This is a genomic window from Paraburkholderia strydomiana (genome assembly GCF_046030495.1).
In the GTDB taxonomy this organism is placed as follows: Bacteria; Pseudomonadota; Gammaproteobacteria; order Burkholderiales; family Burkholderiaceae; genus Paraburkholderia; species Paraburkholderia strydomiana_A.
Window position 1 is genome coordinate 56,753 of sequence record NZ_JAQQCJ010000025.1, and the last position, 56,762, is coordinate 113,514.

Consider the following 56,762-nt stretch of genomic DNA (forward strand, 5'->3'; position numbering starts at 1 on the left):
GCTCGGCGTCACCGACGAGAACGGCGTGTCGCCGTTCTGGGAAGCGGTGGGGCGCAAGTTCTTCGGCCGCGATTTCGCCGACATCGAAATTGAATCGGGTGGCCGCAGCCGCACTTTTATCGCCGAAGTGATGCCGACTTATCCCGTGTACGTGCCCCTGCTGCCGGCAGCGGCGCAGCGCGTGCTCGGCGAGCCGGATTCGAAGGCCTTGCTCGCGTATGAGATTCACCAGGAAGAGGGCTTCGAGACGGACCGCTTCATCGACATTTTCGACGCGGGGCCGGTGTTGACCGCGCAGGTGGATCGCAGCGTCAGCGTGACGCGCAATGAGACGCGGGTGGTCCACGAGTCGGCTGCCGCCGCGCCGAACGCTGCGACGTATTTGATCGCGCATAACGGCGCCGACGGCGAATTCCGCTGCGTGCTCGGCGAACTGGCCGCGGGCAAGGACGCGGGTGCGCCGTTGTCGCATGCGGCGCGCGCGGCGCTCGGCGTGCAGGAGGGCGATGCGGTGCGTTGCGTGCCACTGCATGCGCCGCATCAGGATGAACATTCGGGAGAGGCGCAATGATCGTCGTTCGCGTTGTGCAACGAGGCGATGTGGACGCGCTGATGCGGCTCGCGCAGGAAACCGGCCCCGGCCTCACCACGTTCAAGCCCGACCGCGATGCGCTGGCGGCGCGTGTCGAACGTGCGCGCCGCACGATGGAAGACAAGGCCGAGCCGCACGAGGCCGGCTACTTCTTCGTGATGGAAGATACGGACACCGGCGACGTGGCGGGTGTCTGCGGTATCGAAACGGCGGTCGGCCTGCAGCAGCCGTTCTACAACTATCGCGTGAGCACGGTGGTGCACGCGAGCCAGGACCTCGGCATCTGGACGCGCATGAGCGCGCTGAACATCTCGCACGACCTGACCGGTTATGCGGAAGTGTGTTCGCTGTTCCTGAGTCCGCGCTATCGCACGAGCGGGGTGGGCGGCCTGCTGTCGCGCTCGCGCTTCATGTTTCTCGCGCAGTTTCGCGAGCGTTTTCCGCAGCGTCTGTGCGCGGAACTGCGCGGCCACTTCGACGCGGAAGGCACCTCGCCGTTCTGGCGCGCGGTCGGCTCGCATTTCTATCAGATCGATTTCAACGCGGCGGATTATCTGAGCTCGCATGGCCGCAAGGCGTTTCTCGCCGAGCTGATGCCGCGCTATCCGGTGTATGTCGAACTGTTGCCGCAGGAGGCGCAGCAATGCGTCGGCCTCACGCATAGCGACACGATTCCCGCGCGACGCATGCTCGAAGCGGAAGGCCTGCGTTACGAGAATCACGTCGATATCTTCGACGCGGGTCCGGTGCTCGAATGCCACATCGCCGACTTGCGCACGGTGCGCGAGAGCGTGCTGGTGCCGGCCGAGATCGCCGATGCGCCCGCGCACGCGCCGCAGGATGGGCCGAAATCGATGGTGTCGAATACCTCGCTGGGCGATTTTCGTGTCGGCGTGGTGGCGGGCGTGCCGCAGGACGGCGTGTTCCGACTGAGCGCGACAGAGGCCGCCGCGCTCGACGTCAAGGCCGGCGACCTGGTGAGGGTGCTGCCGCAGAAACACAAACAAGGATGATCATGAGCGAGCTTTTCATCGACGGCGAATGGGCCGCCGGCACTGGACCCGCATTCGCGTCGCGCAACCCGGGTACGGGCGCGACGGTGTGGGAAGGCAACAGCGCATCGGCGGACGACGTCGATCGGGCCGTGCGCAGCGCGCGCCGCGGCTTCGCGGCGTGGTCGGCGTTGAGCCTCGACGAACGTTGCGGTGTGGTGCGCCGCTTCGCCGCGCTCGTGACCGAACGCAAGGAAGCGCTTGCCGAAGCGATCGGCCGCGAAACCGGCAAGCCGCTGTGGGAAGCGCGCACCGAAGCGGCGTCGATGGCCGCGAAGGTCGAGATCTCGATTCAGTCGTACAGCGAGCGTACCGGCGAGAAGCGCTCGGCGATGGCCGACGGCGCGGCCGTGTTGCGGCATCGCCCGCATGGCGTGGTGGCCGTGTTCGGGCCGTATAACTTTCCGGGCCACTTGCCGAACGGGCATATCGTGCCGGCGCTGATCGCGGGCAACGCGGTCGTGTTCAAGCCGTCCGAACTCGCGCCCGGCGTGGCCGCGCTCACCGTGCAGACCTGGCGCGACGCGGGCTTGCCCGCCGGCGTGCTGAATCTCGTGCAGGGCGAGAAGGACACCGGCATTGCGCTCGCGAATCACCGGCAGATCGACGGGCTCTTCTTCACCGGTAGTTCGGATACCGGAACATTGCTGCACAAACAGTTCGGCGGCCGGCCGGAGATCGTGCTGGCGCTGGAGATGGGCGGCAACAATCCGCTCGTGATCGGCCCGGTGGCCGATCTCGACGCCGCCGTGCATCACACGATTCAATCGGCGTTTCTGTCGGCGGGGCAGCGCTGCACGTGCGCGCGCCGTATCTTCGTGCCGGACGACGCGTTCGGCGAGCGCTTCGTCGAACGCCTCGTGGATGTCACCTCGCGCATCAGCGTCGGTGAATATAACGCCGATCCGCAGCCGTTCATGGGCGCGGTGATCTCGGCGCGCGCGGCGTCGCGGCTCGTGGCGGCGCAGGAGCGACTGCTCGCCGATGGCGCTCAAGCGCTGCTGAAAATGGCGCAGCGCGATCCGCAACTCGGCTTCGTCACGCCGGCGATTCTCGACGTGACGAACGTGAAGGATCTGCCCGACGAGGAGCACTTCGGCCCGCTCGCGCAGATCGTCCGCTACAGCGGTTTCGACGAAGCGCTGGACAAAGCCAACGACACCGAGTTCGGCCTCTCCGCGGGCCTGCTCGCCGACGACGAAGCGCTGTGGACGCATTTCCAGCGCACCATCCGCGCGGGCATCGTCAACTGGAACCGGCCGACCAATGGCGCGTCGTCGGGTGCACCGTTCGGCGGCCCGGGCCGCTCGGGCAATCACCGGCCGAGTGCGTTCTATGCCGCCGACTACTGCGCGTACCCGATGGCGTCCGTCGAAAGCGCGCAACTGCAAATGCCCGCGAGCGTCTCGCCGGGCCTTCAATTCTAAGGATCGACGATGCAAGCCACTGAAGCCAATTTCGACGGCCTGGTCGGCCCGACCCACAACTACGCGGGGCTCTCGTTCGGCAACGTCGCGTCGCAGAACAACGAGAAGTCGATCGCGAATCCGAAGGCGGCCGCGCGCCAGGGTCTGCGCAAGATGAAGCAGCTGGCCGACCTCGGCTTTCACCAGGGCGTGCTGCCGCCGCAGGAACGTCCGTCGATGCGCCTGTTGCGCGAACTCGGCTTCTCCGGCGACGAAGCGACGGTGATCGCGCGCGTCGCGAAAGACGCGCCAGAGTTGCTCGCCGCCGCGAGTTCGGCCTCGGCGATGTGGACGGCCAACGCGGCCACCGTGAGCCCGTCCGCCGACACCCACGACGGCCGCGTGCATTTCACGCCGGCCAATCTGTGCAGCAAACTGCATCGCGCGATCGAGCATGCCTCGACGCGCCGCACCTTGAGCGCGATATTCGCCGATAACGATCGCTTCGTGGTGCACGAGGCGCTGCCCGGCACGCCCGCGCTCGGCGACGAAGGCGCGGCGAATCACACGCGTTTTTGCGCGGACTATGCGGCACGCGGCGTCGAGTTCTTCGTGTATGGCCGCAGCGAATATCGTCGCGGGCCGGAGCCGAAACGCTTTCCCGCGCGTCAGACCTTCGAGGCGAGCCGCGCGGTCGCGCATCGTCATGGGCTGGCGGATGCGGCCACGGTGTTCGCGCAGCAGAACCCCGACGTGATCGACGCGGGCGTGTTCCACAACGACGTGATCGCAGTCGGCAATCGCAACACGCTGTTCTGCCATCAACTCGCGTTCGTCGAACAGAACGCCGTGTACGACGAACTGCGCACCAAACTCGCGGGGATGAACGCGGGCTTTGACGTGATCGAAGTGCCGGATGCGCAGGTGAGCGTGGCCGACGCCGTCACGTCGTATCTGTTCAACAGCCAGTTGCTGACGCGCCCGGACGGCAGGCAGGTGCTGGTGGTGCCGCAGGAATGCCGCGAAAATCCGCGCGTCGCGGCCTACCTCGACGAACTGGGTTCGCATGCGGGTCCGATCGACGACGTGCTGGTGTTCGATCTGCGCGAGAGCATGAAGAACGGCGGCGGCCCCGCGTGTCTGCGTCTGCGCGTGGTGCTCGACGACGCCGAACGCGCCGCGGTCGCGCCGGGCGTGTGGATCGACGACAAGCTGTTCGGCCGTCTGGATACGTGGATCGAAAAGCATTATCGCGACCGTCTCGCACCGGCCGATCTGAGCGATCCGCAACTGCTGCGCGAGTCGCGCACCGCGCTCGACGAACTGACGCAGATTCTCGGCCTCGGTTCGCTGTATGACTTCCAGCGCTGAGCACGCCATGCCGGGTCCGTTGATGCTCGACGATTTCCTCGCCTATACGCTGGCGGGCGCGCGTCCTGCCGCAAACGAAACGCAGGGCGTGTGCGCAAACGGCGTGCGCTGGTCGTGGCTCGACGACGGCGTGCTCGTGCTGGAGCCCGCCGCGCTTCGGCCCGGCATGCGCAGCGTGCTGGTCTCGGCCGGCGTACACGGCGACGAAACCGCGCCGATCGAATTGCTGGCGTTTCTCGTGCGCGATATCGCGCACGGCAGCGCCGCGCTGACGTGCCGCCTGATGGTGATTCTCGGCAACGTCGACGCGATGCGCGACGCCGTTCGCTATCGCGACGACGATCTGAACCGCCTCTTCAGCGGCCGTCATCTGCAGGTGCCGGAAAGCCACGAAGCGCCGCGCGCCGCGGCGCTGGAACAGGCGGCGGTGCAGTTCTTCGCGGCGGCGCCGGATGCGCCCGGCGCACGCTGGCATATCGACATGCACACGGCGATCCGCGCGTCCGCGTTCGAACAGTTCGCGCTGTTGCCGCATACCGGCAAGCCGTTTTCGCGCGCGATGTTCGAGTGGCTCGGGCAGGCGCGCATCAGCGCGGTGCTGTTGCACACGACCAGGGGCACCACGTATTCGCACTTCACGGCGCACGCTTGCGCCGCCGATGCCTGCACGCTGGAACTGGGCAAGGTGCGCCCGTTCGGCGAGAACGATCTGACGCGCTTCGCGGGCGCCGATCTCGCGTTGCGTCGTCTGCTGGCCGGCACGCAGGGCGAGGGCGAGGGCGGGGCCGACGCCGCGCTGCCGCGCGTGTTCACCGTAATCGATCAGCTCACCAAGCAAAGCGAAGCGTTCGAATTGCTGTTCGCGGCGGACGTCGCGAATTTCACGCCGTTCGCGAAAGACACCTTGCTCGCGCGCGACGGCGACTATCGCTATACCGTGCGCCACGACGAAGAGCGCATCGTGTTTCCGAACGCGACGGTCAAGCCCGGCTTGCGCGCGGGTCTGCTCGTGGTCGAGACCACGGAGCAGACGCTGGCGCAACTTGTCTAGACAGGCGGGGTAGGTCGTCCCGGAACCCTGTACAATCCCGGCGTCGCGGCTGGTGCACTGCACCACGCCGGCCGCACGAGTCTGGATCGCATTCCGGCGCAGCAAGCCTCGCCGCCCTGATCTGGCTCCGTTTTATTCAATACCGTAGAGGAACACCCCGTAATGAAGATGAATTGGCGAAACATGGCTGCGCTCGCGCTGTTCGCGACGGCGACGGTAACGGCAGGCGCCGCCTCGGCCGCGGAGATCAAGGAAGTGCGTTTCGGCGTCGAGGCGTCGTATGCGCCGTTCGAATCGAAGTCGCCGTCGGGCGAGTTGCAAGGGTTCGACATCGACGTCGGCAATGCCGTGTGCGCGAAGCTGAAAGCTAAATGCGTGTGGGTCGAGAATTCGTTCGACGGCCTGATCCCGGCCCTGCAGGCGCGCAAGTTCAACGCGATCAACTCGGACATGACGATCACCGAGCAGCGCCGTCAGGCGGTCGAGTTCACCGACCCGATCTACACGATCCCGAACCAGATGATCGCGAAGAAGGGCAGCGGCCTGCTGCCGACGCCGGCATCGCTGAAGGGCAAGCACGTCGGCGTGCTGCAGGGCACGATCCAGGAAACCTACGCGAAGGCACGCTGGGCGCCGGCGGGCGTCGACGTCGTACCGTATCAGACGCAGGACCAGATCTACGCCGACCTCGCATCGGGCCGTCTCGATGCGTCGTTCCAGGACGCGGAAGCGGCCTCGAAGGGCTTTCTGAAGAAGCCGCAAGGCGCGGGCTTCGAATTCGCGGGTCCAGCCGTCACCGACGAGAAGCTGCTCGGCGCGGGTGTGGGCTACGGCATCCGCAAGGGTGACACCGCGCTCAAGGATGCACTGAACCAGGCGCTGAAGGACCTGAAAGCGGACGGTACGATCGACCGCCTCGCCGCGAAGTACTTCGACGTCAAGGTTGTGCTGCGGTAACACGCGGCGAGTGATGCGTCGCGCCTCGTGCCTCGCACCTGGCGCCTGGCGCGACGAAACCGTCGATGCAAACGGCCGCTATCGCGGCCGTCTGCATTTGGCCTGCGGCAAACGAAGGCACCCGTATCAGCCCATGCTTGCCGCCACCGCCGCTCAGCGCACGTTTGCCTCAGGCTGATCGAGATAGTCGAACACCACTTCGCCGAGCCCGAGCGTCAGATCGGCGACCAGATGGCGCGCCTCGACGATTTCGAGCACCGGCAACTCGGCGACCGGCGCGAGCGCATGCGGCGCCAGTTCGAGCGCGGCCGGCCCGGTCCAGGCGCCTTTCAGATCGATATCCTGCAGGTAGTAGCGCACCAGCTCGCAGATGCGCGGCGTGCCGTCCACGTGCGGAATCACCTTGAGCAGGAAGTTCGGCGCTTCGAGGCGTTTCTTCTGCTGCGCGAGATCGAGCTGCCGGTGCTTGTAGCCCATCGTGCCGGTGGCGATGCGCACCGGACCGTAATCGAGCGCTCCGACCAGGGTGTCGGTGTGGACCGCCAGCACCGGGTTCGCGAGCTTCTTCGGAAAGCCCCACAATTCGCGGCCGCCGGCGATGGGCGGGTGATCGTCCAGATACATCGCCAGCGTGTAGCCGCCCGCGACGCCGTTGAGCGACACCGGAATCACCTGGCCGCTTTCCGTGTAATCGCCGAAACCGGTCGAGTCCGGCATGCGGATGAACTCGTAATGCACCAGCGGTTCGCCGATCTCGAGCGGCTCCGGCACCACGGCGCGCAGTTTGTCGGGGTCGGTGCGGTAAGTGATGATAAGGAATTCGCGGTCGATGAACCGGTACGGACCCATCGGGAATGCCGGGCTCGTAATCGGCATCGCGAAGGCATTTGACAGCACGCTTTTGACGTCCATGTTTTTCCTTGCTGGTTAAAGGCGGTTGGAACGCTTTTGCACTGCACCAGAGTATCGTCGATTCCTTGACCGGCATCCCCGCCGACCGTTCGTCAATTATTTCGAGATATTGCGTCGTTGACATGTCGGGGGCTGACGGCCTGCGCTAAAATCGGCCGGACATCGTCGGCGCCACGGCTTTCGAGCGGCTCGACGAACACGCGCTACGGCGCGGCTAAAACCAAAATACAACGGGAAGCGCCGAAGGCGCTGTGCGGGGACCGCCATGACCACCATCGCCATCGAGACTCTGAGCCAGACCGGCGCGACCGACGAAGCGCCTCTGCTTGCCAGCTTCGCCCGCCAGCCGATTCTCACGCGGGACGGCATGCTGTGCGGCTACGAGATCAAGGTGCGGGCGCCGACGTTGCCGGTGGACGAAGCGCCTGAGGCGCAAGCCAGCCACGAAGCCAACCCCGATGCGTTGCCGGGCCGCCCGCCGACGACGGCGCAACGCGTGGCGCGCGCCGTCGTCCACGGTCTGCTGCAGAGCGACGTGCGCGGTGCGCTCACTGGACATCCGGCCTATGTCGACGTCAGCCGCGAGATGCTGCTCGACGATTCCATTCTGCGGCTGCCCGCCGAGCGCTTCATGCTCGAACTGTCGCCCGCGCTCGCGGTGGACGACGCGCTGATCGCAAGGCTCGTGCAATTGCATACGCGGCGCTATCGCTTCGTGCTCGACGAGGTGACGCAGCCCAACGAGACCTTCGCCAAACTGCTGCCTTACGTCGACGTGGTCAAGATCGACGTCGCGCGCGCGCCGCGTGCGCTGCTGCCCAAGCTCGCGAGCGTGCTGAAGTCGGCGGGCAAGCTGCTGCTCGCTTGCGGGATCGACGCCCAGGCCGACTTCGAAGCGATGCATGGGCTTGGCTTCGACCGCTTTCAGGGCTATTTCTTCGCACGTGGGCAAAGCTCGGCGACGCGGCGCGTCAGTGCGCCGCGCCATGCGCTGCTGAATCTGCTGCAATTGCTGGCGGGCGACCCGACCGTCGCGCAACTCGAAGCCGAACTGAAGCTCAATCCTGTGCTGGTGATGCACCTGATGAAGCTGGCGAATTCGAGCGGGCTCGCCGTCGGTCACAAGGTGACGACGCTGCGCGATGCGATCAACGCGACCGGCACCGACCGCATCGCTCGATGGACGCAGTTGCTGCTCTATGCCGACGGCCGCAAGGTCGCGCTCGAGGACGATCCGCTGCTGCAACTCGCGGCGACCCGCGCGCGCTTCATGGAACTGGCGATCGAGCGCCTGCCCGAAGCCGGGCGCGACGAAGCCGACGCGGCGTTTCTGACCGGCGTGTTCTCATTCGTCGACGCGGTATTCGGCGGCTCGCTCGAAAGCACGTTGAACGTGCTGACGCTGTCGCGTCCGATCCAGGCGGCGATACTGCGTCGCGAGGGCGTGCTGGGTGGCTTGCTAAGCACCGTCGAGGCGCTGGAGCGCGGCGAGTGGGAGCGGGCGGCCGCGCTGTGCGAACACTTGCCGCCGCTGACGGTGGAGGAGGCCGCGCAGATGGGACTCGCGGCCGGCGCGTGGGCCGGCGTCGCGGATCGCAGCGCGCAAGGGTTGGAAAGGATCGAGGATTGAGGGCGAAGCCGGTGCAGCGGTAAGCCTCGGGTCGAGACCAGGATCGAAGCCGCCGGTGCAGTGCACGTTACGCGTAACTGGCGCCCGCGCAGGCCTTGGCAAGCCGCGAATCGGTTTCGCACGAACAACGTTGAAGCAGGGCAAATACAGAACCGTCGAGAGTGAAACGCCGCGATCAACGATCGCGCCACGTCTTCACATCATCTCCATTTCCCGCATCTGCCCCAGGCCGAAAAAACGGCCTAACTCCTTCGCCAGCTCGTTCAACACGCTCATCTCCTTCTGCGAGATGCGGCGCGGCTCCTGCGTATGCGACCAGTCGCCGTATAACAGCGCCACCGTCTGATCGCTTTCGTCGACGACCGGCAGCAGCACGAAGGCGCGGGTGTCGTCGAACGATCGGCGGAACCATTCCGGTAATCGCGCGACCATTTTCGGATCGCGCGCATTCTCGATGAAGATACCGACCGAGTTCGCAATCGCGAGATGAAACACGTCGGGCTCGAACGCGGTGTTGAAGGTCAGCTTCGGCAGCGCCGCGTCGATCTTCGGACCGAGGCCGAGGCGCGCCTTGAAGGTGCCGTTGCTGTGCTTGACGAACACCACCGTGCGCGCGAAACCGAGGCCGGCCAGCACGGTTTCCGACGCCATCGCGAGGGCCGGCCCGAGCGGGCTGCCGGCGGGCAGCTCGCGCAGATCCTTGACGCCCACCGCGATGCGCGCCTCGGGGCTGAGCGCCTCGCGCGCGATCGCATCCGCGTTGGCGCGTAGCTCGACGATCTCGGCCATCACGCCGTCGCCGCCTTCTTCGCGGGCGAGCGCGACGCTCATCTGGAGCAGCACGTCGGGGTCCGTATTCAGCGCGCCGCTATATTCCTGCGCCAGTTCGGCGATGCGCGCCTCGCGCTCCCAGTCCGGCATGTTCTGCTGGGTGAGCACGTCGGCGACCGCGGTCGAATAGTTGGTGATGGCGCGCAGCCACTGCACCTGGCGCGGCTGCTCGACGTCCTGCGGATCGAACTCGCCCATGCCCGAGCGGATCATGTCGGGCAGACGCCAGCGCACCGCGGCTTCCGCGCCGATCTCGTCGAAGGTCACGCCGAGCACCAGCACGCACGCATCGGCTTCGAGCGTGCCGTCGTCGATATGACGGCGAATCTGATCCCACTCGGCGTCCAGATAGAACACCACCAGCAGCTTGCCGATTTGCCGCATCAGCGTGCAGACCACGGCTTCCTCGCCGGCGCGCAGGTCGCCGCGCTCGGTCAGCTTGCGCGCGACGCAGCCCGACAGCAGCGTGCGGTTCAATTCGAGCTTCGCGTCGATGCGGCGCGGCGCGCTGTGATGAAAGTGATCGACGATCTTCAAGCCCACGACGAGATGGCCGACCGCGTCCATGCCGAGCACCATCAGCGCGCGCGACACGGTCGTGATGTTGCCGCCGAACGCCATGTACATCGCCGAGTTGGCCAGGCGCAGCACCTTTTGCGTCAACGCAAAATCCGACAGCACCACCTGCACGAGACCCGTGAAATCGAGGTCGTCGTTGTTCATTGCCGCCATGGTGGTACGCAGCGACTGCGACAGCATGGGGAAATCGCCGCGCTCGCTCATTCGCGTCCAGAGCCGGTCGAGCACCGTCGCCTTTACCATGTGAGTCCCGCAAAAACCATACATGTTCCAATGAGTGCCACGCCGGCCTCGGGCCGGCTTGTTCCACCGCGTATGCGCCGCGCCTGCATGGCTAGGCGGTGTGCAGGTGAAGCGTGCGCATTTCGAAACGCTGCGCGAGTTCGTCGGAGGGCAACGCCTTGCAGACGAGCCAGCCCTGAATGTGATCGCAGCCCATCTCCGTGAGCAGCGTGCGTTGCGCTTCCGTTTCGACGCCTTCGGCAACCAGTTCGAGATCGAGCGTCTGGGCCAGCCCGACGACCGCGCTAACGATTGCCTGATCGTTTCGCGAGGTTAGCAGATTCTCGACAAAACTCCGGTCGATCTTGAGTTTGGCGAGCGGAAACCGTTGCAGATACGCGAGACTCGAATAGCCGGTGCCGAAATCGTCGACGGCGAAGCGGATGCCCATCGCCGTCAGTTCTTCGAGCAGACCCGTCGCGTGGGCCGGGTCGTGCATCAGCAGGCTCTCGGTAATCTCGAACACGACGCGGCGCGGATCGATGCCGGTCAGCTCGATCGCCTCGCGCACGGAATCCTTGAAGCGCGGGTCGCGGAACTGCGTCGGCGACACGTTCACGGCCACGTATTGCAGCGAGATGCCTTGGGCGTCCCACTGGATCAGCTGCATGCACGCGACCTTCAGCACCCAGTTGCCGAGGAAGTTGATGAGCCCGATCGACTCCGCGAGCGGAATGAACATCGACGGCGGCACGAGGCCATGCACCGGATGCGACCAGCGGATCAGCGCCTCGACGCCGACCACACCGTGCGTGCGGCTGCTCGTGATCGGCTGGAAGTGCAGCGAGAACTCGCCGTTGCGCACGCCGTCGTAGAGATCGGCTTCGAGCTTCAGGCGTTCGGCGTCGGCGGGGTTGTCGTCGGGCACGTAGAACGCGAGCGTGTTGCCGCCGGCCGCCTTGGCTTGCAGCAGCGCGTGGTCGGCCCAGCGCAGCAGGTGGGTGTCGTGGGCGGCGGTGTCGTTGGCGTGGCGCACGTCGGGATAGAGTGCAATGCCGATGCTCGCCGACAGATGCACCTGCTGGCCCTTGAACACATAGGGCTGCTGGATCGCGGTCAACAGGCGCCGCGCCAGCGCCTCGGCGGCGGCGGCCGCGTCGGTGCGGCTGGCGGCGGGCTTCACGAGAATCGCGAACTCGTCGCTCGCGACGCGCGCCACGGTCTCGCTCGGGCTCGTCATGTTCATGAGACGCCGCGACGTGTCGCGCAGCATCTCGTCGCCGGCGTCGTAGCCGAGCGCGCGGTTCACGCGCTGATAGTCGTCGATGTCGAGCAGCAGCAGCGCGACCGGCGTGCCGTGCGCGTCGGCCTCATGTTGCGCGTCGAGCAGCGCGGGCAGCAGCGCCGACTGGTTGGCCAGATTGGTCAGGCGGTCCAGATGCAGCGCCTGGGTCAGACGTTCCTCGGTGGCGCGCCAGGCCGACACGTCGAAGCCGGCGATTGCGTAGCCGTCGATGCCGTCGTGGCTGCTGCGCACCACGCGCAGTTCGACGGTGATCGGATAGGTCAGCGATTTGATCAGGCTCAGGGTCGCTTTCTCGACGTTGCCGGAGGTCGCGGCGCGCGTCAGCAGCGCGTCGAGGCGCGGCACGTCCGCCGGTGCGACGAGTTCGTGCAGCGTGATGGTTTCCAGATATTCGCGGTGATAGCCGATGAAGCGCAGGCTGGCGTCGGATACGTAGAGGAAGCGCTGCGCATCGTCGACGTGCGCGAGCAGATCGACGGCGCCGACCACCTGTTCCAGTTGCGCGGCGCGGCTCGCGCCGCGCTTCGGCGCGCCGTCCGCGCGGCGGCCGAACGCGCGAAGCCGGTCGATGACCGTGCGCAAGGAGCCCCGGCGGGGCGCGATGATCCTGTTCGCTTCCATGTTTGTCGCTGGCAACCTGTGTTCGTCTGGCAGGCGGGGCGGCGCGTTGTTCCGCGGTTTCGGGCGGTCGAGAGGTATCAGGCCGCCCCATCAGAACGAGATAACGACCCGCTCCGGAGAATCTTTAGCGGCTGACGCAAAAAACATCTGGTAAGAGTGCGCGCGGACGCACTGGCGACGGTCTTGCCCCGATTCGGTTAAAGTGGCGCCGCTTGCCGTCCGTTAACAGAACAAACCCCCGTTGTGCAGTGCCGGCCGTGACGTCGCTGCTGCCTAGCCTTTCCGAATACTTGCACCGATGATCCATGTCCGAACGTCATACTGCTGCGACGCCTGTCCGGCGCATCGAGGTGCGTGACGCATTCGCCGACGCGACGCAGCCAGGCCGCGCCGCGCAGTTTGTCTACCTGGGCCGCCAGCCGATCCTCGATCGCGCCGGTGCGCTCAACGCGTACGAGCTGCTGTTTCGCAGCGGCGCACACAACTACGCCGAAGTCGGCGACGACGCGCAGGCCACCGCCCAGGTGGTCGCGCACACGCTCGGCGGGATCGGCGTGCCGGCGGTGCTCGGGCCGCACCGCGGCTTCGTCAACATCGACCGTACGCTGCTGTTCAACGACATCGTCCATCTGATGCCGCCCGAGCGCTTCGTGCTCGAGATCCTCGAAACCGTCACGTTCGACGCGCCGCTGACGCGCCGGCTCAGCGAGTTGCGCCGCGCCGGCTTTCAGGTGGCGCTCGACGACGTCAGCGAGCTGTCGGACGAGCTGATCGGCGTGTTGCCGTACACCGACATCGTCAAGATCGACTTTCTCGAGACCCGGCGCGCCGTGCTCCCCGAGCTGGCCGCCGCCGTGCGCGGCCACGGCAAGACGCTGCTCGCGGAGAAGGTCGAGACGCGCGAGGACTTCGCGCTTGCGCGCGAGCTCGGCTTCGATCTGTTCCAGGGCTACTTCTTCGCGCGGCCGCAGGTGCTGGCCGCGCCGCGCAGCCGCTCGCTGCGCCCCGGCCTGTTGCGGCTGCTCGCGCTGCTCTCGTGCGATGCCGGCATCTTCGAACTCGAGGCCGAACTCAAGCTGAATCCGAGCGTGGTGATGCAACTGCTGCGGCTCGTCAATTCGAGCGCGTTCGGGCTGGGGCGCAACATTGCGTCGCTGCGCGAGGCGATCATCGCCACCGGTACGCGGCAGATTGCGCGCTGGGCCCAACTGCTGCTGTACGCGGACAGCGGCGATCTGTCCTGGCGCGCCGATCCGCTGGTGCAACTGGCCGGTACCCGCTCGCGTTTCATGGAGCTGGCCGCGAACTGGCTGCGTCCATCCGACGACGATTTTGCCGATGCCGCGTTCATGACCGGTATTTTTTCTCTGGTCCACGTGGTGGTCGGCAGCTCGCCGCGCACGGTGCTGGAGAAACTCGGTCTCGCGCCGCAAATTCGCGAAGCGATCGTGTCGGGCGCCGGCGAGCTCGGCGTGTTGCTGCGGATCGCCGAAGTGGCGGGCGAGGGCGGCGATGCCGCGTCGATTGCGGCCGCGCCCGATGCGCCGGCCGGTTTCGCGACGCTGACGCCCGACGTGCTGTCGGAGTTGAATCTGTCGGCGGCGGCGTGGTTCGGCGCGCACGTCGCGGAAGGGTCCACCTGAGACGGCCGGGCGCGGTGCGCCGCGCGTGTGTCTGTCGCGCGGCATGACGGACTCCATGCGTACGTGTTCCAATGGAGTGCGAAGGGGGTGGGGTTGCGTCGAAAACGCGGCCCCGGCTCATCAGACTCATTTCGACTCATTGAACGACGCGTGCAGTCACGCCTGGAGGAGCAGATGAAGAGGACATTCGTATCGATGGCGCTGGCCGCCGTCATGTCGGCCGGGTTCGCCATGTATTCGTTGAGCGCCTCGGCGACGCTCAAGCCTGGCGACACGGCGCCGCCGTTCACCACGGAGGCGTCGCTGGGCGGCAAGACCTACACTTATTCGCTTGCCGACGAGTTGAAGAAAGGGCCGGTGGTGCTGTACTTCTACCCGGCTGCCTTTACCAAGGGCTGCACCATCGAGGCGCACGAGTTCGCCGACGCCGTCGACGAGTACAAGAAATACGGCGCGACGGTGATCGGCGTGTCGCACGACAACATCGACACGTTGACGAAGTTTTCGGTGAGCGAATGCCGCAGCAAATTCCCGGTTGCGGCGGACGCCGATTCGAAAGTGATCGGCGCCTATGACGCCGGCATGCCGATGCATAGCTCGATGGCCAATCGCGTGTCGTATGTGATCGCGCCCGACGGCAAGATCATCTATGAGTACACGAGCCTGTCGCCGGAGAAGCACGTCGAGAATACGCTGAAGGCGGTGAAGGACTGGGCGCAGGCGCATAAGCAATAAGGGGCGATCGGCGCCAGTCGGTGGGCAATCCGGCAGTCGATCCGCCAGCCGGTCAGCCGCCCTCTGCGCCGGTTTGCTCGCGGGAGGCGCGTTATTCGCAACGGTGCTTTGCGCTGAGAAACCCGCATCGCTTGTGCTAGGCTGGATTTTTTTGCCGGGTGAGTTTGCGATGCCGATTGTGGTTGCGTTGATAGCGCTGATCGCGCTGGTGTACGGGGCAGTGCGGGCGTTTTATGCGTTGCAGGCGGCCTTCGGGCTCGCCGTGGCGGTCGGTGTGGCCGTGCTGGTCGCGCTGCTGCTGATTGCCGCCGCCGTGTATTGGTGGCGCCGCCGCCAGGAAGTCGCTGCGAATGTTCGCGATGGCGACTGGACGCACGAGCTCAGAGGAAGCTGGGGTTCGGTGCGGCTTGCTGCGGCCAAGCGGTTCTGCGAGATTCAGGTCGGCGACGAGCGGGGGGCGTACATCTTCGCCGATCTGCTGGGAGCCGAAGTGCGGGGCCGCGAAGGGCAAGCGCAGGTGGCTGTGAAGGTCAAGGACCCGAAGCGCGGCGAATGGCTCGTGCCGATGTCGGGTGAGAAGCAGGCAAGGCAATGGCAGCGGATTTTTTCGCTGGCAGTGGAGCAGAAGCTCTGAGTTTTATCGTGCAGCCCACCGTGGGTCGTGCGCATGAAGGCACGACCCACGGCGCAGCAGCTCAATTCAATTATGACGACGACGGCGCCACGCCCGTTCTGCGCGCCTTTCTCGCTTCCCACCGCACGCGCAACCGGTCCATATACAGATACACGACCGGCGTGGTGTAGAGCGTGAGCATCTGACTGACAATCAGGCCGCCGACGATCGCGATCCCCAGCGGCGCACGCAGCTCGGCCCCTTCGCCATGGCCGAACGCGAGCGGCAACGCGCCGAGCAGCGCCGCGAAGGTGGTCATCATGATCGGCCGGAAGCGCAGGAGACACGCCTGGAAAATCGCGTCGCGCGACGACATGCCTTGCCGCGACGCTTCGATCGCGAAGTCCACCATCATGATCGCGTTCTTCTTCACGATGCCGATCAGCAGAATCACGCCGATCAGCGCGATGATGCTGAACTCCGTACCGAACAGCAGCAACGCGAGCAATGCGCCGACGCCTGCGGACGGCAGCGTCGATAGAATCGTCAGCGGGTGGATGTAGCTCTCGTACAGCATCCCGAGCACGATATACACCGCCGCGAGCGCGGCCAGAATCAGGATCGGCTGGTCGGACATCGACTGCTGGAACGCCTGTGCGGTGCCCTGGAAGCTGCCGTGGATCGTCGCCGGCATGCCGATCTCCGCCATCGTGTCGTAGATCACCTGAGTCGCCGTCGAGAGCGACACGCCCGGCGGCAGATTGAACGAAATCGTCGAAGCCACGAACTGGCTCTGGTGATTCACCGACAGCGGCGTGGTGCCCGGCCCGAAGCTCGCGATCGCTGACAACGGCACCATGGTTTCCTTCGACGTCGACACCGCCGCGCCCGACGACGCGCTCGACTTGCCGCTTGCCGCGATCGAGTTGATCGCCTGATTGCGTGCCGAGTCGGCGGCGATGCTCGCGGTGCTCGATGCGGTCGTGCCCGCCGTGCCGCCGGTCGTCGCGCTGGTGGTCGTGCTCGTGGCCGCGGCCGCCGCCGCCGCCGAGGTGACCGTGCCCGCCGGCGCATTGGTGGTCTGCGCACCGCTCGCACTGCCGCCCGACGTGCTGATGTAGATCTGCTTGAGCATCTCCGGGCTCTGCCAGTACCTCGGCGCGACTTCCATCACGACGTGATACTGGTTCAGCGGGTTGTAGATGGTCGACACCTGGCGCTGGCCGAACGCGTCATACAAGGTGTTGTCGATCTGCGCCGGCTTGATGCCGACACGCGCCGCCGTCGCGCGGTCGATCGTCACCATCGCTTCGAGGCCACCCTGCTGCTGATCGGAGTTCACGTCGGCGAGTTCCTTGCGCGCCTGCAATGCCTCGGTGAGCTTCGGCCCCCACAGGTACAGGTCCGGCGTGGAGTCCGCCAGCAGCGTGAACTGGTACTGCGCGTTCGACTGCCGCCCGCCGACGCGAATGTCCTGCACCGGCTGCAGGAAGGTGCGTGCGCCGGCCACGTCGCCGAGCGGGCCGCGCAGTTGCTGGATCACCTGATCGGCGGACAGGCTGCGTTCGCTTTTCGATTTCAGCGAGACGAACATGAAGCCCGCGTTGGTTTGCCGGCCGCCGGTGAAACCGACCACGCTTTCCACCGCCGGGTTCTTGCTGACGATGTCCATCATCTGCGAGAACTTGCCTTTCATCGCCTGGAACGACGTGCTCTGATCGGCCTGGATGCCGCCGATCATGCGCCCGGTGTCCTGTTGCGGGAAGAAACCCTTCGGCACGATGATGTAGAGCCAGATGTTCAGGCCGATGGTCAGCAGCAGGATCGTCACGATCAGGCGCGGATGCAGCAGCGCCCAGCCGAGCGTGCGCTCGTAGCCGCGCTGCATCGACGTGAAGCCGCGTTCGAGCCAGCGCCCGACGCGTCCTTCTTCCTTCTGCTCGTGCTTCTCGCGCAGCAGGCGCGAGCACATCATCGGCGTGAGCGTGAGCGAGACGATTAGCGACATCGCAATCGCGAGCGACAACGTCAACGCGAATTCGCGGAACAGCCGGCCGACGATGCCGCCCATCAGCAGGATCGGCAGAAACACGGCGACCAGCGAGATGCTGATCGACAGCACCGTGAAGCCGACCTCGCGCGCACCGAGAAACGCGGCCTTCATGCGCGGCACGCCGTTCTCGATATGCCGTGAGATGTTCTCCAGCACCACGATCGCGTCGTCGACCACGAAGCCGGTCGCGATCGTCAACGCCATCAGCGACAGGTTGTCGATCGAAAAGCCCAGCAGGTACATCGCGCCGAACGTGCCGATGATCGAGATCGGCACGGCCACGCTCGGAATCAGCGTGGCGCGCCAGTTGCGCAGGAACAGGAACACCACCATCACCACCAGCGCGACCGCGATCACCAGCGTGCGCTCGGTGTCGCGCAGCGACGCGCGGATCGTGGGAGAGCGGTCGGCGGTGGGCGAGATGTCGACGTCGGCGGGCAGCGACGCGTGCAGTTGCGGCAGCATCGCCTTCACGCGGTCGATGGTCTCGATGATGTTCGCGCCCGGCTGACGGTACAGGATCACCAGCACCGCGCGCTTGCCGTTGAAGAGTCCGAGATTGCGCAGGTCTTCGACCGAGTCGACCACCTCGCCCATGTCCGAGAGTTTCACCGCCGCGCCGTTGCGATAAGCGATGACGAGGTCCTTGTATTGCGCCGCCTTGGTGGCCTGGTCGTTGGTGTAGATCTGCACGCGGTTCTGGCCGAACTCGATCGAGCCTTTCGGGCTGTTCGCGTTGGCCGCGGCGAGCGCCGCGCGCACGTCTTCGAGGCCGATGCCGTAATGTGCGAGCGCGTGCGGCTCCAGTTCGACCCGCACCGCCGGATTGGCCGAGCCGCTCACGTCCACTTCGCCGATGCCTTCCACCTGCGACAGCGACTGTTGCAGCACGGTGGCCGCCGAGTCGTACAACTGGCCGGCGGTCAGCGTATTCGAGGTGAGCGCCAGAATCAGGATCGGCGCGTCGGCGGGGTTGACCTTGTGATACGTCGGATTGCTGCGCAGGCTGGTCGGCAGATCGGCGCGCGCGGCGTTGATGGCGGCCTGCACGTCGCGCGCGGCGCCGTCGATGTCGCGGTTCAGGCCGAACTGCATCGTGATGCGCGTCGAGCCCACCGAGCTCATCGAGGTCATTTCGGTGACGTCGGCGATCGAGCCGAGATGCCGTTCGAGCGGACTCGCGACGCTGGTGGCCACGGTCTCCGGGCTCGCGCCTGGCAACGACGCCTGAATCGAAATGGTCGGGAAATCGACCTGCGGCAGGGGCGCGACCGGCAGCTTCGTGAACGCGAACACACCGGCCAGCGCGATGCCGATCGCCAGCAGCGTGGTGGCGACCGGGCGGGAGATAAACGGACGCGACAGATTCATCGCTCAGTTCCCTGCATCGGTGGCGGGCGGCGTCGTGCCGCTGGACGGCCCACCGCGATTGAAGCGCTCACGCGCGCGGCGGGCGAGCGAATCGAACGCGAGGTAGATCACCGGCGTGGTGAACAGCGTCAGCAACTGACTCACGATCAACCCGCCCGCAATCGCGATACCGAGCGGGCGGCGCAGCTCCGAACCGGCGCCGGTGCCGAGCATCAGCGGCAGCGCGCCGAGCAGCGCGGCGAGCGTGGTCATCAGGATCGGCCGGAAGCGCAGCAGACACGCCTGGTAGATCGCTTCGCGCGGCGGCTTGCCTTCCTCGCGCTCCGCATACAGCGCGAAGTCGATCATCATGATCGCGTTCTTCTTCACGATACCGATCAGCAGCACGATGCCGATGATGCCGATGATGTCCAGATCGTGCCCGGTGATCAGCAGCGCGAGCAGCGCGCCGACCCCGGCCGAGGGCAGCGTGGAGAGAATCGTGATCGGATGGATGAAGCTCTCGTACAGCACGCCGAGCACGATGTACATCGTGACGATGGCCGCGAGAATCAGGAACAGCTCGTTCGTGAGCGACGCCTGGAATGCGAGCGCCGCGCCCTGATAGCGCGTCTGGAACGATGCCGGCAGGCCGACGTCCTGCTCGGCCTGGGTGATCGCCTTCACCGCCGCGCCGAGCGACGAGCCCGGCGCGAGGTTGAACGACACCGTGGTGGCCGGGAACTGGCTCAGATGCGTGACCAGCAGCGGCGCGGGCTTCTCGATGAACTTCGCGATGGAGGAGAGCGGCACCTGGCCGCCCGAGGAAGTGGAGGAGGGCAGGTAGATCGAGTTCAGGGACTCGACGTAGTGCTGCATCTCCGGCTGCGCTTCGAGAATCACGCGGTACTGATTCGACTGCGTGAAGATGGTGGAAATGATGCGCTGGCCGAACGCGTCGTACAGCGCGCTGTCGATCGTGGCGGGCGTGATGCCGAAACGCGACGCGGTGGCGCGGTCGATTTCGATGAACACCGAGCGGCCGTTGTCCTGCAGATCGGTCGCCACGTCCGCGAGTTCGGGCGCCTGCTTCAGGCGGTCGACGAGCTTCGGCACCCAGGTCGTGAATTCGCTGATGTTCGGATCGGTCAGCATGAACTGGTACTGCGTCGGGCTCACGGTCGAGTCGATCGTCAGGTCTTGCACCGGCTGCATGAACAGCGTCGCGCCGGCGATATGCGCGACGTCCTTCTGCAACTGGCGGATCACTTCGCTCGCGGTGTGGCTGCGGTCGTCGCGCGGTTTCAGGTTGATCAGCATGCGGCCGCTGTTCAGCGTGATGTTGCTGCCGTCCACGCCGATGAACGACGTGAGGCTGTCCACGTCTGGATTCTTCAGGATCTGCGCGGCGAGCTCCTGCTGACGCTCGGCCATCGACGCAAACGAGACCGACTGCGGCGCCTGCGTGATCGCCTGGATCACGCCGGTGTCCTGCACCGGGAAGAAGCCCTTCGGAATGTACACGTACAGCAGGGCGGTCAGCACCAGCGTGAGCACCGCGACGACCAGCGTGGAGCGCTGGCGGTTCAACACCCACGTGAGCGCGACCGCGTAGCGGGCGATCACCCAGTCGATGAAACGGTGCGCCTTCGCCTCGAAGCGGTGGCTCTCATGCGGCGGCGTGTGGCGCAGCAGCTTCGCGCACATCATCGGCACCAGCGTGAGCGATACGATGGCCGAGATCACGATGGTCACGGCGAGCGTGATCGCGAATTCGTGGAACAGCCGGCCCACCACGTCGCCCATGAAGAGCAGCGGGATCAGCACGGCGATCAGCGACACCGTCAGCGAAATGATCGTGAAGCCGATCTGTTTGGAGCCCTTCAGCGCGGCTTCGAGCGGCGCTTCGCCGTCCTCGACGTAGCGCGCGATGTTCTCGATCATCACGATCGCGTCGTCGACCACGAAACCGGTCGCGATGGTCAGCGCCATCAGCGAGAGGTTATCGAGTGAAAAACCGCACAGGTACATCACCGCGAGCGTGCCGATCAGCGACAGCGGCACCGACAGACTCGGGATGATGGTCGCGTAGACGTTGGCGAGGAACAGGTACATCACCAGCACGACCAGCACGACCGACATCGCCAGTTCGAACTGCACGTCGCGCACCGAGGCGCGGATCGTGGTGGTACGGTCGGTGACGATCTGCACGTCGAGCGCGGCGGGCAGCGACTGCTGCAATTGCGGCAGCAGCTTCTTGATGCTGTCCACCACCTGAATCACGTTCGCGCCCGGCTGGCGCTGCACGTTCAGAATGATCGCGGGCGTGTTGTCCACCCACGCGCCGAGCTTGGTATTCTCCGCGCCCTGCACGATGTTCGCGACGTCGGTCAGCATCACCGGGCGGCCGTCCTTGTACGCGATCACGGCGCTCTTGTACTGCTCAGCGTCGGTCAGCTGGTCGTTCGAGTTGATCGTGTAGTTGCGCGTCGGACCGTCGAAGTTGCCCTTCGGCGTGTTGACGTTCAGGTTCGAGATGGTGGTGCGCAGGTCGTCGAGATTCAGACCGTACGCGGCGAGCGCGCGCGGGTTCGCCTGAATCCGCACGGCTGGGCGCTGGCCGCCCGACAGGCTCACGAGACCCACGCCCGCGACCTGCGAAATTTTCTGCGCGAGACGCGTGTCGGCCATGTCCTGCACCTGGGTCATCGGCAGCGTCTTCGACGTGATTGCGAGCGTGAGGATCGGCGCGTCGGCCGGGTTGACCTTCGCGTAGATCGGCGGCGCGGGCAGGTCCGACGGCAGCAGGTTGCCCGCCGCGTTGATGGCGGCCTGGACTTCCTGCTCGGCGATGTCGAGCGGCAGATCGAGGCTGAATTGCAGCGTGATGATCGACGAGCCGGCCGAGCTTTGCGACGACATCTGGTTCAACGACGGCATCTGCCCGAACTGCCGCTCAAGCGGCGCGGTCACCGACGACGTCATCACCTCCGGGCTCGCGCCCGGATAGAAAGTCTGCACCTGGATCGTCGGATAGTCGACCTCGGGCAGCGCGGACAGCGGCAAAAAGCGCAGCGCGACGAGGCCGACCAGCATGATCGCCGCCATCAGCAGCGCGGTGCCGACGGGACGCAGAATAAAAGCGCGGGATGGATTCATGCGGTAAGTGCCGTGCCTTTATGACGAAGCTTGCGATGCGTGTCGGCCGTGACGCGCGTGAGCGCCCGATGCGCCCGATGCCGCAGCCGCGCCGCTCGCACCATGCGCGCCGGAGGCGGCGCGCGGCCGCTCCGCCGGAATCGTGATCTTCGAGCCTTCGCGCAGCCGGTCCGAACCGTCGATCACGACGCGCTCGCCGACCTGCAGGCCGGATTTGATGCTGGTGCGTTCGCCGTCGACGGGGCCGATCTTGACTGGGCGCACCGTCACCGTGTTGTCCGCCTTCACGACATACACGAACTGGCCCATCGAGCCGTTGAGCACGGCGGTGGTCGGCACGATCACCGCGTCCTTGATCGTATCGACGAGAAGGCGCGTGTTGACGAACTGATTCGGGAACAGGCGCGTGTTCTCGTTCTGGAAGATCGCACGCAGCCGGACCGTGCCGGTGGTCGTGTCGATCTGGTTGTCCATGGTTTTCAGCGAGCCGGTTTCGAGCGGCACGGTGTTGCTGCGGTCATATGCGGTGGCCGACAGTTGCTCGCCGTTGAGCGTGTGCTGGATGACCTGCTGGAGATTGTCTTCGGAGGTGGTGAAGATCACGCTGATTGGCTGCAATTGCGTAATCACGACGATGCCCGTGGAGAGACTCGACGTCACGTAATTGCCCGGATCGACCTGGCGCAAGCCGACGCGCCCCGACACCGGCGCGGTGATGCGCGTATAGATGAGGTCGAGCTTGAAGCTGTCGATGTTCGCCTTGTCGGATTTCACCGTGCCTTCGTATTGCCGCACGAGCGACGCCTGCGTGTCGACCTGCTGGCTTGCGATCGAGTCCTGCGCGAGCAGCGTCTGATAGCGTTTCAGGTCGAGGCGGGCGGTTTGCAGCAGCGCCTCGTCGCGCACCAGGACGCCTTGCGCGTTTTCCAGCGAGATCTGATAGGGGCGCGGGTCGATCTGGGCGAGCAGGTCACCCTTCTTGACCATCTGGCCTTCCTTGAAATACACGTCCTGCAGCACGCCGCTCAACTGCGGCAGCACGGTGACGGTGGCGAGCGGCGTGACCGTGCCGAGCGCGGTCAGCACCACCGGCATCTCGCCCTGGCTCGCGGCCGCCACGTGGACCGGCTGCGGCATGTTGGCCACCGCGCCGCGCCCGCCCCGGCCACCCGGCGCGCGGGCGCCCGACGCGCCGCTGGCTGCGCCGGCGCCGCTCGCGCCACCAGGCCCGCCCCACGGATGCCAGCGCCACAGCACGACGCCGAGAATGACCAGCGCCGCAACGGTCAGTGCGATGTTGCGGCCGCGATGACGTTTCACCACGCCGGGCGCGTCAGTCGGGGCGCCGCCGGACGACGGTTGGGAAGCCGGAGCGGCAGGGCGTTGGGATTCCGGATGCTTTTGTTGTTCGTCCATCGGTTCGGTCAGGTGGCTGGCTTTGATGTGAGCCGTTCGCGCGCTTGCGCCGCTACGGGAGTTCGGCGAATTGGCACGCGGGGCGGCATGACAGGCAGTTTCGACAGCGGGTGCGCGGCGCTGGTTCTGCGCGATGCTACCCGAGGCGCGGGACAGAGATGTTAACGCAATGCGGCATCATCACAGGTTTGCCGAGCCGTTCTCGATGCCGGGAAGGGCTCGCCGGGCGAGCGCCCCGCGACAGGAATGCATGATCCTACGTTGCGCGGTCTGTAACAGTCCACCCGACTATTTTTCTTTTGATTACGAAGGTTACAGGAGGACGGGCGGCCGCCGCGAGCGCGAGCCGGCGAATCCTCGCGTTCCGGCTCAGGTGTCGAGCCGACGCCCCGGCGTGCCGCCGATCTCGAGCACGATCTTGCCGATGCATTCGAGCAGCGCCGGCGCGGCGCGCGAGATCAGCCAATCGCGCGGACACTGGTCCGCCGAGCCGCCGCAATTGACCGCATAGCGCTCGCCCGATGGTCCGACGAAACCGAGCGCGATCGCGTTCAGGCCGTTGTACCACTCGCCGGTGGCGATCGCGAAGCCACGCTCGACGGTGTCTTGCAATGCGCTTTCGAGCCGGCTGCCGATGTAGCCCCAGTCATCGCCCTCGGCCACCTGCAGGCCGGCGAGCAGCGTGTCGCGCTCCGGCTGGGCGAGCGCCGCGAGGTAGGCGCGGCCCACCGCGGTGCGGCTCAGATTCATCCGCGAGCCGATCTCGAGACGCGACACCAGCACCGCCGAGCGCGGCCGGATCGCGTCGATCACCACCATCTCGAGCCGGTCGCGCACGGCCAGATGCACGGACAGCGCGGTGCGTTCGGCAAGTTCGATCAGGAACGGCCGCGCGCGCGCCCGGATGTCGAAGTTGCGCAGAAAGCCGTTGCTCAGTTCCAGCACCGACGAGGTCAGCACGAAGCGCTCGCTGTCGGGCAGCCGGAACAGGAAGCCGGTGCCGACCAGCGTGGCGGTGATGCGTGAGACGGTCGGCTTGGGAATGCCGGTCAGCTCGGTGAGTTCGCGATTGCTGAGCGGCGCGTCGGCGGCGGCGATCGAGCGCAGCACGGTCAGGCCGCGTGCGAGCGCGGTGACCTCATCGCCCGGACCGTCTTTGTCTTTGACCGGGTCGGCTGTCGCACTGGAGGACGTGGGTCGGGTCATGTAAATTTTTGGAACTAAATTTCAATTTCTGCGTTGGCAGCTTGCTAGCGACCGTGCCGCACTGAACCTTGGGAAGCCCCGAAATAGGGCATTCAATGGATCTTTAATTAGAAGATTCATTGTATCGGAATATTTTTCCGATGCGAACGAAGCCTCTTTAGATTTTGCTTGACTTAGTCAGCATAACCATAAAAAATGGAACCTCATTTCGAAAGACGATTTCAGACTCTGTATTCCCACATTCTGAATTCACCCAGGTTCGCGCAGTAGCTGTCGACACCTTAGCGGTCGATTCTCGCAGTCCATGGTCATCAGTCCGCTTTGGGTTTCGCAGCAGCGCCTCATCTTTCGAATACCGTCTCTCAGGTTCTAGCACGGCCCTCGGAATGGCTAGAACTTTTTAAGGCGTCACGGTAACGTGACGCCTTTTTTTTCGTCTATCGGCATACAACAAAGTCTGCGGCATTTGATAACTTTATTGCACGGTGCAGCAATTTTAGTAGCCATGCATCAACGGCAGGGTCGACCAGGCATGGCAACAGCCCTCGTGCCAGCAGTCCTCGGAGAACCTTTCCCGGCCGACGACGCGTCCACATCAAAAACGCAGCGACGCGTACGTCCAAGTCTTTCACGGTGTTAAGACTCCGGAATACGATCTCGCGCTTTATGCAGAAAATCGAGAGGCCATGTTATCGGCATTATCGGATATCGCTCTGCGGATTGCTCAAGCATTCCGCAAATAAGTTGCTGCCGAGCCAGATAACACTAAGAGTGCGAAGATTTTATTTGCGGCATGTTCGAACGCGGCCAAAGCAACATCCAGAAGCGCGTTTCAGTCAGCCGCTGGCCTTAAGGATCGCGAGTGGTGAGCCATTCAAAGTGCCGGGCTACATTCTCGGGGCAGTCGGACACGCTTGCGGTAAGGGTGCCGAGCGATGGTAGTTCTTTCAAATGAACAGAACCAGATCGTCGGCGCTCCGCTGAAACCGCTTGCGTGATCGTATGTGCCGGCAGTGGAAAGGCAGAGACCGCAATTCGCCCCGTGCCATGCGAGCTTGCCTTGGCTCTGCGCGGGGAAGGGGCGTGCTTCTGGCGCAGCATTCGAGTGCGGATTCGCCTGCGTTTCGTGGTGCTACCGGGGAGTGTTTCCCCGGTTTGCCGGGCAGGCTTCGGCGGGCTGAACCCGCTCAATTCGCATGCGCTCTGTCGGCTCCACACGCGTTCCCAAAACGTACACGTAGCTCGATACATTCCAGTTTTCACGCTTCACAGCCAGAACACTCTTCCCGAGGGGTTGAAGTGATCTCCTTGAACGATTGATCTTTCTTTTTATTCTTATCTGTTTGCCAAGCATGACTAACGTCATGCATGGCGAAAGGCTGTCGGAAAAGCAACTTGTTCGACGCGATGACGCATGACCCATAGCCAATATGGCGCAAGACACTCGGATTCGCACAATCAGACGAGTTCGATTTCACTGAAGCGTAGCGAATCGCGTCGAATCTAACAGTTGTTGACCAACGCCTTGTCGCGAGTGAGTTAATTTTCTCCGCGACCAAATAAGCTGCGCATTCAGGAAAGCTGTGCGTTCAAGAAATGAACAGGAATATTTTCAGGCTGGTGCTCAGCCGAATTCGGGGCATGCTCATAGCTGTTGCAGAAACAGCGAACGGAACGGGCGAAGCAGATTCTGATAAGACCAGCGGTCGCCGCTCAGCGGGACGCATTTCATTGTTCCCGATGCTGTACACCGCTCGACACGCTCACCAAAGGAATGCAATAGATGATCCTGAGCCGCGGCTATATCACCACCCGAGTACTGCTGCCCGAACAGGATCCCTCAACCGGGACGCTGAAATTCGCACTGGTGCCGGGCGTCATCGGCAAGGTTCGCTTTACCGATCCTGCAACGCGCGGCACATGGAAGTCCGCATTCCCGACCCGCGACGGCAACGTGCTGAATCTACGCGACCTCGAACAGGGACTTGAACAGATGAAGCGCGTCAGCAGTCAGGACGTGTCCATGCGGATCGTGCCGACCGACATCCCCGGCGAAAGCGACGTAGTACTCGATGTGAAGCGTACCAAGCCGTGGACCGTGGTCGCGTCGGTGGACAATTCGGGCCAGCGCGCAACGGGAAGGCTGCAAGGCAACCTGAGTCTCGGCATCGACAACCCGCTCGGCCTGAACGACATCTTCAACGTGGGCGTAAGCCAGGACCTCGAATTCGGCGACAAAGGCCTTGGCTCACACGGATGGAACGGTTCCTATTCGACTCCGTGGGGCTACTGGACCGGTACGCTGTCGGCCTATACGAACTCGTACTATCAGCAGATCGCGGGCGCCAACGCGACGTTCGTGTCGAGCGGCAACTCGCGGACGGTGGACTTCAAACTCCAGCGCGTTCTCATGCGCAGCCAGAACAACGTACTTGGCGCGCAGTTCCGGCTGACGAAGCGTTTTGGCGAGAGTTTCATCGAAGATACCGATATCCGGCAGCAGCACCGCAACAACACTTTCATCGAAGCCGGTCTGACGAACCGTCATTACTTCGGCGCGTCGCAATTCGACGGCAGTCTCGCATACCGTCAGGGTGTGGGTGCACTCGGCGCAACCCCGGACTACTACGTGAATGGCCCCACGTACCGCTTCCACATGGCCGTACTCGACGCGAACCTGTCCGTGCCGTTCCCGATCGCAACGCAGCCACTTCGCTACGTGACAAGCGTTCGCGGCCAGTTCACCAACAACACGCTGAACTACATCGACGACCTGACGATCGGCAGCCGCTACACGGTGCGCGGCTTCGACGGCGAAACGATGCTCGCGGCCGAGCGCGGTTTTTTCTGGCGCAACGAATTGCAGTTGCCGATCGGCTCGACAGGGCAGTCACTCTATGCAGGCATTGACTACGGTCATGTATTCGGTCCGAGTGCCGTCTACCTCGTCGGTACGCAACTGGCGGGCGCCGTGGTCGGTATCAGGGGCAGCGCATCGGCGAAGGCCGGTGCGCTCGCCTATGACCTGTTTGCCGGCACCCCTCTCTACAAGCCCTCGGGTTTTCCGACGGCAAGGGTAGCGCTCGGCTTTCAGGTAACGGCGCAATTCTGACGATCGCGTTGATCATCAAGTTTTTATCAAAAGGAGAAGGATGAATATGTCAAAGATCTATGGAGTTTCAGTGCTCGCCGCCGCCCTTACGTTGGGCGGATGTGCAACGGAGTCCTCACATTCGCTCCCGGTCCAGCCCGTGAGCGTTTCCCAGACTCCGTACGCAGGCGAGCGCGTCGAGATGGCCGTCGGCAAGTTCGACAACCGGTCCAGCTATATGCGAGGAATTTTCTCCGACGGAGCCGATCGCCTTGGCGGGCAGGCCAAGACCATTCTGATCACCGCGCTGCAGCAGAGCGGGCGCTTTAATGTGCTGGATCGGGACAACCTCGACGAAATCCGTCAGGAAGCTGGCTTCATGAAGAAGGGGCAGGCGATCAAGGGCGCTAACTTTGTCATCACTGGCGACGTCACCGAGTTTGGCCGCAAGGAAGTGGGTGATCGCCAGCTCTTTGGCATTCTCGGCAGCGGCAAGAACCAGGTGGCTTATGCAAAGGTAAGTCTGAACGTGGTGAATACCACGACCTCGGAAGTGGTGGCGTCGAGTCAGGGGGCGGGGGAATACAGCCTCTCGAATCGCGAAATCATCGGCTTTGGGGGCACCGCCAGCTACGACTCGACCCTGAATGGCAAGGTGCTTGACCTCGCGATCCAGGAAGCCGTCAACCATCTGGCTGCGCAGGTCGATGAGGGCGTGCTCAAGCTATCACGATAGGCGCACGACCCAGCGACGTCGCACAGCTTTTCGTGCGACACACCATCACCTGACGGAATTCAAGATGAAACATACGGGCACGATATAGGGAATGAGGCTGCCGGCAATGACAGTTGCGGCGCTCCTCACGGGATGTGCGGCAAACAGCCCGCCGCCGCTTTACCAGTGGAGCGGCTATCAGCCAGCGGTCTATGACTACCTCAAGAGGGACAAGGACCCGCAGCAGCAGATCGACGCACTTGAAAAAGCGCTGCAGGAAATCCGCGCGAAGGGCGCCACGCCCCCGCCGGGTTTTCATGCGCAACTCGGGATGCTGTACGCGAGCGTTGGCAAGGACGGGCCGGCCATGGAACAGTTCGGGGTCGAGAAAGACCTGTTTCCGGAATCCTCGACCTACATGGATTTCCTGATGAAACATAAATCGAAACAGCCCTAAGCGAGCCGTCATGCGCAGATTCCTTTCTTTCAGACTTTGGTTTGCCCTCTCGACGTTCACGTTGCTGGCTGCGTGCGCGCAGCCCGTCAAGCATGCCGACTACACCGCTTTCAGGAACAGCCGGCCGCATTCAATTCTCGTTTTGCCGCCCGAAAACGAGACGACCGATGTGCAGGCGACGAACAGCATGCTTTCGCAGATGACGATGCCACTCGCCGAATCGGGTTATTACGTTGTGCCAGTGGCGGTGATGGATGAAACCTTTCGCCAGAACGGCCTGACCGTCCCGGCCGATATTCAGGCAACGTCCCCCGCGAAGCTTCGCGAGATTTTTGGTGCGGACGCGGCGCTGTATTCGAAGATCACCCAATACGGCACCGTGTACCACATCGTCGATAGCGCGACTGTCGTCACCACGTCGGCAAAGCTGGTGGACCTGAAGACCGGTGATGTGCTTTGGCAGGGAAGCGCAAGTGCCAACAGCAACGAGGGGAGCAACTACGGCGGAGGCGGCCTGATCGGCATGCTCGTGACGGCGGCGGTCAAACAGATCGCAAATTCGCTGACGGACAAAGGTCACGATATTGCTGGTGTGACGAGTCACCGGCTGCTGCACGCGGGCCCACCGAATGGGCTGCTGTACGGTCCGAGATCGCCGAAATCCGGCACGGACTGATCTCGCCGGTTGCCATCGCGCCCCTCGCTGGACGAGGCACGCGTGCTTTCGACGGTGAGGCGATGCTTGCCGCCGAAATGGGTTTCTTCTGGTGCGACGGGCTTCAGTGGCCAACGGGCTCGACGGGGTCAGTTGGCCCATGCGGGCGGGGACTACGGTCTGGATATCACCGCAACGCCGACTCCGACTCTCTCGACTGTAACCAGTTGGTGGACGCGGTGGTCGGCATCATGGTCCGCGCATCGGCGAGCTTCGCAACGACGCTGTGCGGAGCGACGAGCCCGATCGCACCGTCGACTTCCTGCTCCAGACGCGCACCCAGCGCGGCAAACGCATCGCGCCGCTGGCGATCCATACGGCCGCATTTCCTCGCCTTGTTATTCATTCATGTTTTTGAAAAACAACAGACGGCGCATTGGCGATTCCCGAAAACCGGCAAGCGCTGCATTTTCAGCGCGATAACAGCGAAACGGTTGCAATACCGAGGACGGTCATTGCCAGCGACGCGCTCACGTGAATGACGATCTCGCCCGCGGCCCAGCCGAGCCGACCGTCCTGCAAACGTTGCACGACTTCCGCGGAGAACGTCGAGAAGGTGGAAAGGCCGCCCATCAGGCCGGTAATGACGAAGAGCCGCCATTCGGGCGCGATCTGCGGCACCCGCGCAAATCCCGCGACCGCGACGCCGATGATGTAGCCCGCAATCACGTTGGCGGCGAACGTGCCAAGCGGCATGCCGCTAAAAATACCGTTCAGGCGGATGCCGAGAAACCAGCGAAACAGCGAGCCGAGCGCGCCGCCAATGGCGACAGCGAGAAAGGACCAATACATGGAGGAAGACCTGACCAGACCGAAATGTCGACAAACCGGGCTGAGCGTGGGCGAGGCGATGCCGCGTCCGCAGTCATCCGGGCGAAGCAGGCATCATCAGCCACGAGGGCGGTTAATGGAGAATGCCATCTCCAGGGCCGAAGTCTAACATCGGCGGGGCATGTGGGGACAGGTCCAGGCCACGTCGAGAGTGTGGCGCGCCGGTTTTCCGTCCGCGCCGGCGCTCGGATCGTCGCCTCGCGGCGCAGCGGTGCGAGGTGAGCGCCGGGGCCCCCCGGCGTAGCCCGTGCGCTCGCAGGGGGAGCGCGTCAACGCCGCGCTCGCGCGCGCAAAGCGCCGCCCGCTGCGCCCGCACGGACCAGGCCTTACCTTGTCCCTGTTACTCCGGCGTCGCCGAAATCTTGTGAATCGACAGATCCGCACCGTTGTATTCGTCTTCCTGGTCGAGCCGCAGACCCACCGTCAAACGGATCGCGCCGTACACGAGCGAGCCGCCGAGCGACGCCACCGCGATTCCGCCCAGCGTGCCGATCAGCTGCGAGCCGAATGACACCCCGCCCATGCCGCCGAGCGCGTGCAGACCGAAAATCCCCGCCGCGATGCCGCCCCACGCGCCGCACAGCCCGTGCAATGGCCACACGCCGAGAACGTCGTCGATGCGCCAGCGGTTCTGCACGCAGGTGAACATGTAGACGAACAGCGCGCCCGCGATGCCGCCCGTCACGAGCGCGCCGAGCGGATGCATCACGTCGGAGCCCGCGCAGACCGCCACCAGACCTGCGAGCGGACCGTTGTAGGTGAAGCCCGGATCGTTGCGGCCGGCGAACCACGCGCTCAGCGTGCCGCCGACCATCGCCATCAGCGAATTGACGGCGACGAGGCCGCTGATCTTGTCGACTGTCTGTGCGCTCATCACGTTGAAGCCGAACCAGCCGACCGTCAGCACCCATGCGCCGAGAGCAAGAAACGGAATGTTCGACGGCGGATGCGCGGCGATGCCGCCGTCCCGATGGTAGCGCCCGTGCCGCGCGCCCAGCAGCAGCACCGCCGGCAGCGCGACCCAACCTCCGAACGCGTGCACCACCACCGAGCCGGCGAAATCGTGAAACGGCGCGCCGAACACATGGGCGAGCCAGTCCTGGATGCCAAGGCGGCCGTTCCATGCGATTCCCTCGAAGAACGGATAGACGAAGCCCACCAGCACGAAGGTCGCGAACAGTTGCGGATTGAATTTCGAGCGCTCCGCGATGCCGCCCGACACGATCGCCGGAATGGCGGCGGCGAAGGTCAGCAGGAAGAAGAAGCGCACCAGCGCATAGCCGTTGTGCGCGGCCAGCGACTCCGCGCTGCCGAAAAACTGCACACCGTAGGCGATCGTGTAGCCGATGAAGAAATACGCAATCGTCGAGACGGAGAAGTCCACGAGAATCTTGACCAGCGCATTGACCTGATTCTTTTTTCGGACCGTGCCGAGTTCGAGAAACGCAAATCCCGCATGCATGGCCAGCACCATCGCCGCGCCGAGCAGAAGAAACAGGGTGTCGGTGCCGGTTTTCAAACTTTCCATCGATGTGTCCCGCGTATGCCAAAAAAGCGGGCAATGAATGCAAGAAGTGGGCCAAACTTGTGCCGGGAAGCGTCGATGCGGTGCAATTCAGCACCGGCATGGGATTGGTCACATGCATGACGCCCTCGAGGCGTTCCTCTAACTGCACCGGGAAAGACATCAAAGGCACAAAGTTAGTGCATTAAAATTCGCGTACACCCGGAATGATCCAGATGAGGGAGAAATATTCGATTTTAATTACATTGCATTCAAGATCCTGACGCGTTGGCGTCCCTTTGCGAGATGTTCGGGCGGCCCGGCGAAACGCGCGGTCCACGGTGACCGACCGTCTTTGTCTTCCTGGGCAAACGTCGACATAATGTGCCGACCCCCTCAATGATCTACGGCCAACGACCTTCAATGCGCACGCATGAGACTGACGACTAAAGGCCTGTTGCTGATCGCCATTCCGGCTGTCTTCGAACTGGCGCTGCTGTCCGGACTGGTCAAAGCCCAGTCCGACGCGGCGCTGGCGGAGCGTTGGGCCATTCATAGTGAAGACGTGCTGCGTCAGAGCGCCGCGATTCTCGATCCGGTGCTGGGCGAATCCGTGGCGCTGCGCGGCGCGGTGCTTGCCAACGACACGCACTTCGCCACGCCGGTCGCGGTATGGGTGGATGTCGACCGCCGCATCGACCAACTGGCTGAACTGGTCGCCGACAACCCGGCTCAGGTCGAGCGTGTGGTGCAGGTGCGGCAGGCCGTGCAGGCGTATCGCCAATGGTCGGACCGGATTCAGGATCTGCTGCGCTCAGGGTTGCGGCATGACGTTCTCGAACGCTTGCGCGATCCGGCGAAAAGCGATGCGCTCGATCGCTTGCGCCAGCAGATGGTCGCGTTCCAGGCGGAGGAGCGGCGCATCGACGCGCTGCGCTCGAGCGCAGCCGGCGTCGCGCGCGAACAGCAGCAGACTTTGCTCGCCACGGCGGCGTTCGGCTCGCTGCTGTTCGTGGCGCTGGCGATCTGGTGGTTCACGCGCGGTGTGCGCGGGCGGCTCGCTCTCCTGTCCGACAACGCCGGGCGCCTCGCGGGCAACGAGCCGCTGGCGCCGCTCGACACCGGTCGCGATGAAATCGCCCGCCTCGATCTAACCTTGCATGAGACGAGCCGGCGTCTGCTCGAAGCCGAGCGCATCCAGGCGCGCTTCCAGGCGGACCTCACGCGCCGCACCGGCGAACTGGCGCAGATCAACGAAACATTGCGGCAGCAGACCCAGGAAAACGAGATGTTCATCTACGGCGTGTCGCACGACCTGCGTGCGCCGCTGGTGAATCTGCAGGGCTTCTCGAAAGAACTGATCCGCGCCTGTGACGAGCTGCGTGCGACGGTGCGCGAGTCGTCGCTCGCCGAGCAGTCGCGGCAGCGGATCGAGCGGGTAGTCGACGAGGATATCGGCGAAGCGCTGCACTATTTGCAGACGGCCGTGTTGCGCGCGTCGCACATCATCGACGCGCTATTGCGGTTGTCACGGGTCGGTCGCGTCGAGTATCGCCGGCAGAAGGTGGACGTGCAGGACATCGTGCAGCGCGTGATCGATGCGATGCAGGGCTCGATCCGGACGCGGCGCGCTCGCGTGAGCGTCGGCGAGTTGCCTGCGGTGTGGGGCGATCCAACCGCGCTCGAGCAGGTGTTCGCGAACCTGGTCGGCAATGCGGTGAATTACCTGGACCCGGCGCGCGAGGGCAAGATCGAAATCGGAACGACGCCGGCGCCGCTGGGCGTGCATTCGTTACGCATTTTCTATGTGCGCGACAACGGCCAGGGGATGCCGGCGGTCGCTTTGCCGCGGCTTTTCAACGCGTTTCAGCGACTCCACGGCAATGCGACCGCCGGCGAGGGCATCGGCCTCGCGCTCGTGCGCCGAATGGTGGAGCGGCACGGCGGACGCGTGTGGGCGGAATCGCAGGAGGGGCAGGGCACGACGTTTTATCTGTCGCTGCCCGAAGCCGGGATGCGTTCCGAGGAAGCGGCTGCCGAGGCGGCCGGTTTTCCGCAGAAACGGGATGGGCGCGGTTGGCGCGCGGACCTCGAAGGTCGTGAAGGCGCGAGAGCAGGTGACAACCGGACTGTGCATTCCGTCGACACCGCGCCCGGTATCGGCACGCGCTGATCGGCGCGGGCTGATGAGCATGCCGGCTGTGCGGTTCAGTGCGCGGCGAAAATGCGCCGTGGTTTGAGCAGCTTGCTGCCGCGAATCGACCAGTAAAAGCCGCAAGCGAGCAGAACGGCGACGCCTGTCAATGCCTCGACCGGTGCGGGACGCAGACCGGGCAGGCCGCCGATCGTGAAGAGGCCGCGCGCGACGATCAGCAGTGCCGCCCAGATCGAACACGCGGCTTGTGCCAGCATGCGCGTACCGGTTACGCGCCGCGCGCGGTTGTCGCGCGACCAGTTGGCCGGTGTGCGCGCGCAGAAGAAAGCAATGGCCATCAACGTGATGGCGAGGATGACGATCCAGTCGACAAGTTCCATCGAAAAAACACTCCCAAGTCAGCCCTAGACTTTAGAAAGGTTTTGCGGTGCGAACTATCGGACGAATCTCAAATGCAAAATGGTGTGCCGTATTCCGGCGAACGCCTGGTGCCGCGCGGGCAGGGCGCTCGCCGTCGAATTTCGCGCCAGCTTAGAGTTCGATGCGCGTGCCGAGCAGCACGAGGAACTGGCGCAGCCATTCGGGATGCGCGGGCCATGCGGGCGCGGTGACGAAGTTGGCGTCGGTGATCGCGGCGTCGACCGGAATGTCGGCGTATTCGCCGCCCGCGAGTTTCACTTCGGGCGCGCAGGCCGGGTATGCGGAAATGCGCTTGCCGCGAATCACGTCGGCGGCAGCCAGCAGTTGCGCGCCGTGACAGACGGCGGCGATCGGCTTGCCCGCTTCGGCGAATTGCCGCACTACCTCGATCACTTTGGGATTGAGCCGCAGATATTCCGGCGCGCGGCCGCCGGCGATCGCCAACGCGTCGTACTGGCGCGGATCGGCGTCGTCGAACGACGCGTTGAGCGTGAACTGATGCCCGGGCTTTTCGGTGTAGGTCTGGTCGCCTTCGAAATCGTGGATCGCGGTCTTGATGCGCTCGCCCGCTTTCTTGTTCGGACAGACCGCGTCGACGATATGGCCGACCGCTTGCAGCGCCTGAAACGGCACCATTGTTTCGTAATCCTCGGCGAAGTCGCCGGTCAGAAACAGAATCTTCTTTGCCGCCATCGTATGCCTCCAGTTGATCAATGAAAACAGCGAAACCATTTCGACATTCATCGATGCTCACGCAGTCTACTCCATCGCGTTTGACAGAACCGCGACGGATTGCGTGAGTGAGCGTCCTCGCACGGCGCACCGTGCCGCGCCCAACATGGCGGCTCGCGCTCCCCAGTGAGTCAGTGCGGCGCAACGGCGTATCATGAGCGCGTTTTCGCACGCGGAAGCCGCTCGATGCGGCTCAATTCGAACATGACTTCATCTCTCTATTACCCGTTGTTGCGCCGCGCGGCGGTCGTGGTCGTCGTATTCGGTGCATTGGCCGCATGCCAGAAGAACGATGCGTCGGCCGGACAGGTTGCCGGCAAGCTCAACGACGCCGCCCAGCTCGCGGGCCAGAAGCTCGACCAGGCGGCGAGCTACGTCGGCCAGCAGGTCGATGCGACCAGATCCGCCGCGCAGCAGAACCTCGAATCCGCGTCCGCGCCGTCGATCAACATCGACCCGAACGCCCTTGCTTCGAGCGCGCAGGCCAATCTGCAAAGCGCGGCGAGCGCAACTCACGCGCAGCTCGGCAAGGCCGCATCGCTCACCGGCCAGAGCCTCGAAACGGCGGGGCGCAAGCTGCAGGAGTGGTCGGCGCAGAATACGGCCTCGTCGGCGCACGCGGCGGCTTCGTCAACGGGCGATTCGGCCGATGCGCAAAAGCAGATGGACAAGTGACATGCCGGCCGGACCGATCAGTCATTTGACGGCTGGGGTAAATGTAATTACTATGGTTACACATTGTGGTCGCCGGGCGGGTTTGTTGTGAATACGAGTAGCCGGTTTGCATTTGCGGTGCACGTGCTTGCGCTGTTGTCGCTGCAGGAGGGCGTGCCTCTTTCGTCGGAGATGATCGCGGGCAGCGTGAACACGAATCCCGCGCTGATCCGGCGGCTGTTGACCATGCTGGCCGAGGCGGGTCTCACCACGTCCCAGCTCGGCTCGGGCGGCGGCGCGCTGCTCGCCCGTGCGCCCGGGCAGATCACGTTGCTCGACGTGTACCGTGCGGTAGACGACGCGCAATTGTTCGCCCTGCATCGCGAGGAGCCGAATCCGGCGTGCATGGTCGGGCGCAATATTCAGGGTGTGCTGCGCGGCATCATCGACGAAGCGCAGGAGGCGCTGGAGGCGTCGCTCGGCGCACGCACGCTGGCCGACGCCACAGCCGACGTCGTGCGCGCTGAGAAGCAGCGCGAGCGCAAGCGGCGTGTGCACGGATGAGGCGGTAACGAAGCAGTATCGAAGGGCGCATGTGCGGCGTATGCGGCACATGCGTCTGAAAAACGGACGGGGGCTCGAGCCCCTCTTTTTTCCACGATATATGTAATCAATATAGTTACATATAAATCAATCAGGAGTTGGAAAATGAGCAAGCAACTGAAGATCGCGTTGTTCGGTGCGACCGGCATGATCGGTTCGCGGATCGCCGCTGAAGCGGCCCGTCGTGGGCATCAGGTGACGGCGCTGGCGCGCAATCCCGCGCGTGTGCCGACCGACGTGGCGAATCTGAAGGCGGCGCAAGCCGATCTGCTCGACGCTGCGAGCGTCGGCGCCGCAGTGCGCGGCCACGATGTCGTGGCCAGCGCTTACGCACCGCCGCAGGACGATCTCGCGACGCTCACGAAGGCGACCCATGCGCTCGTCGAAGGCGTGCGCGCGGCGGGCTTGAAGCGCGTCGTGGTGGTGGGCGGAGCGGGTTCGCTGGAAGTCGCGCCGGGCAAGCAACTGGTCGATACGGACGGTTTTCCCGACGCGTACAAGGCGATCGCACTCGCCCATCGCGACGCATTCGACTACTACCGCGGCATCACTGACCTCGACTGGACTTTCTTCGCGCCGGCCGCGCTGATCGCGCCCGGCGAGCGCACCGGCCAGTTCCGCACGGGCGCGAACACGCTGTTGGCCGACGCCGAAGGCAACAGCCGCATTTCCGCGGAAGACTACGCAATTGCGTTCGTCGATGAACTGGAGCAGGGGCGCTTCGTTCGTCAGATCGCGACGGTCGCTTACTGACTCTGACGAAGTCAGGCGGCGCGAGCATGCGGTGTTTCACTGCAACCGTGGGGGAGCGCAGTCGATCAGGTTCGCGATGGCAGCGGCAAGTCGGGAAAGCGGCGCCGCCACACCGCCGCGTCACACCCGGCGCGCCGCAGCGGCGCCGATAGCGTAAAGCGCCCCGCGAGGACGGGCGAGCTCGCCCTGCTGTGCTTTCGAAGCCCGCGCAAGCGCCCTAACATTCGGTTACGCATGTTCGGGCGCGCCGGGCAAAACTGCGGCTACACTGGCGACTCCCGTTTTTCCTACGGATTGCCATGCAGTCATGCCCGTCGCGGCGTGAGTCCGAGGCTACGCCGTCCAACGGCGGGCAGCCGGCGACCCGCGCCGTCCCTCATCTTTTCTCAGACCAGCCCGGCTCCGGCACGCGCCCGACTGGACGCGCGCGCGTCGCGGCATGGTTCGGCGCATGGATGGCCGTACTCGGCGCCGCGTTGATCCTGTGCGCCGGCGCGGCGCCCGTGTCGGCGCTGGCTGCCGGCGCACCCACCAGTGCACCCACCAGTGCACCCACCAGCGCACCGGCCAGTGCGCCCAGCAGCACGCCCCTCATCCCGGCCTTGCAGAGCCTGATCAACAGCGCGACGGCGACGCCCACGCCAGTCGCGTCGGCCGCGTCGGCTGCCGACGCGGCGTCCGCACCGTCGCCCGCGAGCCAGGCGGAATTGACCCGCTCGCTCGACAGCGTGATCGCCACGCTCGATAACGACCGCCAGCGCACCGCGCTCGTCACCCAGCTCAAGAAGCTGCGCGACGTCTCGCAGAATGTCGCGCCAGCCGCGCCCGCACCCGCGCAACCGAGCCCCGGCCTGCTCGGCGCGATCGCGTCGGGCATCGCGTCGTTCGAAGCCGACGTGCATCAGGGCCGCACGCCCGTGCGCTACTGGGGCGGACGCTTCAATGCGGCCGGCAACGAGCTCTTCACGATCATCACCAGCCAGGGGCGCGAGAGCTTCGGCCGCGTGCTGTTCTCGATGCTGGCGATGCTGGCCGGCTGGGGCGCCTGCGCCGGCGCGCTGATCTATCTGCAACACCGGCTGTACCGGCGCTTTGGCATCGTCATGCAGCTGAATCCGAATCCGACCACGCGCGAGCTGCTGATCTTCGCGTTGCGCCGCGTCGGTCCGTGGATCATCGCCTTCGTGGCGGCGCTGCTGTTCGTGCGCGCGATGCCCGATGCGCTCGGCCGCACGCTCGGCATGGTGGTCGCCTATGCGATCGTCGCGGGCGCGGTGTTTTCGGCGATCTGCCTGATCATGTTCTCGCTGTCCGGTTCGGGGCATCGGCGCATCGCGGTGCGTCTGCTGATCGATCATGTGCGGCGTCTGCTGTTCGCGGTCGGCGTGTGTGGCGCGCTCGGCGATGCGGCCGTCAATTACGACGTCGCGCACCAGCTCGGCTCGAATCTCGCCGCCTTGATTTCGACCGCGGCCAACATGACGGCCGCCGTGCTGACCGGCTATTTCGCGGTCGCATTTCGCCGTCCGGTCGCGCATCTGATCCGCAACCGACCCTACGAGCAGCGTAACCATCACAAGGCCGCGACCGACGCGTTCGACGTGCTCGCCGCGCTCTGGCACGTGCCCGTGCTGGTACTGGCGACGGCGTCGGTGGTCGCGACGCTCGGTGGTTCGGGTTCCAGCGAAAACGTGCTGCAGATTTCGGTGGTGACCGCGCTGTTGCTGGTGCTGGCGTTTTTCCTGTCGGCCATCGTCCTGCGCATGACACGCCCGCGCAGCGCGCGCGCCCGTCGCCGCTCGCCGTATCTGACGCGGCTGTTGCGCTTTTTCGGTACGCTGCTCACGCTTTTCATCTGGCTGTTCTTCTTCGAACTCGCGGCGCGCCTGTGGGGCGTGTCGCTTGCCGCGATGGTCGAGCAGAACGTCGCGGCGCGCGGTATCGCGCATGCGGTGACGGCGATCGTCGCGACCGTGTTCATTGCATGGCTGCTGTGGATTCTGGTCGACACCGCGATCACCGAAGCGCTCAATCCGGCCGGCCCGCGCACCAAGTCGCGCAGTCCGAGCATGCGCGCGCGCACGATGCTGCCGCTCGTGCGCAACGTCCTGCTCGTGACGATCATGACGATTGCGGGCATCGTCACGGCGGCGAACCTCGGCATCAATGTGACGCCGCTGCTGGCGGGCGCCGGTGTGATCGGTCTCGCGATCGGTTTTGGCGCGCAGTCGCTCGTGACCGACCTGATCACGGGCCTGTTCATCATCATCGAAGATACGATTTCGGTGGGCGACTGGATCGACGTGGACGGCGGCCATGCGGGCACGGTCGAGCATCTGTCGATCCGCACGGTGCGTCTGCGCGACGGCCAGGGCGCGATTCACGCGATTCCGTTTTCGCAGATCAAGATCGTCAAGAACCTGTCGCGCGACTTTGCTTATGCGGTGTTCGAAGTGCGAATGGCGTTTTCCACCGATGTCGATCTGATCACGCAACTGATTCGTGAGGTTGGCGCGGATCTGATGGCCGACTTCCGTTACCGTCGCGAGATGCTCGGGCCGATCGAAGTGTGGGGTCTCGACCGTTTCGATCCGAACTGGATGGTCGTGAAAGGGCAGATCAAGACGCGGCCGCTGCAACAATGGAGCGTGGCGCGCGCGTTCAACCTGCGGCTCAAGCGTAAGATGGACGAAGCGGGGATCGAGATTCCGGTGCCGCAGATGCGGGTCTATACGTCGTCGAAGGATAGCGAGGGGCAGCCTTTGCAGGATGACGAGATGGCCGGGTTTGCCGGCCATGCGCATCAGCCTGTCGAGGCGGGGGGCGGTGTGTCGACGCATGCCATGCATGCGCCACTGGCCGTGGCGCGTGATGTGTCGCACGAGCCGCGTCCGGCGCCGCCGCCGACCGGCACGGCGCCGATTCCACCGCAGATTCCCACTGCGGGAGAAGGGGGCGGGAAGAGTTGATCGGAAGTGCGGGCGGAGCGGCGACGAATGTCTGTCAGACCAGCATCGGTGAGTCGTCCGCGCGCACGACGTCGTTCACATGGGTCGCGATCTGGGCGCCCGACACGCCGTAAATATGCAACGAGATGGCGGGCGCCTCGCCGTCATTGCCCAGCCGATGAATCCCGCCGCGGCCGCCACGCACGAACGACACCGCGCCCGGTTTGCGCGCCTGCACGCGGGTGGCGCTTGCGCAATGCTGCGCGCCGTCCCAATCGAAGATCGTCTCGCTCAATGTGCCTTCCAGCACCGCGTAACCGCACCACGTGTGATGCGCATGCACGGGGCTCATCTGGCGCGGCTGCCACACCAGCGCGGCGATCGCATAACGACCACGCGGATCGGCGGCTAGCAGGTGACGCCGGTAATTCTCCGCCGAGCCCTCACGTTGCGCCGGTGTGAGCAACGCCGGGTCCGCGGCCGCTTCGGCAAGCGCGAGACGCATGCTGCGCGCGAAGAACGTCGAGTCCGACGGCTCGGGGAATTTCGCGCAGGCCTCGAACATCGCGTCGAGCGCATCGCACAGGCGCGTGAGCGGCGCCTGCTGAAGAGCGTGCGATGACGTATCCGTTGGCAGGTCGGAGGGCGTCGTTCGAGCCGCTTGCGCGAGGAGCGAGCGGGAGTCGTGAAAGCGATCGAACGAGGTTGCGCGGGCGTTGTGGCTCATGGTCGTGACGCAGCGGCAGGGCTGCTTGCCGGTTCTTTGGGATAGCGATATTTATACTTGTTTGACCGGAGAAAGAGTTTCCATATAATTCCCCATGTGGTCTTAAAAGTAGAATAATTTCCTATGGGGGTGTTGAAATGGGAATGGATATCATCGATCGGAAGCTGCTTGAACTGCTGCAAGAAGATGCGACCATGCCGATCGCCGAACTGGCGCAGCGCGTGAACCTGTCGCAAACGCCTTGCTGGAAGCGGCTGCAGCGTTTGAAAGAAGCGGGCGTGATTCGCGCGCAGGTGGCGCTCTGCGATGCGCGCAAGCTTGGCGTGGGGACGACGGTGTTCGTCGCCGTGCGCACCAACCAGCATACCGAGGAGTGGGCGCAAACCTTCACGCGCGCCGTGGAGGAGATTCCGGAAGTGGTCGAGGTGTACCGGATGAGCGGGGAAACCGATTATCTGCTGCGCGTGGTGGTGTCCGATATCGACGATTACGACCGCATCTACAAACTGTTGATTGCCGCCGTGCCGCTGTACGACGTGAGTTCGAGCTTTGCGATGGAGCAGATCAAGTATTCGACGGCGTTGCCGGTGCGCTATACGCCGTAACGCCCGTCCTGCGCTAACAGCCTTGACTGGCGGGAGATTTGACGGCGCCGACGGGGCTCCCGTTTGCCCCTGTTCCCACGCATTTTCTCTTGTTGTTATGGTGCCAAGGCTCCCAAATGGGTGCCATTCTTCCGTGGCACCCCGACACACAGCAAGGAGCGCGCGTGGGCACAATTACGTCGAGAGAGAACAGGGACGGTAGCACCTGGTACAAAGCGCAGGTTCGCATCCGGAAGGGCGGCAAGGCGTGCTGGCGATGTCCGGCTGCGCGTCGCCGCCGCAGGGTGCAGTGCAGCCGGTAGCAGTAGCACGCCCGGTGCTGGCGGAACTGATGGAGCCGGAACAGCCGAACTTGACGGACCGACTGCTGACGCTCTTCTCGGCATCACCGGCGACGGAGACCGCGCGATCCGGAAATTGACAGCGCTGCAGGAATACACGCGTGAGGCGCAGCGCGTACGTGGCATGCAATAGCATTACCACATAAAGGTGGGGAGGTTTGACGATCAGATAGCCATCTTTCGCGAGCAACATCGTGGACGTGCTGCGCCGTCACTTGCTTTCCGGCAACTCAGGCGGCTCCAACTTGACCTTCAACATTGGTTTCAGCGTTGGATTATAGAGGGCAAGAACTGATAGCGCCGTTGCCCCAAGTCGGCGAGCCACATCATCCGTCAATTCGTGATTGATACTGGCCAATGACCAGTCCGCTTTGAGGGCGCGCGAGAGAAGCGGTGCGATATCAGCATCGTTGAGAGCGCACACGGTCAGTTTATCTTCTTCCTCGTCGTAAGACACGACGAACGACCGTTTCGGTGGGGGATTTGCCATCAATATCCTCGGCATTGATTGTAGTTCGCAAACGCTTGGGCCTTACAGGCCACATATGTATATGAATCTTGAGTCATCGAACTATAGAGCCTGCACTCATCCAACTCGCGTTCATACTGAGCATAGCACTCTGCTTCTTGGGTCTCGCTAACACCCCGAGCGGCAATATCCATCATATCGCCCGAACGTACATTGTCGCCCAGCTCAAATGGCTTCGCATCGCCAAGCGGCGTAGCGGCTTCCGCCAGATCATCCGCGGTGTCGGCCAGCGACGAAGCGCCGCCGTTCGCATAGCGGTCCGCAACCGCACTGGCGCGGTCCACCATATCGTTATAGCGTTCGATGTAGGCCGTCGCAGCGTCGTAGCTCATGCCGTACTCGGTCATCAACGATTCGCGAAAGCTGCGCATTTTCGGTTGTGCCGGGGTAGCGGCCGCAACGGAGCCACCTGAGCGGGATTGCTCGGCGACTAACACGACACCCTCGCCGCGAATCATGGACTGCAAGGTCTGGATGACTTCCAGATCCGTGCCGGCCTTCGCCAGCCGCTGGTGCCAATGGAAGTGCGTCCCGAGAAACGAGCGGACGCGCTGCACGAGCGCGGCATCCTTTGCCCATACATCGGCGTATGCGCGTTGGGAGAACTTCTTGCCTTCTTCGACCGCCTGTTTCTTCTCGGTAGTAAGAAAGGTGCGCCCGCTCCCGTAGGCATCCTTGCTGTACATCATCCAGCGTTCAAACGAATCCGTTTTCAGTTCAGTGCCGCCCATCGCCGGTTCCTGTCGCTTATGACGGCGTAAACCTAGCAGATCGTTTGGATGCTGTGTTTTTGGGATATCCATCACAAAAGAAAAAGCCGACCATTGCGGCTCGGCCTTGCTTGTCGATCTTTCCTAGCTGCAGTAGGTTGCATGCGGACGCGCTGCACGCAGTGTGTAGACACCTTTGGAGGTCCCAATGGCCGAGCCGATAATTCCATGGATGGGTGGGAATTGGCGACTTGCCGATACGCTGCTGCAGCGCTTCCCACCGCATGAGTGCTACGTCGAACTATTCGCTGGCGGTGCCGCGTTGTACTTCCTGCGGCCGCCAGCGCAAGTTGAAGTCGTCAACGACATCAATGGCGAGCTAGTGAATCTGTATCAGGTTGTACAGCATCACATCGAGGAATTCGTGCGCCAGTTCAAATGGGCGTTGCGTGGCGCAGCGCTTACTTAAACGCGAATCGGCTAGTTCCGGCCCATTAGTTCCGGGTCTGTTGACGGCGCGACTGACCCGGTCGGTCTCCGGGCGCAGCATAGCTGACTACGTAGAGCGTTCCGTCGCGGCGGAACTCATCCAACGTGACTATAGTTGTGCCGGAATGAATGCCTCCCGAGCAAGTTTTGTCAGATAAACACACCGACTCTCTTAAGACAGTATTCGCGCGGCACGTAGCGCGCAGGCGTGCGTGACGTCTGCCGAGACCCCGTGCGCGCAAAGTCAAGATGCTTCTGGTCATCTACTCGGGAACGGCGGTCGGGGCCTCGCACCTCGTAAAGATAAGGAAAACAGATGGCGAAAATCGAAGGCATTCGAATTAGAAATTTTCGGGCATTAAAAGATGTGACAATGGGCAAGTTGTGGAACAGCCAAGCTGCTGATCCGCTGTCTGCAATGACCGCTGTCATTGGAAAGAATGGGGTAGGGAAAAGTACATTTTTTGACGTATTTGGTTTTCTTTCAGACTGCCTTAGAGGTGGGGTGGAAGAGGCTTGTGATGCACGGGGGCGCGGCGGTTTTGACAGAATCCGCTCGCAGGGTCAAAGCGGGCCGATTGAATTCGAAATTTATTATAAAGAAGACGGGAATGCACGGCCAATTACATACGAAATTATCATTTCGGTTGACTTGGAAGGTCGTCCATATGTTCAAAAGGAGCGCCTTCGTCAAAGACGAAAAAACCAATCTTGGGGGCGACCATTTTCCTTTTTATTTTTGACTGAGGGGAAGGGCGTCGTTTGGAAGGGCGACGCGGACGTCAGTAAAAGTGAAGTGGACGAAGAAGACGCCGCGGATATGTTGGAAAGCCTCTTGCGGGAGGCAAGCGCCGAAGAAAGTTCCACCACTGAGGTAGTTGAGCTTTCAGACAAAAGAAAACTTGGCATCGCCACGCTTGGTTCGCTGAAGCAACATCCACGGATTTCGGCATTTCGGCAATTTATTGAAGGCTGGTACCTGAGCTATTTCACGCCTGACGCGGCACGAAGTCTGCCCTTGGCGGGACCCCAGAAGCATTTGAATATCCACGGAGACAACTTGGGTAACGTGGTCCAGTTTATGGAGCGCGAGCATTCAAGACGGTTTCAGCAAATTTTGAACAGAATCTCAGAGAAAATTCCGGGCATAGATCGAATTTCGACGGCCAAGACGGCGGACGGAAGGCTTTTGCTCCAATTTAATGATAGAGGTTTCAAGGATCCTTTTTTTTGCGCAGCAGATGTCCGATGGCACTTTGAAGGTCTTTGCTTACTTGCTTTTGCTTGAAGACCCTTCACCACCGCCATTTTTGTGCATTGAAGAGCCGGAAAATGGGCTTTATCACAAATTGCTGAGTTCATTAGCCACAGAGTTCAGAAATCACGCAACCGGCCTAAAAGGCGGTTCGCAGGTCTTTCTTACAACTCACCCCATACCTGGTTGACGCCCTTGCTCCCAACGAGGTTTGGGTGCTAGAAAAAGGTCCAGAAGGCTTTTCTAAGATTCGTCGGGCGAGCGATGACCCGATCGTTCAGGGTTTGGTAAATGAGGACATTCCCTTGGGCAGCCTTTGGTACAGCGATTACTTGGACGCGAGATAGGCAATGCATTTTGAAATACTCGTTGAAGATCAGTCCGGAAAAAGAGCGCTAGATATCCTTGTCCCAAAAATAATTGATGGAAACCATACGTATAAGATTATCGACTACAAAGGCATAGGGCGAATTCCAGGAAATTTGAACGCAAGTAGAGATCCGAGCAACCCCATTTTGTTGGACCAACTTCCAAAGCTGCTGCGAGGCTACGGGAATGCCTTTGCGCACCATCCGAACGATTATCAGGCGACTGTGGTGTTGGTTTGTGATCTCGACAGCAAAGATTTAGTTCAATTCCTGGGCGAATTGAACCAAGTTTTAGCAGAGTGCAATCCCAGTCCAGCCACACAGTTTTGCATCGCCATAGAATAGGGTGAGGCGTGGTTTTTGGGTGATATCGCGGCTGTGAAGGCGGCCTATCCCAAAGCGAAGGATTCGGTGCTCTCGAACTATCGGAATGATTCTATTTGCGGCACTTGGGAGATGTTGGCCGACGCGGTCTGCAAAGGTGGCGCGCAAGCTTTAGCGGGGCAGGGTTGGCAAAAAGTCGGCGCGGAGAAATCAGCGTGGGCCGAAAAAATTTCTCCGCATATGGATGTGACAAACAACGCGTCGCCTAGCTTCTGTTTCTTTCGCGATCGGCTTCGGGAACTTGCGCTCTAGATCGTTTGCGTAGCCCGCACTCAAGGTGGCCGCCCGTCAGCGCGAGATACCTTCGGTAACTATGTCATGCGAATGTGTTGAGGCGGTCTTCAGAAAAAGGGTGGCGGTGCCGTCGCGGTGCCGTCCGTGCGGGAACTGGTTTTAAATTACTGATCCAGAAGAAAGTTTTTTTCGAGTCGAGCAGATCAAGTATTCGACGGCGTTGCCGGTGCGCGCTTCGGCCGTGACGTAGGTCAGCGCCTCGTTAGCCTTCCGTCGGGTGCGGCACTTGCTGGGTCGAATGGCAAGCCGGTGTTGCGATGATTCGCCAACTCACGAGTCACCCATCGGCAAGCCTCTCGGCCAAAGCGTCACTTGCTGCCCCGTTGCAAGCCATGTGCAAGCTCAGTGCGCGTAGAATGCCGCGTTCGTCAAAACCATCCTCAACCGCTTCGCGAACCGAGCCTGCCTCATGAACAAACCGCCGCGCAAGAAGAACCCGACCTTTGGCGTTGCCGTCTTCATCGTGATTGCGATACTGGTGGTGATCGCCACGATCTTCTATAACGCCATCCGCGAAAAGCACGAGTTCGACAGCCAGAACGCGGCGGTGCCATCGATTTCCTCGGAAGCGGCGGCCGCGGCGACCGCCCTCAAGCCGGCCAGCGGCGCAGCGCAGTAAACACGACGACGCGCGCCGCGCGCGTTCCGGCCTGCTTGCCGCTTCACTCTTCCGGCAGGCGAATCACGCTGGCATCCTTGCGGATCAGCGCCGCCGCCGCCAGCATCTGCTTGCACTGATGAGCGAGCAACTTCATGTCATGCACGGCCTCCGTCGAATAGTCCGGCGACTTCTCCGTTTCGACCACCATCGCATCGAGATCGCGGCTCAGCAGTTTGATCTGCTCGGCCTGTTCGGCAGGCAATGGGTTGCCGGCTTCCGCTTCGGTGAGATTGTCGCGCACGACGCTCAGCGCGCGCTGCAGCGGTTGTAGCGAGACGTTTTCGACTTGCTGCTGTTGCTGCGCGGAAGTGCGCAACAGCGGCGCGGCCGCCGTGATCTGCGACGCGAGCACGTGGCTGCGCACCAGCAGCCCATTCAACTCCGGCACGAACATCTGCGCGGACTTCGGCTCGAGCATCATCCGCTGAAACGCCTGGCCGAGATTGGCGAAGGCCACGTGGACGTTCTTGCGCGCGAGCCGGTAGTTGTAGTCGCGATCGAGCGCGGTGGCCGCCGCCGCGGCGGCGGCGGAGGCGCCGGCCGCCGGCCGGGCGGTTGCGTTGCTGACGGTGGCCGTGCCTGCGTTGGCGCCGGCGTCCGCGACCGGTTGCGTGGCGGTGCCGGCACCTCTCGCTGCGTCGGCGCCCGCCGTTGCCAGCGCGGGTCCAGCGAAGCCGATCGCCGGATCGGCCATCGCCGCAGCGGGCGCGCGCGCGCCGGCTTCGGTCACGACGGCCGCCACCGCGGCGGCCGGCTTGCCGCTCCACCACCAGCTCGCTTCCAGGTAGTGGCGCGTCGCACTGATCATGGTGTTGACGAGCTTGCCCATCAGCCGGTATTCCCAGTACGGGAACAGATGGCTCGCCGCGATCGCGATCGCGCAGCCGACCACCGTGTCGATTGCGCGTTCGCCGATGATGCGCATGCTGCCCGGCGCAAGCAGATGGAACAGGAGCAGCACATACGACGACGTGAACACCACGCTCGCCGTGTAATTGAACAGCAGTAGGCTGTAGCTCATCACCATCGACGCGAACATCGCCACCATGACGATGTGCGGTTCCTTCACGAAGATGATCAGCGCGATGCTCGCCGCGCAGCCGATCAGCGTGCCGACGATCCGCTGCCCATTGCGCTGCTTGGTGAGCGAATAGCCGGGCTTCAGAATGATGACGGTGGTCATCACGATCCAGTACGCATTGGTGAGCGGCAGCAGACGGCCGAGCCAGAAGCCCACGGCCACCGCGATCGTCACGCGCAGCGCGTGACGGAAGCTCGGCGAGGCCATCGTCAGGTTCGAAAAAATCTGTCCGAACGGCACGCGGCGGCTCGACACGAAACGGCTCAACGCCTGGTCGATGCGCAACTCGGTTTCGGTCGCGCTCGGCTCGCTGGACAGGCTCTTGCGCATCTTGTCGATCAGCCGCGTGGCGCTCCAGATGCGCCGGAAGCTGGACGACACCGCCGAATAGCCTTCGGGGTTTTTGGCCGGCAGGTCCTGCTTGCGCAACAGTTCGATTTCGAACTCGATCGCGCGCAATTCCGCCTTGACGTTCACCCGCGCGCGCGGCGCCTGGTTCTGCAATACCGCGAGGCCGATTTCCTCGAGATCTTCGGCGGCCTTGCGAATCAGGTCGCGGTAGAACACCAGCAGATCGGAGCCGCCGAACGTGCTGCGAACCAGCGAATAATCGGTGTGCGCACCAACGAACAGTTCGTGAAGGTCGACGGTGTTGATGAACAGATTGAACAGCATCGCGCGGCGCGGATCGAGCTTGCCGCGTTTGAGCTTGGGCAGATTGCGCAGCACGATGTCGCGCGCGGCGTCCTGACGTTCCACCGCGGCGATCTGCTTGTCGACGAGAATCCGGTAGCACTCGTCCAGATCGTTGTCGATGTCGTAGAACGCGGCGCGCGCAAGCAGATAGTCGGCGCAGGCGAACACGCTTTCGGCGAGCGCCTGCTGCTCGATACGATGCAGCATCCAGCGGCTCACGAAGGTCGACCAGTACGTGTACCAGAGGCCGCCCAACAGAATCCACGACGCGTTGACGAGCGCCTGCATCGGCGTGAAGTGTTCCTCCAGCGTCATGATCATCATGAACAGCGTGGCGAAGCTGATCTGCGGCCAGCGGTTGCCGTACACGACGATCAGTGACAACAGGAACGTAAGCGGCACGACCGTGCACCACAGCGCGACCGGATTGACCGTGGCGAGGCCGGTGGCGAGCGCGGATAGAAAGCCGATCACCGTGCACGCCAGCATCTCGTTGTGCTTGTATTTGAGCGGGCCCGGCATATCGACGACGCACGCGCCGAGCGCACCGGTGGCGATCGTGAAGCCCAGTTCGCGATCGTGAAACACGATCAGGCACAGGATGGCCGGTAACGACACACCGATTGCGATGCGCAGGCCGCCATAAAAGTACTGGCTATAAAGGAATTTTCTTAACTCAACCGAATAGCGCATCGACTACCTGGATTCCATTCACGGAGCAAACACGGTTGAAGGGGCGGACCTGAACTGCCGTCGAGTCTAACTTATTTTGCGCGGGATTCGACCTCATCCGACTGGCCAGGTTCTGCCCTGGGAGCGCGTTTGTTATGCTGTCGCTTCAATGCCCGACGCGGCCCGCGTGTCGCGCTTTCGCCGCCCGTCTCACCCGGAATCCATGCTCCAGCTCTTCTACTCGAACCGCTACGAAACGCTTGTCGGCGCGCTGCTCGACGACCTCGCGCAAGCGCCGTCCGACCCCTGGACCGCGCAGCCCGTGATCGTCCCGAGCGCCGCCGTGCGGCGGCGGCTCGAGCTCGATATCGCGAACCGCCAGGGCATCTGCGCAAACGTCAATTTTGGTTATCTCGCGCAATGGCTGTGGGCGCAGATCGGCGGCGTGATCGAAGTGCCGAGGCATTCGCCGTTCGCGCCGGACCGGCTCGTGTGGCGCTGCTACCGTCTGCTCGGTGAAGCCGACGAAGCGTTGCCGTGGAATACGTCGCCGCGTCTGCGTACCTATCTCGACGCCGCGGACGCGTCGATGCGCTATGAACTCGCGCGGCGCGTGGCGACCGTGCTCGACCACTATCTGACCTATCGCCCCGAATGGCTGCTGCAATGGCAGAAGGGCGGTTCGATTTTCGCGAGCGGCGCGGCGGACGACAGTGGTCCGCGCCTTACCGGCGCGAGCGAAGCGGCGCGTGAGGACGAGCGCTGGCAGGCGGCACTGTGGCGCGCGGTGCTCGCGGAAGTGGCCGAACTCGCGGGAAATGCGCAGACGCCTGCCGCCGCGTTGCCGCCCGCCTATCGTTTCCTGGAAGAAATCGACCGGCTCGATCTCGAGGCGATCTCCCAGGCTGGATGGCCCGAAGCGGTCAGCGTGTTCGCGCTGCCCACCATGCCGCCGTTGCATGTTGCCTTGCTGCGCGCGCTGTCGCGCTGGGTCGACGTGCGTCTGTATGTGATGAACCCGTGCCGCGAGTTCTGGTTCGATGTCGTCAGCGAAGGACGCGTGCAGGCGCTCGACGCCACCGGCCAGCTCGACTATCAGGAAGTCGGCCATCCGCTGCTTGCCGAGTGGGGCCGCCAGACTCAGGCGCAGTTGCACATGCTGCATGAGTTGACCGAGAGCGCCGCGTCCAGCGAGACCGGCGATTTCACCGAGAACCCGGAGCCGAGCTGGCTCGCCGCCGTGCAGAACGGCATGCTCGATCTGCGCGTGGAAACCGACGCGCACGAGTTGCCGATCGAGCGTGGCATCGAGGTCCACGTTTGCCATAGCCTGTCGCGGCAGCTCGAAGTGCTGCACGATCGCCTGCTCGGCTGGTTCGACGAGTTCGACGATCTGCAGCCGTCCGATGTGCTGGTTGCGGTCTCCGATCTCGCTGCGGCCGGGCCCTTGATCGACGCGGTGTTCGGCACCACGCCGCTCGGCGACACGCGCCGCATCCCGTATCGGATCACCGGTTTGCCGCCGTCACAAGCCAATCCTGTCGCGCGCCTGTTGCTCGACTGGCTCGCGTTGCCCGAGCGCAGCGTGGGGGCGCCGGACCTGATCGAATGGCTGCGGGTCGATGCGGTCGCGGTGCGCTATGGCATCGATGCGAACTCGCTCGAAGCCGCGCAGGAATGGCTCGCCGCAGCCGGTGCGCGGCGCGGGCTCGCGCCGCTCGAACCGACCGGCGAACACGTGCCGATCGCCCGTCATACGTTCGCGGACGCGCTCACGCGTCTCTATCTTGGCTATGCAATGCCCGACGGCGGCGAACCGGTCGACGCATGGCTGCCGGTCGAAGGCGCCGACGGCTCGGGCGCCGAATTGCTCGGCCGCCTGTCGCGTTTCGTCGACGACATCGACAGCTTCGCGGCGCACTGCGCGATCGAACGCACGCCCAGCGAGTGGTCGCAACTGCTGCTCGACACGCTGGCCCAGTGTTTCGACGGCGGCGTCGAGTTTGCCGACGCGCTTGCCGCCGTGCGCGACGCGCTCGACAGGATGAGCGATGCGATGCAGGCGGGCGCCGAGCACGTGACGCTGCCCGCCGCCGTGGTGCGTGGCGCGCTCACCGAAGCGCTCGACGACCCCGCGCGCGGCGGCGTGCCCTGGGGCAGCGTGACGTTTTCGTCGCTAACGAGCTTGCGCGGCTTACCGTTCCGGGTCGTCTGCCTGCTCGGCATGGACGACGGCGTGCTGCCGAGCCTCGCGCGCGCCGACGAGTTCGACCTGATGGCCGCGTTCGGCAAAGCCGGCGACCGCCAGCGCCGCGACGACGAGCGCAATCTGTTCCTCGATCTGCTGCTGGCTGCGCGCGAGCGGCTCTTCATCGCGTACACAGGCCGCAGCATTCGCGATAACGCGCCGTTGCCGCCGGCCGCGCTGGTCGACGAACTGCTCGACTATCTCGCGCAGACGTCGGCGGGCGAGGATGCGAGTCCCGCCGACGTGGAGCGCGCGCGCCATGCGTTCATCGTCGATCATCCGTTGCAGGCGTTCGCGTCGGACTATTTCGCGGCGCAGCCCGAGCTGTTCACCTATAACGCGGATCGCGCCGAACTGGCGACACTGCTGGCCGCGCCACAGCATCCCGCCGCCGCGCCATTCTTCGACCGCCCACTGCCGCCGGAAGACGCGGCGCCCGTTGCGTTCGACGAATTCGTGCGTTTCTGGCGCCATCCGGCGCGGGCGTTGTTGCGCGATCGCCTCGGTATCGTGCTGTCGGATGCGCAGGGCGAATTGCTCGACACCGAGCCGTTCGATCTGGACTACGCGGGGCGTGATGCATTGGCCGATCGTCTGTTGCCCGTGCTGCTCGATGCGGACACCGAAGACGACGCCGTGATGTTCGAGCGCGTGCGCCGCGTCGCCGCGGCCAGTCCCGAATTGCCGGGCGGCGCAACCGGCGCGGTGTGGCGCGCGCGCGAACTCGGCGCGTTGCACCAGCTTGCCGCCAGCGTGCGTCGCGAGCTGGCGGAGGGTGTCGAACGTTTGCCGTTCGTACTCGACGTTGCGCCGCGCTGGCCCGACAGCGCTGAGCTTGCCGGCGCGTTGTTCGGCCCGCACGACGCGGCGCTTCGTGAGGCCGCCAAAGCGCCGCTGCAACTGCACGGCACATTGAACCTGCTGACCGGAACGGGACAAGTGATTTTTCGTTATGCCAAGGCCACCGCGCGCGACTACCTGTCCGCGTGGCTCGCGCATCTGGTCTATTGCGCGGCGCGCCCGGACGGCCCGCGCCGCACCGTATGGCATGGCAGCGGCGAGAGCTTCGAGCTCACGCCGGTGGCCGCGCCGCTCGACCAGCTCGCGCCGCTCGCCGCGTTGTTCAGAGCGGGGCGCATGCTGCCGCTGCGCTTTTTCCCGAAGAGCGCATGGACGCGGGTCAGCGAAGGCGAGTCGGCGGCGCAGGGCGTGTGGATCAACGACCGCGTGCGCGGCGAATCCGACGACCCCGCGTTGCGCATCGCGTTGCGCGGCACGCCGCTCACGCTCGACGAACCGTTCGGCAGCCTCGCGTCGATCGTTTTCAAGCCGCTGATCCAGCATCTGCGGAGCGCATCATGAGCGGCGCCGTGCAGAGTTATGCGCTGGTCGCCGAAGAACTCGACGTCTTCGCCTGTTCGCTCGACGGCGTCAACCAGATCGAGGCGTCGGCGGGCACCGGCAAGACATGGAACATTTGCGCGCTGTACGTGCGGCTGTTGCTCGAAAAGAACCTGAACGCGGATCAGATCCTCGTCGTCACGTTCACGAAGGCGGCGACCGCGGAACTGCACGAGCGCATTCGGGGGCGTCTCGCGGAACTTCATCGCGCGATCGAGATGGACGACGACGGCGGTGATCCGTTCATCCGGCGTCTCTTTGAGACGACGCTCGCGCCGGAGCGCGGCATCGAACGCGACGTCGCGTTGAAGGTGGTGCGCCGCGCCTTGCGCACCTTCGATCAAGCGGCGATTCACACGATTCACGCGTTCTGTCAGCGTGCGTTGCAGGAAGCGCCGTTCGCCGCTGCCATGCCGTTCGCGTTCGAGATGGAGGCCGACGACGCCACCTTGCGCTTCGAAATGGCCGCCGATTTCTGGCGCGAGCAGGTCGAGCCGACGGCCCATGCGCATCCCGCCTTCGCCGCGTGGCTGGTGGCTAAACGCGCCGGTCCCGCTTCACTCGACGAGCAACTCGCGCGGCGTCTGAAAAAGCCGTTGGCGCAATTGCGTTGGGGCAGCGTCGACGCAAGCGGCGGCAGCGCCGATCCGCAAGCGGGTTTCGATGCCGCCTGCGCGCTCTGGCAGGCGGAGCGCGACGCGATTGTCGGTCTGCTTGCGCAGGCGCAGGAACGGCTCAGCAAGACCACGCACAAGCCCGATCACGTGAGCGCCGCGGTGGCCGCGTGGAACGACTACTTCGCGCAGGGCGATTGCCATGCGCCGCCGCCGAAGGCCGCGTTGAAGCTGACCGTGTCGGCGTTGAAGAAGGCCACCAAGGTCAAGTTCGAGCCGCCCGGGCATCCGTTCTTCGAACACGCCGAGACGCTCGCGGCCGCCGTGGTCGCGGCCGAAGCCGCGCAGCGCGCACGCTGGCTCGAACTCGTGCAGACGTGGCTCGACTACGCGCCCGCCGAACTCGTCGCGCGCAAGCGCACACGCCGGGTGGTGTCGTTCGACGATCTGTTGTCGAACCTGTATCGCGCGCTGGCCGCTCATCCATGGCTTGCCGATGCGCTGCGCACGCGTTATCCCGCTGCGCTGATCGACGAGTTTCAGGATACCGATCCGCTGCAGTTCGCGATTTTCAGCCGCATCTTCGCACCGGCCGGGCCGCTGTTTCTGGTCGGCGATCCGAAGCAGGCGATCTACAGTTTCCGCGCGGCGGATCTGCACACCTATCTGGCAGCGCGCGAGGCGGCCTCCGCGTGCTACACGCTGGCCGTCAATCAGCGCTCGACCGCGCCGATCGTCGACGCCTGCAATCGGCTCTTCGAAGCGAATCCGCAGGCGTTCGTGCTCGACGGCCTCGACTATCAACCGGTGCGCGCGGGCGAGCGGCGCAGGCCGCCGTTCGCTGATCCTGACGCGAGCGCCGGCGACTTCCGCATCTGGACCTTGCCGCAAGGCGATGCTGCGTTGACCAAACGCGATGCGCAGCGCGAAGCGAGCGAAGCGTGCGCCGCCGAAATCGTGCGGCTGTTGCGCGGCGCGCGCGAAGGCACGGTGACGATCGGCGACGCGCCGCTCGCGCCGGGCAACATCGCGGTGCTGGTGCAAACGCACAAGCAGGGCAGTTTGATCAAGCGCGTGCTGGCGGCCTGGGGCGTCGGCAGCGTGGAACTCGCGCAGGCGTCGGTGTTTGCGACGCTCGACGCCGAACAGATCGAGCGCGTGCTGGCCGCCGTCGACACGCCCGGCGATCTGCGCCGGTTGCGCGCCGCGCTCGCCACCGACTGGCTGGGCCTCGACGCCGCCGCGCTCTGGCGTCTCGAACAGGTCGCCGACGCGCCAGCGGTCGCCGACGACCCCGCGCATGCCGCCGACGCGATGGGCTGGGTCGAACGTTTTTCTCGCTATCGCACGCTGTGGCACGAGCGCGGCTTCGCGGTGATGTGGCGTACGCTGATGCGCGAGCTGCGAGTCGCGCAACGGCTGGTTGCGGGAGCGGATGGCGAGCGCCGCTTGACGAACGTGAACCATCTCGCCGAACTCGTGCAGGCGCGGGCCGCGACGCAGCCCGGCATCGCGCCGACCTTGCGCTGGCTCGCCGCGCAGCGCGCGCAGGGCGGCGGCGAGGACGCGCAGTTGCGGCTCGAGTCGGACCGCAATCTCGTACAGATCGTCACCGTGCACAAGTCGAAAGGGCTCGAGTATGCGGTGGTGTTCTGCCCGTTTCTGAACGATGGTGCGTTGCGCGAGCCGCCGTCCTCCGGCTTGCCCGACGCGCGCGAGTACCACGACGAAGCGGGCGAGGCGGTGCTTCACTACGGCTGCGACGACGAGGAGGCCGAGCGCGCGTCGCGTTACGCGATGCGCGAGCAGGCGGCGGAGCGGGCGCGGCTCGTCTATGTGGCGCTGACTCGCGCGGTGTATCGCTGTTATCTGGTTGCGGGTACGTATCTGTCGTCGCGGTCGACCAAAGAGTCGCGTCGCAGCGTACTGAACTGGCTGGTGGGCGGCAGCGGTCATAGCTTCGACGACTGGCTCTCTGAGCCACCCGACGAAGCCACGTTATCCGCATGCTGGCAGACGCTGGCGGGCGGGCCGATTACGCTGCAGCCGCTGCCGCAAGTGGCGCGCCGCACGCCGTTGGAAAGTCTTCAGGATCACGGCGCGCAGATGCAGGCGCGCGCCAATCGCCGGCCGTTGCGCGATCAGTGGCGCATGGCGAGCTTCAGCGGGCTGATCGCGGCGGGCGGTAAGGCCGAGGCGGCGCATACGCCGGTGGAAGAGGTGCGGCCCGATCATGATGAGATCGCCGATGCACTCGTGGCCATGCCCGTGTCCGCGCCTGTTGCGCAAGCACCGTCGTACGCGGAGGACGACATCCTCGGGTTCCCGCGCGGAGCGGCGGCGGGAGACTGTCTGCATCGGATGTTCGAGCTCGCGGATTTCACCGATCCTTCCACCTGGCCGGATGCCATTCGCGGCGCGCTGCGCGAGCGGCCCGCGCCCGCCGTGCCCGAACTCGCCGTGCGGCTGCCCGCGATGATGCACAACCTGCTGGCCGACGTGGTCGCCACTGAACTCGTGCCCGGTATGGCGCTGGCGAAGCTCGATCCGCGTCGGCGTCTGAATGAGCTCGAGTTTCTGTTCGCCGCGCCGTCGCTCGATTTTCCCGCGCTGCGCGAACTGCTGATCGAACACGGCTATCCCGATGTCGCGCTGGAGCCGGGGGTGTTGCGCGGCTTCGTGAAAGGATTTATCGACATGATCGTCGAGTACGATGGACGCTTCTGGATCGTCGACTGGAAGTCGAATCATCTGGGCGATACCGCCGCCGACTACGCCGCCGCGCCGCTCGAAGCGGCGATGGCGAGCCATGCGTATCACTTGCAGGCGCTGCTTTATACGGTTGCGCTGCATCGCTATCTGAAAACGCGGGTGCGCGATTATTCGTACGACACACACATCGGCGGGTATCTGTATCTGTTCGTGCGCGGCGTGCGTCCGCCATGGCGCGACGCCGACGGTGCCGCCGGCGTGCATACGCGGCGGCCCGCGTTCGAACTGGTGGCGCTGCTCGATGCGGCGATGATCGGAGGTGTCGCATGAGCACGTTCGAACAGCGCGCGTCGACACCGCTGGAGCTCGACGACATCGGCGTGAATTTGCCCGCGCCGGCCGATTTCAGCATCGCGCTCGCCGAGGGTTTCGCGCGCCGCATCGGTACGCTGGCGCGGCGCGGCGGTGCATCGGCCGATGCAGTGAAGTGGGCGGCTCGGGGCGCGTTCGCCGCGAGCCGTGCGACCGCCGAAGGCCATGTATGCGTGCCGCTTGCGATGCTCGCGCGACGCTTCGAGGCGTGGGGGCGGGGGCGGGGGGGGGGGGGGGGGGGGGGGGGGGCGGGGGGGGGTGGGGGGGGGGGGGGGGGGGGGGGGGGGTGGGGGGGGGGGGGGGGGGGGGGGGGGGTGGTG

The 56,762-nt window shown here is 64.2% G+C and carries 42 protein-coding genes, 4 pseudogenes and 1 riboswitch (1 of these 47 cut by a window edge); of the genes and pseudogenes, 30 read left to right on the forward strand and 16 right to left on the reverse strand.

The genetic code is table 11. The features are described from left to right. The 6 genes from aruF to PQQ53_RS27350 all read left to right on the forward strand — a co-directional run. Window positions 1–571, forward strand: the 3' portion of a protein-coding gene (gene aruF / locus PQQ53_RS27325) for an arginine/ornithine succinyltransferase subunit alpha (protein WP_408327567.1). It extends 491 nt beyond the left edge of the window; 571 of the gene's 1,062 nt are visible here — the last part of the coding sequence; its start codon lies off the left edge, out of view; it ends in the stop codon at window positions 569–571. Then, window positions 568–1,605, forward strand: a complete 1,038-nt coding sequence (gene astA / locus PQQ53_RS27330; protein WP_408148761.1) for an arginine N-succinyltransferase — start codon at window positions 568–570, stop codon at window positions 1,603–1,605. Before aruF ends, astA begins: the two co-directional genes overlap by 4 nt. 2 nt (window positions 1,606–1,607) lie before the next feature. Next, complete coding sequence (astD, locus tag PQQ53_RS27335) at window positions 1,608–3,071, forward strand: succinylglutamate-semialdehyde dehydrogenase (RefSeq protein ID WP_408148758.1); 1,464 nt, start codon at window positions 1,608–1,610, stop codon at window positions 3,069–3,071. 9 nt (window positions 3,072–3,080) lie between these two features. After that, the gene (gene astB / locus PQQ53_RS27340; RefSeq protein ID WP_408154410.1) at window positions 3,081–4,421 is read left to right on the forward strand and encodes an N-succinylarginine dihydrolase; all 1,341 of its coding nucleotides are present in this window, start codon (window positions 3,081–3,083) and stop codon (window positions 4,419–4,421) included. Continuing rightward, a complete protein-coding gene (astE, locus tag PQQ53_RS27345) occupies window positions 4,405–5,472 on the forward strand; it encodes a succinylglutamate desuccinylase (protein ID WP_408327516.1) in 1,068 nt (355 codons plus the stop codon). The genes astB and astE overlap by 17 nt, the downstream gene beginning before the upstream one ends. Before the next feature lie 162 nt (window positions 5,473–5,634). Next, window positions 5,635–6,429: an ABC transporter substrate-binding protein gene (locus PQQ53_RS27350; protein WP_408148752.1), complete on the forward strand. Its 795-nt coding sequence runs from the start codon at window positions 5,635–5,637 to the stop codon at window positions 6,427–6,429. 153 nt (window positions 6,430–6,582) lie between these two features. Here the strand turns inward: PQQ53_RS27350 and PQQ53_RS27355 are convergent, their stop codons facing one another. Beyond that, complete coding sequence (locus tag PQQ53_RS27355) at window positions 6,583–7,341, reverse strand: acetoacetate decarboxylase (protein WP_408327520.1); 759 nt, start codon at window positions 7,339–7,341, stop codon at window positions 6,583–6,585. A 265-nt stretch (window positions 7,342–7,606) separates the two neighbouring features. On the opposite strand from PQQ53_RS27355, the gene PQQ53_RS27360 reads away from it, so the two are divergent. Then, window positions 7,607–8,971, forward strand: coding sequence for an EAL and HDOD domain-containing protein (locus tag PQQ53_RS27360; RefSeq protein WP_408148748.1), 1,365 nt, complete (start codon window positions 7,607–7,609; stop codon window positions 8,969–8,971). Window positions 8,972–9,166: 195 nt separating this feature from the next. Here PQQ53_RS27360 and PQQ53_RS27365 read toward each other — a convergent pair whose 3' ends face one another. Both PQQ53_RS27365 and PQQ53_RS27370 read right to left on the reverse strand, forming a co-directional pair. Further along, window positions 9,167–10,624 carry an HDOD domain-containing protein gene (locus tag PQQ53_RS27365; RefSeq protein ID WP_408148746.1) on the reverse strand — a complete coding sequence of 486 codons (1,458 nt, stop codon included), beginning with the start codon at window positions 10,622–10,624 and terminating at the stop codon, window positions 9,167–9,169. A 91-nt stretch (window positions 10,625–10,715) separates the two neighbouring features. Beyond that, the gene (locus PQQ53_RS27370) at window positions 10,716–12,530 is read right to left on the reverse strand and encodes a putative bifunctional diguanylate cyclase/phosphodiesterase (RefSeq protein WP_408148744.1); all 1,815 of its coding nucleotides are present in this window, start codon (window positions 12,528–12,530) and stop codon (window positions 10,716–10,718) included. 305 nt (window positions 12,531–12,835) lie between these two features. On the opposite strand from PQQ53_RS27370, the gene PQQ53_RS27375 reads away from it, so the two are divergent. The 3 genes from PQQ53_RS27375 to PQQ53_RS27385 all read left to right on the forward strand — a co-directional run bounded on the left by PQQ53_RS27375 (window position 12,836) and on the right by PQQ53_RS27385 (window position 15,542). Further along, on the forward strand, window positions 12,836–14,173 hold the full coding sequence (locus tag PQQ53_RS27375; RefSeq protein ID WP_408154406.1) for an EAL and HDOD domain-containing protein: 1,338 nt from the start codon (window positions 12,836–12,838) through the stop codon (window positions 14,171–14,173). A 174-nt stretch (window positions 14,174–14,347) separates the two neighbouring features. Continuing rightward, window positions 14,348–14,908 (forward strand): peroxiredoxin, encoded by a 561-nt coding sequence (locus tag PQQ53_RS27380; RefSeq protein WP_408148740.1) that lies wholly within the window; start codon window positions 14,348–14,350, stop codon window positions 14,906–14,908. Between the two features lie 169 nt (window positions 14,909–15,077). After that, window positions 15,078–15,542: a hypothetical protein gene (locus PQQ53_RS27385; protein WP_408154402.1), complete on the forward strand. Its 465-nt coding sequence runs from the start codon at window positions 15,078–15,080 to the stop codon at window positions 15,540–15,542. A gap of 70 nt (window positions 15,543–15,612) precedes the next feature. Here the strand turns inward: PQQ53_RS27385 and PQQ53_RS27390 are convergent, their stop codons facing one another. The 4 genes from PQQ53_RS27390 to PQQ53_RS27405 form a co-directional block, all read right to left on the reverse strand. Continuing rightward, window positions 15,613–18,945 carry an efflux RND transporter permease subunit gene (locus tag PQQ53_RS27390; protein WP_408327523.1) on the reverse strand — a complete coding sequence of 1,111 codons (3,333 nt, stop codon included), beginning with the start codon at window positions 18,943–18,945 and terminating at the stop codon, window positions 15,613–15,615. 3 nt (window positions 18,946–18,948) lie between these two features. Beyond that, a complete protein-coding gene (locus tag PQQ53_RS27395; protein WP_408150467.1) occupies window positions 18,949–22,083 on the reverse strand; it encodes an MdtB/MuxB family multidrug efflux RND transporter permease subunit in 3,135 nt (1,044 codons plus the stop codon). An 18-nt stretch (window positions 22,084–22,101) separates the two neighbouring features. Beyond that, on the reverse strand, window positions 22,102–23,499 hold the full coding sequence (locus PQQ53_RS27400) for an MdtA/MuxA family multidrug efflux RND transporter periplasmic adaptor subunit (RefSeq protein ID WP_408327526.1): 1,398 nt from the start codon (window positions 23,497–23,499) through the stop codon (window positions 22,102–22,104). 369 nt (window positions 23,500–23,868) lie between these two features. Further along, complete coding sequence (locus tag PQQ53_RS27405) at window positions 23,869–24,705, reverse strand: IclR family transcriptional regulator (RefSeq protein ID WP_408150463.1); 837 nt, start codon at window positions 24,703–24,705, stop codon at window positions 23,869–23,871. Window positions 24,706–26,301: 1,596 nt separating this feature from the next. On the opposite strand from PQQ53_RS27405, the pseudogene PQQ53_RS27410 reads away from it, so the two are divergent. The 5 genes and pseudogenes from PQQ53_RS27410 to PQQ53_RS27430 form a co-directional block, all read left to right on the forward strand. Beyond that, window positions 26,302–26,430 (forward strand): annotated as a pseudogene (locus PQQ53_RS27410) (ESPR-type extended signal peptide-containing protein); the annotation flags it as partial. 28 nt (window positions 26,431–26,458) lie between these two features. Further along, window positions 26,459–27,817 (forward strand): annotated as a pseudogene (locus PQQ53_RS27415) (ShlB/FhaC/HecB family hemolysin secretion/activation protein); the annotation flags it as partial. A 40-nt stretch (window positions 27,818–27,857) separates the two neighbouring features. After that, entirely contained in the window at window positions 27,858–28,532 is a 675-nt protein-coding gene (locus tag PQQ53_RS27420; protein ID WP_408150461.1) for a CsgG/HfaB family protein, read from the forward strand. Window positions 28,533–28,623: 91 nt separating this feature from the next. After that, entirely contained in the window at window positions 28,624–28,968 is a 345-nt protein-coding gene (locus tag PQQ53_RS27425) for a DUF4810 domain-containing protein (RefSeq protein WP_408327529.1), read from the forward strand. 10 nt (window positions 28,969–28,978) lie between these two features. Next, window positions 28,979–29,644, forward strand: a complete 666-nt coding sequence (locus PQQ53_RS27430; protein ID WP_408327531.1) for a DUF799 domain-containing protein — start codon at window positions 28,979–28,981, stop codon at window positions 29,642–29,644. Window positions 29,645–29,810: 166 nt separating this feature from the next. Here the strand turns inward: PQQ53_RS27430 and PQQ53_RS27435 are convergent, their stop codons facing one another. The 3 genes from PQQ53_RS27435 to PQQ53_RS27445 form a co-directional block, all read right to left on the reverse strand. After that, a complete protein-coding gene (locus PQQ53_RS27435; protein WP_408150456.1) occupies window positions 29,811–29,999 on the reverse strand; it encodes a hypothetical protein in 189 nt (62 codons plus the stop codon). 95 nt (window positions 30,000–30,094) lie between these two features. After that, complete coding sequence (gene crcB / locus PQQ53_RS27440; RefSeq protein WP_408150455.1) at window positions 30,095–30,475, reverse strand: fluoride efflux transporter CrcB; 381 nt, start codon at window positions 30,473–30,475, stop codon at window positions 30,095–30,097. A gap of 80 nt (window positions 30,476–30,555) precedes the next feature. Further along, window positions 30,556–30,617: riboswitch (Fluoride riboswitch) on the reverse strand. A 237-nt stretch (window positions 30,618–30,854) separates the two neighbouring features. Beyond that, window positions 30,855–32,042, reverse strand: coding sequence for an ammonium transporter (locus tag PQQ53_RS27445; protein WP_408150453.1), 1,188 nt, complete (start codon window positions 32,040–32,042; stop codon window positions 30,855–30,857). Window positions 32,043–32,451: 409 nt separating this feature from the next. On the opposite strand from PQQ53_RS27445, the gene PQQ53_RS27450 reads away from it, so the two are divergent. After that, entirely contained in the window at window positions 32,452–34,191 is a 1,740-nt protein-coding gene (locus PQQ53_RS27450) for a sensor histidine kinase (protein WP_408327533.1), read from the forward strand. 35 nt (window positions 34,192–34,226) lie between these two features. Here PQQ53_RS27450 and PQQ53_RS27455 read toward each other — a convergent pair whose 3' ends face one another. Both PQQ53_RS27455 and PQQ53_RS27460 read right to left on the reverse strand, forming a co-directional pair. Beyond that, complete coding sequence (locus tag PQQ53_RS27455; protein WP_408150449.1) at window positions 34,227–34,553, reverse strand: hypothetical protein; 327 nt, start codon at window positions 34,551–34,553, stop codon at window positions 34,227–34,229. A gap of 151 nt (window positions 34,554–34,704) precedes the next feature. Next, window positions 34,705–35,286 carry a DJ-1/PfpI family protein gene (locus PQQ53_RS27460; protein WP_408150447.1) on the reverse strand — a complete coding sequence of 194 codons (582 nt, stop codon included), beginning with the start codon at window positions 35,284–35,286 and terminating at the stop codon, window positions 34,705–34,707. Window positions 35,287–35,529: 243 nt separating this feature from the next. On the opposite strand from PQQ53_RS27460, the gene PQQ53_RS27465 reads away from it, so the two are divergent. The 4 genes from PQQ53_RS27465 (at window position 35,530) to PQQ53_RS27480 (ending at window position 40,304) form a co-directional block, all read left to right on the forward strand. Beyond that, window positions 35,530–36,000: a BCAL1086 family glycoprotein gene (locus tag PQQ53_RS27465; protein ID WP_408154384.1), complete on the forward strand. Its 471-nt coding sequence runs from the start codon at window positions 35,530–35,532 to the stop codon at window positions 35,998–36,000. Window positions 36,001–36,087: 87 nt separating this feature from the next. Then, on the forward strand, window positions 36,088–36,543 hold the full coding sequence (locus PQQ53_RS27470) for an Rrf2 family transcriptional regulator (protein WP_408150443.1): 456 nt from the start codon (window positions 36,088–36,090) through the stop codon (window positions 36,541–36,543). 144 nt (window positions 36,544–36,687) lie between these two features. Further along, window positions 36,688–37,335 (forward strand): NAD(P)-dependent oxidoreductase, encoded by a 648-nt coding sequence (locus tag PQQ53_RS27475; protein ID WP_408150441.1) that lies wholly within the window; start codon window positions 36,688–36,690, stop codon window positions 37,333–37,335. 299 nt (window positions 37,336–37,634) lie between these two features. Next, window positions 37,635–40,304 (forward strand): mechanosensitive ion channel domain-containing protein, encoded by a 2,670-nt coding sequence (locus PQQ53_RS27480; RefSeq protein WP_408327536.1) that lies wholly within the window; start codon window positions 37,635–37,637, stop codon window positions 40,302–40,304. A 34-nt stretch (window positions 40,305–40,338) separates the two neighbouring features. On the opposite strand, the gene PQQ53_RS27485 is transcribed toward PQQ53_RS27480, so the two are convergent. Next, the gene (locus tag PQQ53_RS27485) at window positions 40,339–41,010 is read right to left on the reverse strand and encodes a cysteine dioxygenase family protein (protein WP_408327539.1); all 672 of its coding nucleotides are present in this window, start codon (window positions 41,008–41,010) and stop codon (window positions 40,339–40,341) included. 137 nt (window positions 41,011–41,147) lie between these two features. Between PQQ53_RS27485 and PQQ53_RS27490 the strand changes: the two genes are divergently transcribed. Next, window positions 41,148–41,615, forward strand: coding sequence for an Lrp/AsnC family transcriptional regulator (locus PQQ53_RS27490; protein ID WP_408154376.1), 468 nt, complete (start codon window positions 41,148–41,150; stop codon window positions 41,613–41,615). A 552-nt stretch (window positions 41,616–42,167) separates the two neighbouring features. Here PQQ53_RS27490 and PQQ53_RS27495 read toward each other — a convergent pair. Then, complete coding sequence (locus tag PQQ53_RS27495) at window positions 42,168–42,446, reverse strand: hypothetical protein (RefSeq protein WP_408327542.1); 279 nt, start codon at window positions 42,444–42,446, stop codon at window positions 42,168–42,170. After that, the gene (locus PQQ53_RS27500) at window positions 42,446–43,216 is read right to left on the reverse strand and encodes a hypothetical protein (protein WP_408327545.1); all 771 of its coding nucleotides are present in this window, start codon (window positions 43,214–43,216) and stop codon (window positions 42,446–42,448) included. Before PQQ53_RS27500 ends, PQQ53_RS27495 begins: the two co-directional genes overlap by 1 nt. A gap of 187 nt (window positions 43,217–43,403) precedes the next feature. On the opposite strand from PQQ53_RS27500, the pseudogene PQQ53_RS27505 reads away from it, so the two are divergent. The 6 genes and pseudogenes from PQQ53_RS27505 to PQQ53_RS27530 all read left to right on the forward strand — a co-directional run. Continuing rightward, a pseudogene (locus tag PQQ53_RS27505) lies at window positions 43,404–43,643 on the forward strand (DNA adenine methylase); the annotation flags it as partial. A 357-nt stretch (window positions 43,644–44,000) separates the two neighbouring features. Continuing rightward, entirely contained in the window at window positions 44,001–44,972 is a 972-nt protein-coding gene (locus tag PQQ53_RS27510) for an AAA family ATPase (protein ID WP_408327548.1), read from the forward strand. After that, window positions 44,926–45,129: an AAA family ATPase gene (locus PQQ53_RS27515; protein WP_408327551.1), complete on the forward strand. Its 204-nt coding sequence runs from the start codon at window positions 44,926–44,928 to the stop codon at window positions 45,127–45,129. The genes PQQ53_RS27510 and PQQ53_RS27515 overlap by 47 nt, the downstream gene beginning before the upstream one ends. Window positions 45,130–45,289: 160 nt before the next feature. Next, window positions 45,290–45,652 (forward strand): hypothetical protein, encoded by a 363-nt coding sequence (locus PQQ53_RS27520; RefSeq protein ID WP_408327554.1) that lies wholly within the window; start codon window positions 45,290–45,292, stop codon window positions 45,650–45,652. A 15-nt stretch (window positions 45,653–45,667) separates the two neighbouring features. Next, entirely contained in the window at window positions 45,668–45,943 is a 276-nt protein-coding gene (locus PQQ53_RS27525; RefSeq protein ID WP_408327556.1) for a hypothetical protein, read from the forward strand. Window positions 45,944–46,394: 451 nt separating this feature from the next. Then, window positions 46,395–46,604, forward strand: coding sequence for a hypothetical protein (locus tag PQQ53_RS27530; RefSeq protein WP_408150745.1), 210 nt, complete (start codon window positions 46,395–46,397; stop codon window positions 46,602–46,604). 43 nt (window positions 46,605–46,647) lie between these two features. On the opposite strand, the gene PQQ53_RS27535 is transcribed toward PQQ53_RS27530, so the two are convergent. Beyond that, complete coding sequence (locus PQQ53_RS27535) at window positions 46,648–49,116, reverse strand: FUSC family protein (RefSeq protein ID WP_408327558.1); 2,469 nt, start codon at window positions 49,114–49,116, stop codon at window positions 46,648–46,650. Window positions 49,117–49,318: 202 nt separating this feature from the next. On the opposite strand from PQQ53_RS27535, the gene recC reads away from it, so the two are divergent. The 3 genes and pseudogenes from recC to PQQ53_RS27550 form a co-directional block, all read left to right on the forward strand. Next, window positions 49,319–52,705, forward strand: a complete 3,387-nt coding sequence (gene recC / locus PQQ53_RS27540) for an exodeoxyribonuclease V subunit gamma (protein ID WP_408327561.1) — start codon at window positions 49,319–49,321, stop codon at window positions 52,703–52,705. After that, complete coding sequence (recB, locus tag PQQ53_RS27545) at window positions 52,702–56,400, forward strand: exodeoxyribonuclease V subunit beta (protein ID WP_408327564.1); 3,699 nt, start codon at window positions 52,702–52,704, stop codon at window positions 56,398–56,400. The genes recC and recB overlap by 4 nt, the downstream gene beginning before the upstream one ends. Next, window positions 56,397–56,651 (forward strand): annotated as a pseudogene (locus PQQ53_RS27550) (exodeoxyribonuclease V subunit alpha); the annotation flags it as partial. The gene recB and the pseudogene PQQ53_RS27550, both read left to right, overlap by 4 nt. Window positions 56,652–56,762 lie beyond the last annotated feature (111 nt).

Bases quoted from the DNA above. Each gene is read 5' to 3' on its own strand.
- PQQ53_RS27365 (WP_408148746.1), bottom strand. From the start codon at position 10,624: ATGGTAAAGGCGACGGTGCTCGACCGGCTCTGGACGCGAATGAGCGAG.
- astE (WP_408327516.1), top strand. From the start codon at position 4,405: ATGACTTCCAGCGCTGAGCACGCCATGCCGGGTCCGTTGATGCTCGAC.
- PQQ53_RS27455 (WP_408150449.1), bottom strand. From the start codon at position 34,553: ATGGAACTTGTCGACTGGATCGTCATCCTCGCCATCACGTTGATGGCC.
- astA (WP_408148761.1), top strand. From the start codon at position 568: ATGATCGTCGTTCGCGTTGTGCAACGAGGCGATGTGGACGCGCTGATG.
- PQQ53_RS27515 (WP_408327551.1), top strand. From the start codon at position 44,926: ATGTCCGATGGCACTTTGAAGGTCTTTGCTTACTTGCTTTTGCTTGAA.
- PQQ53_RS27375 (WP_408154406.1), top strand. From the start codon at position 12,836: ATGTCCGAACGTCATACTGCTGCGACGCCTGTCCGGCGCATCGAGGTG.
- PQQ53_RS27360 (WP_408148748.1), top strand. From the start codon at position 7,607: ATGACCACCATCGCCATCGAGACTCTGAGCCAGACCGGCGCGACCGAC.
- PQQ53_RS27350 (WP_408148752.1), top strand. From the start codon at position 5,635: ATGAAGATGAATTGGCGAAACATGGCTGCGCTCGCGCTGTTCGCGACG.
- PQQ53_RS27530 (WP_408150745.1), top strand. From the start codon at position 46,395: ATGAACAAACCGCCGCGCAAGAAGAACCCGACCTTTGGCGTTGCCGTC.
- PQQ53_RS27465 (WP_408154384.1), top strand. From the start codon at position 35,530: ATGACTTCATCTCTCTATTACCCGTTGTTGCGCCGCGCGGCGGTCGTG.
- PQQ53_RS27475 (WP_408150441.1), top strand. From the start codon at position 36,688: ATGAGCAAGCAACTGAAGATCGCGTTGTTCGGTGCGACCGGCATGATC.
- PQQ53_RS27490 (WP_408154376.1), top strand. From the start codon at position 41,148: ATGGGAATGGATATCATCGATCGGAAGCTGCTTGAACTGCTGCAAGAA.
- PQQ53_RS27435 (WP_408150456.1), bottom strand. From the start codon at position 29,999: ATGGATCGCCAGCGGCGCGATGCGTTTGCCGCGCTGGGTGCGCGTCTG.
- PQQ53_RS27390 (WP_408327523.1), bottom strand. From the start codon at position 18,945: ATGAATCTGTCGCGTCCGTTTATCTCCCGCCCGGTCGCCACCACGCTG.
- PQQ53_RS27355 (WP_408327520.1), bottom strand. From the start codon at position 7,341: ATGGACGTCAAAAGCGTGCTGTCAAATGCCTTCGCGATGCCGATTACG.
- PQQ53_RS27385 (WP_408154402.1), top strand. From the start codon at position 15,078: ATGCCGATTGTGGTTGCGTTGATAGCGCTGATCGCGCTGGTGTACGGG.
- PQQ53_RS27420 (WP_408150461.1), top strand. From the start codon at position 27,858: ATGAATATGTCAAAGATCTATGGAGTTTCAGTGCTCGCCGCCGCCCTT.
- PQQ53_RS27495 (WP_408327542.1), bottom strand. From the start codon at position 42,446: ATGGCAAATCCCCCACCGAAACGGTCGTTCGTCGTGTCTTACGACGAG.
- PQQ53_RS27405 (WP_408150463.1), bottom strand. From the start codon at position 24,705: ATGACCCGACCCACGTCCTCCAGTGCGACAGCCGACCCGGTCAAAGAC.
- recC (WP_408327561.1), top strand. From the start codon at position 49,319: ATGCTCCAGCTCTTCTACTCGAACCGCTACGAAACGCTTGTCGGCGCG.
- PQQ53_RS27450 (WP_408327533.1), top strand. From the start codon at position 32,452: ATGAGACTGACGACTAAAGGCCTGTTGCTGATCGCCATTCCGGCTGTC.
- PQQ53_RS27520 (WP_408327554.1), top strand. From the start codon at position 45,290: ATGCATTTTGAAATACTCGTTGAAGATCAGTCCGGAAAAAGAGCGCTA.
- PQQ53_RS27485 (WP_408327539.1), bottom strand. From the start codon at position 41,010: ATGAGCCACAACGCCCGCGCAACCTCGTTCGATCGCTTTCACGACTCC.
- PQQ53_RS27425 (WP_408327529.1), top strand. From the start codon at position 28,624: ATGAGGCTGCCGGCAATGACAGTTGCGGCGCTCCTCACGGGATGTGCG.
- PQQ53_RS27380 (WP_408148740.1), top strand. From the start codon at position 14,348: ATGAAGAGGACATTCGTATCGATGGCGCTGGCCGCCGTCATGTCGGCC.
- PQQ53_RS27395 (WP_408150467.1), bottom strand. From the start codon at position 22,083: ATGAATCCATCCCGCGCTTTTATTCTGCGTCCCGTCGGCACCGCGCTG.
- crcB (WP_408150455.1), bottom strand. From the start codon at position 30,475: ATGTATTGGTCCTTTCTCGCTGTCGCCATTGGCGGCGCGCTCGGCTCG.
- PQQ53_RS27510 (WP_408327548.1), top strand. From the start codon at position 44,001: ATGGCGAAAATCGAAGGCATTCGAATTAGAAATTTTCGGGCATTAAAA.
- PQQ53_RS27460 (WP_408150447.1), bottom strand. From the start codon at position 35,286: ATGGCGGCAAAGAAGATTCTGTTTCTGACCGGCGACTTCGCCGAGGAT.
- astD (WP_408148758.1), top strand. From the start codon at position 1,608: ATGAGCGAGCTTTTCATCGACGGCGAATGGGCCGCCGGCACTGGACCC.
- PQQ53_RS27445 (WP_408150453.1), bottom strand. From the start codon at position 32,042: ATGGAAAGTTTGAAAACCGGCACCGACACCCTGTTTCTTCTGCTCGGC.
- astB (WP_408154410.1), top strand. From the start codon at position 3,081: ATGCAAGCCACTGAAGCCAATTTCGACGGCCTGGTCGGCCCGACCCAC.
- PQQ53_RS27370 (WP_408148744.1), bottom strand. From the start codon at position 12,530: ATGGAAGCGAACAGGATCATCGCGCCCCGCCGGGGCTCCTTGCGCACG.
- PQQ53_RS27430 (WP_408327531.1), top strand. From the start codon at position 28,979: ATGCGCAGATTCCTTTCTTTCAGACTTTGGTTTGCCCTCTCGACGTTC.
- recB (WP_408327564.1), top strand. From the start codon at position 52,702: ATGAGCGGCGCCGTGCAGAGTTATGCGCTGGTCGCCGAAGAACTCGAC.
- PQQ53_RS27500 (WP_408327545.1), bottom strand. From the start codon at position 43,216: ATGGGCGGCACTGAACTGAAAACGGATTCGTTTGAACGCTGGATGATG.
- PQQ53_RS27535 (WP_408327558.1), bottom strand. From the start codon at position 49,116: ATGCGCTATTCGGTTGAGTTAAGAAAATTCCTTTATAGCCAGTACTTT.
- PQQ53_RS27400 (WP_408327526.1), bottom strand. From the start codon at position 23,499: ATGGACGAACAACAAAAGCATCCGGAATCCCAACGCCCTGCCGCTCCG.
- PQQ53_RS27480 (WP_408327536.1), top strand. From the start codon at position 37,635: ATGCAGTCATGCCCGTCGCGGCGTGAGTCCGAGGCTACGCCGTCCAAC.